Consider the following 57,671-nt stretch of genomic DNA (forward strand, 5'->3'; position numbering starts at 1 on the left):
GGCCCGGAGCCGGAATTCTTCATCTTCGATTCCGTGCGCTGGCAGAACGACATGGGCCGCGTGTTCTACGAAATCGGCTCCGAAGAAGCCGCGTGGTCGTCGCGCTACAAGTACGAGGACAACAACACCGGCCACCGTCCGGGCGTGAAGGGTGGCTACTTCCCGGTCAGCCCGGTCGACTCGCTCGGCGACCTGCGCGCCGACATGTGCAAGGTGCTGGAATCGCTCGGCCAGGTGGTGGAAGTGCATCACCACGAAGTGGCCAATGCCGGCCAGTGCGAGATCGGCGTGAAGTTCAACACGCTGGTGACCAAGGCCGATGAGCTGCTGACGCTCAAGTACGTCATCAAGAACGTGGCGCACCAGAACGGCAAGACCGTCACCTTCATGCCCAAGCCGATCGTCGGCGACAACGGCAGCGGCATGCACGTGCACCAGTCGTTAGCCAAGGACGGCAAGAACCTGTTCTCCGGCGATCTGTACGGCGGCCTGTCGCAGCTCGCGCTGTGGTACATCGGCGGCATCTTCAAGCACGCCAAGGCGATCAACGCGTTCGCCAACTCCACCACCAACAGCTACAAGCGACTGGTGCCGGGCTTCGAAGCGCCGGTGATGCTCGCCTACTCCGCCCGCAACCGCTCGGCGAGCTGCCGCATTCCGTTCGTGTCCAACCCGAAGGGCCGCCGCATCGAACTGCGCTTCCCCGACCCGATCCAGTCCGGCTACCTCACCTTCACCGCGCTGATGATGGCGGGCCTGGACGGCATCTTGAACAAGATCGACCCGGGCGCGCCCGCCGACAAGGATCTCTACGACCTGCCGCCGGAAGAAGAAAAGAACATCCCGCAGGTATGCTCCAGCCTCGACGCCGCACTGGAAGCGCTCGACAAGGACCGCGACTTCCTCAAGGCTGGCGGCGTGTTCACCGACGACTTCATCGATGCCTACATCGAACTGAAGATGCAGGAAGTGACGCGCTACCGCGCCAGCACGCATCCGCTGGAATTCCAGATGTACTACGCGATCTGATCGCTGCTGTAGGTGATGAAAAACAACGGGCGCTTCGGCGCCCGTTGTTGTTTTTGGCAATGGCGTCGCTAAGATCGCTTCCCTTTGATACGACTCCCAAGCCCGCACATCATGAAGAACCTGCACGGGCCACTCTCCAGCCAGGAACTCAAGCGCCTGGACCGTCTCCTCCTGATTGGTGACGTCCCGGAAGACGGCATGATCCTCTCTTCGCTCGATGGCTATCTGACAGCCATTGCGGTTGGCCCCGAAACCGTGGCGCCGAGCGAGTGGCTGCCACGCGTATTCAGCGAATCGGAGCCGCACATACCGCAGTTCGAAAGTGCAAAAGAGGGAGAGGAGTTCCTTACCCTTCACGGAGTCCCAGGCATCACCGTCTCGCATAACGGCGCGCTTGCTGGATTAATCCAGCCTACAACTGTGGGATCAGCATGACGCCGGAAATCAAGGCGCGCCAAGTCATCGATCAAGAGCTTGAATCGCCCGGCTGGATCGTCCAGAGGTTTTACCCAACAAGGTTCGTTTCATGGCAAGGTCCTAGCTTTAACCGCTGAGCGTACGCATGAGAAAGGCCAGCACGATCAAGCGAATTGCCCTCTGCCTACTCATCGCCACGGCGTGTTGCGTTCAAGGTGCTTGGGCCACACCTACTGACGGCGCCCCTGCGATACAACGTCCCCTCGATCAACCACAGCCACGGCAGGCGCCCGGCCCCAGCGCCGAAACCATCAAAGCCTGGCAAGACCGCAAATTCGGCATGTTCATCCACTTCGGCCTGTATTCCATCGCCGGCGGGATGTGGAACGGCAAGCGTGTGGACAACGGTTATAGCGAGCAGATTTTCGCCAATGGTCCCATTCCACCGAAGGACTACGAAGCGCTCGCCAAGCAATTCGATCCGGAGAAATTCGATCCCGATGCCATCGTGGCGCTGGCCAAGGCCGCGGGTATGAAATTCATCGTGATCACCGCCAAGCACCACGATGGTTTCAACCTGTTCCAGACGGCTGAGACTTCCTATAACGCCGTGGATGGCACGCCTTATCACCGCGATATCGTGAAGGAGCTCGCGGAAGCCTGTGCACGCGGCGGGCTGAAGTTCGGCGTGTATTACTCGACCATCGACTGGCATCACCCGGGCGGCAACAAGTACATCGAAGGCAACAGCAATCCGATCACCTCCGAACAAGAAGCCTTCAACGTTGTGCAATTGAAGGAACTGTTGGGCCACTACGGCCCGATCTCCGAAATCTGGTTCGACATGGGTAAGCCCACGCCGGCGCAAAGCGCACACTTTGCGCGCACCGTGCATGCGTTGCAGCCGCAGACAATGATCTCCGGCCGTGTGTGGAACTACTACGGCGACTTTGCGGTGATGGGCGACAACGCCGAGCCCGACGTCGCGATGGAATTGCCGTGGCAAGCGCCCGCGTCCATCTTTCCCGAAACCTGGGGCTATCGCTCATGGCAGGAGCGGAACGACCTGCCGGGCAAGATCCGCGAGAACATCGCGCGGTTGGTGCGCGTGGTCAGCGCGGGCGGCAATTACATCCTCAATATCGGCCCGAAAGGCGATGGTGCTGTCGTGCCGTACGAGGCACAGGTATTGCAGGGCATCGGCACGTGGCTGAAGCAGAACGGCGAGGCGATTTACGGTACGCGGAAACAACCGTTCGCCGCGTTGGATTTTGGCTACGCCACCGTCGGTCCGCATGCGCTTTACCTATTCGTGGCAAAGCTGCCGCCCGATCATCAACTGCGTGTGCCTGGGTTGGCGGACACCACGTTCGGCCCCGCCTATCGATTAGGCGCGGCTGATTCAACGGTAGAAGTAAAGCGGGATGGCCATGACGTAAGCATCGCGCTGGATCATCTCGCCGATTGGCCAACGGCGGATGCCGGCGACAACGTCGACGACTTCATGCCGGTGATCGTGCTGCCGTTCAATGGCCCGCTGCACGTTCGTCCGAGCATCATCGCTGCCGCTGCGGATGGGAGCTTTCATTTGCAACCCACGCAGGCCGAGCATTATCTCAACTACAACGGCGAAGGCTATGAAGCATCCGCCACGTTGTACAAGTTGAGCTGGAAGCTGGATGCGCAAACGTCGGAATACATGCTTACGCTGCACTACAACGCTGCGGCGGCCAATGCGAAGGTGAATGTGTGGGTCGACGGCCAACGCTACCCGCTCAGCTTGCATGGCGCTGACGCCGGCAGCGCATCGTTGCGCGTTCGCCGCAACCGCACGACGTACCCTTATGCGATGCAAGTGGAGCTGACACCCTCGGCGCCTTTCGAGCAGGGCACGGCGCTGCCGGTGACGGTGCAATCGGTGGACGTTTTACCCATGCGTCACTGAGATACCCATCGGAGGCTGGGATGAAATCCCAGCTTCGATGGCGGAATGCTGGGATTTCATCTCAGCCTACGAAAGCACGCCGCTGCAAGGCTTTCGAACGCCGCGCCCAACGAGCGCATCGCATGGCGCTGGCAGCGATGGTGCCCTTGGGCACGGTGCGTCGAGTGCATATCGGCGATCAGCACAAAGGCCTTCACGGCGTCCATCATGGGATTTTCGAATCGCTGAAATATATATCAGCGGCTGTCATCCGGTCGCGACGCCAGACTAAGCTGCGTGTTCCCCACCCTGAGCATGCCACCATGAACACGCTACTCGCACGCATCAGTCGTTTGGTTGCCATATCGCTGATCGCCTGGTCTGCTTCGACATTTGCTGCAGCGCCGATGAACACCTCCCCTTTAGCCGGCACATGGACCTTGGTTGCCGCTGACGTGTTGCATGCAGACGGCTCGCGCACCTCCGACTTCGGCGTGAATCCGAAGGGCGTCTTGCTTATCGACGGTCAAGGACGCTACTCGCTGCAAATCTTCCGCGCGGATCGTCCGCGCTTCAGCGCAGGCGACAAGGCGAAGGGCAGCGAGGCCGAATACAAGGCAGCCGTGATGGGTTCCAGCACGCACTTCGGCACGGTGCGTGTGGACGCGGAAAGCGGAGAATTGATCTTTCATATCGACGGCGCGTCGTTTCCCAATTGGGAAGGGCAGGAGCAGCATCGGCACTATGAATTGAAGGATGGCGTGTTGAGCTATCGCGTGCCGCCGCGTCCGAATGGCGATGTGCCGGTGTCGGTGTGGAAGCGTGTCGAAGAAGGCGCCGATAGTCATTGAGTCCGCGTAGGCTGGGGTGCAGACCCAGCCTCATGGCGACGGAGCGCCGTTGCCACAGTTCTGTCATACCTGTTCCGTAGTGTCGGCTGGATGACTCTCCAGAGCCTCAGCCAATATCTTGAGCCCAGTGGCAGGCAGGCGAACCCCCGATGACGGTCACACGGCGTGATTTTCTGCGTAGTGCCGGCGCCATCGTCGGCGCCTGTGCGCTAGGCGATGCGTGGCGCATGGCGAAGGCCGGCACCGCGCCGATGTCGATGCCCATGCGCACCACCGCTGCGACCTTGGCTGCACCCAAGGTGCCACTGATCAACCCGACCTCGCTTGCGCGATTTGTCGATCCGCTGCCCATCCTGGCCATTGCGCACGCGACGGAACAGCGCGCCGATCCGATGCGTCCGGGACGCACGCTGCCGTATTACCGGATCGAGATGCGAGCATGCAAAGTGCGCCTGCACCGCGATATTCCACTGACACCGTTGTGGGGTTACCAGGGCCAGTTTCCCGGCCCTACCATCGAAGCACGACGCGATGAGCCGCTGTTGATCGAATGGGTGAATGCGTTACCGCAACAGCATTTCCTCCCGATTGACCATACCCTGCACGGCGCGGAAAAAGACAAACCCGACGTACGCGCGATCACGCATGTGCACGGCGCGCGCGTGCCGGCCAAGGCGGATGGTTTTCCGGAAGACTGGTATACGCCCGGCCATGCCGCGCTGTATCGCTATCCCAACGGTCAGGATGCCGCCACGCTGTGGTACCACGATCATGCCATGGGCATTACGCGGCTCAACATCTATGCCGGCTTGTTTGGCGCCTACATCGTGCGTGATACGCAAGAACAAGCGCTCAATCTGCCTTGGGGTGATTACGACATTCCGTTGATGCTCTGCGATCGGCTGGTTGCCCAAGACGGACAGCTCTACTATCCCGTGTCGGATGACGCCGATGCACCGTGGGTCATGCAGTGCCTCGGCAATCTCGTGCTGTGCAACGGCAAGGTCTTTCCTTATCTGGACGTCGAACCGCGTCGCTATCGGTTTCGCTTGATCAATGTCGCCAACACGAGCTTCTTCGATTTGTCGCTGTCGCATGATCAAGCCATGCAGCAGATCGCCAGCGATCAAGGCTTGCTGGCGGGCCCGCTGGAACGCATGCGCGTCGAGCTGTATCCCGCCGAGCGCGCGGACGTGGTGATCGACTTCGCCAGCTTTGCCGGCAAGTCCTTGCAATTGCGGCACGCGTCCCAAGGCATTCTGGAGTTTCGTGTGGGCGCTGCAAGCCGCCGCGATACATCCACCTTGCCGATGGTGCTGCGTCCGGTAACGCGCATCGATCCGACCACGGCCGTGCACGATCGCATCCTTACGCTCAATGAAAGCGACGACGCCAACGGCAACGCCATGAAGATGCTGCTCGATGGCAAGCGCTGGTCCGATCCGGTCACCGAGAATCCGCGCCAGAACAGCATCGAAACCTGGAGTTTCGTCAACCTTACCGGCGATGCGCATCCGATCCACCTGCATCTGGTGCGCTTCCAGGTGATCGATCGACGGCCATTCGATCTGTTCGCGTGGAATGCGCATCGCAAGCTGGTATTTACCGGGCCACCTATTGCGCCAGAACCGCAAGAACTCGGCTGGAAAGATACGGTACGCGCCGACTCCGGCATGGTCACGCGCATCGCCATGCGCTTCGAAGGCGAGCCTGGCCGCTACGTTTGGCATTGCCACCTTCTCGAGCACGAAGACAACGAAATGATGCGGCCGTACGAGGTATTGCCCGCGCATTCGTAAAGGGTGCGTCAATGTGCAGCGCAACCCATCACGTTTGTCGCACCACTGTCATCGCGCCATGACGCCTTGTCGCGTTGCTGCCAACGTTACGTCACATGCGAGGCGCAGACTTCCGGGCGGTCTGTGGGGGTAAGTCAGATACGCAGACCGTAATCAGGGGGATTACTCGATTGCAGGCGTTCGCGAGATGCCAGCAGGAGACACCAGCTATGCCCACGAAGTATGGCCGTACCCGGTTCAAGCCCTTTGTGCTTTGCGCGCTCGTCACCAGCCTCGTCGGCGTGGCGAATGCGCAGAACACCGATCGATCCAATGACGCAACATTCCGCGCCAACGTACCTGCCGCCGCCATCAAGCCCGTAAGCGGCCAACCCGGCGGCGCCATTACGCTCTACAACCCGGATGCCGCGGACGCGAGCAGCCGCACCCGCACGCCGATCAAGCATGTGATCCTGCTGATTGGGGAAAACCGCACTTTCGATCACGTGTTCGCCACCTACACGCCGCCGAAAGGGCAAAGCGTCGAGAACCTGCTATCCGAAGGCGTCGTGAAAGCCGACGGCACGCCCGGCCCTAACGTGGCCAGGGCGCAGCAGTGGCAGGCGAGCCAGACCGGCGACTATTCGCTCGCGCCCCCGCACACCAGCGCGTATGCCAACCTGCCGGCGATGAACACCGGCGGTGCGCCGACCCAGGCGTATCTTTCGTCGGTTGCGCAAGCCGAAGCGATCGAACCGGCTTTGCCGGCGAATTACTATCCCTTCCTCGCCGAAGGTGGTACGGGGCTACCGAACGACGTGCAAGACACGCGCTTCCCCACCACGCTGCCGAATGCGCCGGTCGATATGCACGCCTCGATCAGCTACAACGACTACGCCAACAGTCCGGTGCACCGCTTCTTCCAGATGTGGCAGCAGCTCGATTGCAATATGAACCATGCGACATGGAAAAACCCAAGCGGTTGCCGCGCGGACCTGTTCCCGTGGGTGGAAGTGACCATGGGCGCCGGCAACAACGGCAAGACGCAGCCGGCCAATTTCACGGACCAATCCACCGGCGAAGGTTCCACCTCCATGCAGTTCTTGAACATGGCGCAGGGTGATGCGCCGTATTTCAAGCAACTGGCCGAGCAATACGCGCTCAGCGACAACTTCCACCAGTCGGTGATGGGCGGCACGGGCGCCAACCACATCATGCTGGGTTTCGGCGATCTGATCTATTACGCAGATGCCAACGGCAATCCCGTCGCGCCGCCGTCCAACCAGGTCGAAAACCCGAACTCGCAATCGGGTACCAACAACTGGTGGGAGCAGGATGGCTATAGCGGCGGTTCTTACGTGAATTGTGCGGACGACAGCCAGCCCGGCGTCGGCGCCGTGCGCAAGTATCTCAAGAGCCTGCCGTATGACGCCTTCCGCCATGGTGATTGCAAGAAAGGTGCGTACTACCTGGTGAACAACTACAACCCCGGCTACCTGGGCGATGGCACGCCCGCACCGCTGGGCGCCGACCAGTTCACCATTCCGCCGACCCGGCAGCAGAACCTTGGTTTGCTGCTCTCGCGTAAACACGTCAGCTGGAAGTACTACGGCGAAGGCTGGGACGGCGGCAAGGAAGACGGCGAAGCCGGCAGCTTCTGCAACATCTGCGATCCGTTCCTGTATTCCACGCAGATCATGACCAACCCGGCCCTGCGTGCGCACAACCAGGACCTCAACAACCTCTATAGCGACATCCAGAACGGCACCCTGCCGGCCGTAGCCATCGCCAAGCCGGATGGACTGCTGGACGGCCATCCAGCCTCGTCCAAGCTGGAGCTGTTCGAAGGCTATGCGCAGAAGATCATCGACGCGGTGAAGGCCAATCCGAAGCTATGGGACAACACCGCCATCATGATCACCTTCGATGAAGGTGGCGGCTACTACGACTCCGGCTACGTGCAGCCGATCGACTTCTTCGGCGACGGCACACGCATTCCGCTGATCGTGGTGTCGAAGTACTCGCAGGGTGGCCGCGTGGTGCATACGTACGGCGATCACGTGTCTTTCGACAAATTCGTGGAAGCGAACTGGGACCTGGACGAAACCATCTCCCATCGCAGCCGCGACAACCTGCCCAACCCGATCTCGCTGCCCAGCAACCCGTATGTGCCGCTCAACGCACCGGCCATCGGCGACCTGATGGACATGTTCAATTTTCATCGCCATTGGGATGGCGACAGTACCGCGCGAAACTGAGTAAGCTCCCGCACATGCCCTGCCTGCCACGCAGGCAGGACATGTTTTTCCAATCTTAGTGATGTGAACGATGAGCCTGCTAGCATGCTCCACCGGTTATCTCAGTCGTTGGTCCAATCCCGTGGCCGCTTTGATGCTGATCAGCGCATCTACCGTCGTCAGTAGCGGCGCACACGCTGATCCGGCCGATTTCCAGGCCATGCCCGGCCTGTGGAAAATCACCGTGCACACGCTCCAGGACGGCAAGGAGCAGGTGAAATGGAAGTGCCTTTACGATGGCGCCGATCCCTGGACGACGTTTGCTGACAGCGTCGAGCCGCAAGCCAATTGCCAACGCAGCGCGGAACATCGCACCAGCACCGCATTGGCATGGCAAGTCAGCTGCGACGCGCACAAGGGCATGGCGCACGTGCAGCTGGATTCTGCCCAGCATTACGCCGGCAAGGTGGTGCTGGATGGCAAGCAGGTGCTGGCTATTGAAGGCCAGCGTGTGGCGGCATGCACGGGACCTGCCGACTGATCACTCAGAAGTTGCCCTCCTTGTAGCCGTCGCGTTTTCACGTTTCCACGACATCCCCGGGCTCAAGTTACGCCGCGATGGAGCGTTGGATGGCTGTCCGGGCCAGCGTCACGCCGGACATCGTGCACGGGCGCAATGCCCGTGTGAGGACGACCGACAGAGGGGGTACAACATATGCTTTTCGCCAAAGGCGTAAAGGCCGGTGCCGTTGCGGCGCTGGTCGTAACAAGTGCTGTGGTCAATGCGGGTACCTTTCCGGATTACGGCTATCAACCGCCGGCGACGTACAAAGGGCCGCTGTTCCAGCTGAGTCAGAATTATCCGGCGACGCTGCCGAGCGGACCGGTGCCGGCATTCTTCAAGCTGCTGCCCGCCAAGCTCACCAACAATTTCGAGCAGTGGCGACCATACGTGGAAGCGGTCAAGCAGTACTGCCTGGAAGGCAACGTCGAAAACGATTGGTACGTGCAGAAGAACACGATCCGCCATTGGTATCACGCACCGTGGCAGCACTACGGGCCGCTGGGACGTGAAGGCATTCATGGGCTAACCAAGGAAGCACAGATCCAGTCCAGGCAGCTTGCACCCACACAAATCGCCACGGGTCAGACGTTTGCGGTGGGCATCTACAACGACGTTGGCGGCTACACCATCGGCCAGGTGTGGAAGAACCCGCAGGACCCCGATCCCGCTGTCACATCCAAGCCAAACAGCTTTCATGACGGCACGGTGGTGTGCAAAGCATTGTTCGCGGACATCGATCTCAAGCAAGTACCTTTCCTCGTCAATCCCGTGTTGTGGCAAGCCTATGTCACCGACAGTTTTGACTCGGCCAACCGCGAGATCAAGAATGTCGCCCTTATCCAGATGGATTTCGCCGTACGTGACAGCCGCGTACCGGGCACGGGCTGGATCTTCGGCACCTTCCAATACAACGGCGCGGTCACCGGCAAACCGGGCTGGGACAACCTCGTGCCGGTGGGTGTGATGTGGGGCAACGATCCGCAAAACAACCGCAACGACTACACCAACAAGCAACCTACCGTAACCAGGATCAATCCAACGATTACGGAGTCGGCGATCAACGCGCGTCCTGAACTGCCGCCTACGCATCTGGGCTGGAATGGGCGCCTCAATGGTCCGGTGGACAATCCGGTCAGCTCATGCATGAGTTGCCATATGACCGGGGAAAGTCCGCAGCTTTCGCCAATGAATCCCACCTTCCAGGCGCCGGACAAAATACCGCCCGTAGGTTCGAAAGAATGGATGCGCTGGTTCCAGAACGAAGAAGCTGGCGTGCCGTTCGACGCGGCAGCGCTCAGCACCGACTACAGCCTGCAGCTTGCTGGAGGCATCGCCAACTTCTACGACTGGAAATGTGACCAGGGCGGCGTATTCGTAGGTGGCGGCAATGCCTGCCAGCAGGCGCGCAACTTCCACCTCAAGTTGCTGAAATCGGCCACGCCGCCGGCCAAGGTGTTCAAGGTGGAGCGCGATCCGGCGCTTAACGAAATTCATTGATCGAAAAGCAGATGCCGAGCTGGGCGCGTGCGCTCAGCTCGGCACGCTTATGTGCAATATCCGATTTGCGCAGTGCGTTGCCGAAGCTGTCGCGCATAGTGCTTCCATGCGACACTGGTGTCATCGCCGAACCACAAGGGGAATGTGGCGTGCAAATTCTCACGCTGGAACATTTTGCCAGCCGCATCAACGAAACCTTTACCGTAGACCTTGGCCACGGCAAATCGCCGTTCGTATTGGTCGAAGCACGGCCATTGCCAGCCGCGGCCGTGCCCGGCATGGTGCGTGCGCCGTTCTCGCTGTTGTTCCATCACACCTCAGCGGTGTTGTTTCCGCAGCGCATTTATCAGATGGAAAATCCGGGGGTCGGCGACTTCGGCATCTTCCTGGTGCCGGTGGCGCGCAATCAGGACGGATTTGTCTATCAGGCAGTGTTCAATTGAACGTCGCCGCCTGGGACGCGCCAGCGCATGAGTTGATGAAAACCTTCCAGGGATTCATCGCGAAAACCTAATCTTCGATAAAGATGATGGGCTCGAACATTGCGTTGCTCCACATGCAGCGCCACGCTGCATGCTCCGTTTCGTTGCGCTGCTGCAAGCAACTGCGTCAAAAGCGCGCTGCCCAAACCTTTTCCGCGATAGGCCGGCATAAGTCCGATGTCGATCACCAACCAATCTGCTTTTTGGCGCGAAACATAAAGACGGCCAATCGGTTCGTTTTGGTATTCCAGGATCAGGAATTCAGCGTCGGCGAAGTAATGCACAAAATGCCGGTGCTGTAACGCAAATTGGCTATCAAGGAATGCAGCCATGGCGCCATCGGGCCATTCGACGAGAGCCAGTTCTTCAGCGCGCGAACACGCATAAAGCGCTCGCAAGAACACACCATCACTTTCCGCCACCCAGCGCAGGGTGTAGCCCTCACGCCGGAGCTGTGGCGGTAGTTCAGTGGCAAAGATCTGCTTGGGCGGAAACGCAGCAAGTGTCTGCACGTGACGGAATACATCAGGTCAGAGCACGCAACAGGCTGGAGCGATGGGGTCGCGGAGCCGGCCTGCTGCGTGCCCAAAAGCATCAAGAAAACTGCGGATAGGCGCCGTTCAAGGCGATGCAGAAGTTCACGGCGAGAAAAGGCTGGCGATTTTCGTGCGGCTGATTGCCGCCGTAGGTACTCATCGCGGTGGGTAGCAGCGTGGTATTGGGCTGCTGATTGTTGTTGTAGTCCTCGAACAGGCCAGAGCTGGTCAGCGCCGCATTGGCAGCAGGCTGCGATGAGCGCGTACCGGTGCCACCAAACCCTTGTGCCGAATGGATATGCATAGGCATCTCGTTGGTTATCAACGTATGCGCCGCTTCGCCGAACGCCTCTCCGATGACGCGTTGCGACAACCCCAGTCCCGTGCCCTGGCTACACGGCGCACGCGTGGTCAGGTTGGGCAATTGGAATGTGGTCGTCCCGTTGCCGCCGTAAGCGGTGCCAAGCAAGGAATAGAGCGTCGAGTATTGCGAGACATTCAAGGTCGCGCCGTTGCACAGGGCCCAACCAACGGGCGCAAAGCTGAAACCGAAGACTTGTACTTCGCCAACAAAAGGTGTGGTCATGCCGTTCTCCGAATAAGCTTGCGCAGTTGTCAGCTCTGTGAGGGGAAAATCCCTTCCCAGGCAATGCAGAAAGACAGCGTCAACGTAGGCATGAGGTTGTTGTGCGGCAGATTTCCGCCCGACTGCCCGATCATGTTTGCGGCCATGGGGTCGACTGTAGGTGTTCCGCTAATGTTTTGCAGATAAAGATGGTCGCTGGGCAAGGTGCCAGGTTGCACCGTCGCGCCCGGCGATACAGCGCTCGCGGCGTTGGTGGTAACCATGAAATTATGGTTGTGCGCCGGCATCTGGCTGCTCAGCAAGGTGACATTTTCACTGCCGCCCACTTGGCCGAGCACGCGGGGCGTCAGACCCAGGCCGGTACCCTGGTGCAGCGGCGCCTGGCCGCGCAGATCCGGCAGCGCAAAGGTGTTTACGCCATCGCCGCCGTAAGTGGTGCCGAGCAAGGTATACAGCACCTGGTAATTGGCGATGGACTGCAGGCTGCCATCGCAGGCCATCCAGCCGGTGGGGATGCGTTGGAATGCGAATAGGCGTATTTCGCCGACGTAAGGTGTCGTCACGTTGGTTCTCCTCCCGAAAACGAATGAGTCATCAAGCCATCAGCTGCGTGATGGATATATGCCGGTGAGAGCGATATTGAAATTGATGACGCGAAACGGCTGCATATTGCTGTGCGGGCCGGATCCACCCGTCATGCCGATGGTTGCGGGATAGAGCGGGACGGTGTTGGTGCCCCCGGCTGCGAATACCGGAATGGTGGTGTTGTTGCTCGTACCCAAAAGCGCATTCGTCGGGATCTTGCTGTTGCCCGTGCCAGTGGTCGCGTTGACCGGATGGGTATGCATCGGTAGCTGCGTACCCGTAAGAGTGACTGACTCCACGCCACCTACTTCCCCGATCGTATAAGGAGATGGCTGCCAACCCGGATCCGCCGAAGGACCGCTGCCCGTAGGCGTGCGCCCCCGCAGATCGGGCAATTGAAAGTTAGTCGTACCGTTGCCGCCGTATTGCACGCCGAGCAACGAAAACAGTGCTGTGTTTTGTTGAACGGGCAAGAGCTGCCCGTTGCATAGTGCAAAACCGCGTTGGGCAAAACCAAAGCCGGTCATCATGATCTGACCGATATAAAATTCCGACATGCGACTTCCCCCTGTTATGGATAGTTGCAATGCTTTGACACCGCGAGACGCCACGCTTGGGGCGAATGTCACGGTTGCGGCATATGTCCAGCGATGCCCTCGCTCCAGCAAACCCCTGCGAGGGCGCTCGAATGTTAGCCGTGCCCGGTCCGGCAAATGTGATGAAACCGTGACGAAGATAACACTTGACTTGTAGGCATCTTGTCCACGACGTTATGCACCGTTGAGTGGGGCTTGCGAGCAGCAGCAGGCCAATTGCTCGAGCTTCGTGTTGTATTGGGGATTACAGGTTTTTTCTCGCTACGCGTCTATGCGCGGCATTAGCGCGTCCGCTTAGGCGCGCCAGGCGTTGTAGGTTGTCTCAGGGGTAGGGACCATGATTCACACGGATTTCGTTCGCCATCGTGCGGCGTGCGCTCGGCTATTGGGTGCAATCACTTCTGTTTTCAGCATGGGTTTGCTGTTGGCCCTGATGATGCTGGGGGGCCTTTGGCCCCGTGAAGCGGCGGCCTATACGACCGCGACCGGCTGCACCGTGGCGATTACCTTCAACGCCAGCCCGCTCGGGACATCGCAGCGCTATGACTTGCCTGGGCCATATGGGCCTTGCAGTCCGAACGGCGATATTCAGTCAACGCCGAACGCGACGGCAGTGGGAACCAACCCGGGCAATCCAGGTGACCAAATCGCCGGGCAGCATGGCACTTACACACTCGAATACGACGCCAATGGCAACGAGTGGATCTTGTATACGCCGACCTCCGCCGTTTCGACCGGCTATACGGAGTCGATTGCGTTTTATGGCGACGACGGCGGGACGACGGTCTACAACAACACGGCCAACGTCACTATCCACATTGTTGCCAACGCTCCCGATGCACCGACCATCGGTACCGCAACGGCCGGCAACGGACAAGCCTCGATAACGTTCGCCGCACCAGGCAATGATGGCGGTTCTCCCATCACCGGCTATACCACTACGTCGAGTCCGGGGGGACTCACCGGCAGTTGCGCCGCATCACCCTGTACGGTCACCGGCCTCACCAACGGGACGGCTTATACCTTCACGGTTACTGCCACCAACGCTGTCGGTACGAGCACGCCGTCGGCGGCGTCCAACAGCGTTACGCCATCGACCGTGCCCAGTGCGCCGACCGGCGTAAGCGCCACCAGCGCCGCCCCGGCGCAGGCCACCGTGACCTTCAGCGCAGCCAACAATAACGGCTCGCCCATCACCGGTTACACGGTGGTTTCCAGCCCCGCCGGCGGCATTGATTCGAATGCCGGTTCGACCTCGCTCAGTCATGTGATCACCGGCCTGACCAACGGCACCGCCTATACCTTCACGGTCACGGCGACCAATGGGGACGGCACCGGTCCGGCGTCGGTGGCATCGAACAGCGTGACGCCGAAGGCGACGCAGACGATTACCTTCGCCAATCCGGGCACGCAGAACTTCGGCACCACGCCGACGCTTACCGCCACGGCCAGCTCCGGCCTGACTGTGACATTCTCGTCGACCACGACCGGCGTATGCACGATCACCAGCGGCGGCGCGCTTACGTTTATCAGCGCCGGCAGCTGCACCATCAATGCGGACCAGGCGGGCAACGGCACCTATTCGGCGGCGGCGACCGTGCCACAGACCTTTACCGTCGCGGCGGTCGTACCCGGTGCGCCCACTATCGGCACGGCCACGGCTAGCAGTGCGCAGGCATCGATCAGCTTTACCGCCCCGGCCTTTACCGGGGGTGCGGCGATCACCCAGTACACCGCCACCAGCAGCCCGGGCGGCCTGACGGGTATCTGTGCCAATTCGCCGTGCGTGGTGACCGGTCTTACCAACGGTACCGCCTATACCTTTACGGTGACGGCGACCAACGGCGTCGGTACCGGCGCGCCATCGGCGGCCTCGAACAGTGCGACGCCGCAGGCGACGCAGACGATTACCTTCAATAATCCAGGCACGCAGAATTTCGGCACCACGCCGACGCTGACGGCCACGGCCAGCTCCGGCCTGACGGTGAACTTCAGCTCGAGCACGACCGCGGTATGCACCATCACCAGCGGCGGCGCGCTGACCTTTATCACTACCGGCAGCTGCACCATCAACGCCAATCAGAGCGGCAATGGCACGTACAGCGCCGCACCGCAGGTGAGCCAGTCGTTCACCGTCAACGCGGTGGTGCCGGGTGCGCCCACCATCGGTGCGGTCACCACCAGCGCGCAACAGGCGACGGTCAACTTTACGGCGCCGGCGTTCAACGGCGGCGCTGCGATCACCGGCTACACCGCCACCAGCAGCCCGGGTGGCCTGACGGGTACTTGCGCCAATTCGCCTTGCCTCGTGACCGGCCTTACCTACGGCACGGCCTACACCTTTACGGTGACCGCCACCAACTCGGCCGGCACCGGTGCGCCATCGGCGGCATCGAGCAGCACGACACCGCAGTCGGCGCAGACGATTACCTTCAATAATCCGGGTGCGCAGAACTTCGGCACCACGCCGACGCTGACGGCCACGGCCAGCTCCAGCCTGACGGTGAGCTTCAGCTCGAGCACGACCGCGGTGTGCACCATCACCAGCGGCGGCACGCTGACCTTCCTCACCGCCGGCACCTGCACCATCAATGCCAACCAGGCTGGCAACGGTACCTATCTGCCTGCGCCGCAAGTCAGCCAGTCGTTCACCGTCAACGCGGTGGTGCCGGGTGCGCCCACCATCGGCACGGCGACCGCAGGCGATCAGCAAGCGACGGTAACTTTCACGGCGCCGGCATCGTCAGGCGGCTCGCCGATCACCAGCTATACGGCCACCAGCAGTCCGGGCGGCAGTGTCGGAACCTGCACGACCTCGCCGTGTACCGTGACCGGGCTGGTCAACGGCACTGCCTATACGTTCACGGTGACGGCGACCAACGGCATCGGCACGGGTAGTGCGTCCGCCGCGTCGAACGCGGTGACGCCGAAGGGCAACCAGACGATCACCTTCAGCAATCCCGGCACGCAGAATTTCGGTACCACGCCGAGCTTGACTGCGACGGCCAGCTCCGGCCTGCCGGTGACGTTCACGTCGAGCACCACGGCGGTATGTACCGTCACTTCCGGCGGTGTGCTGACCACCGTGACGCCGGGAACCTGCACCATCAATGCCAACCAGGCCGGTAACGGTGCGTATCTGGCGGCGGCGCAAGTCACGCAGTCGTTCTCGATTGCCGGCGTGGCGCCGGCCGCACCGACGATCGGCACCGCCACCGCCAGCGATGCACAGGCCACGGTGACGTTTACGCCGCCCACCGTGACCGGCGGCGATGCGATCACCGGCTACACCGCCACCAGCAGTCCGGGCGGTATCACGGGTACCTGCGCCAATTCGCCTTGCACGGTGAGCGGTCTTGCCGACGGTACGGCTTACACGTTCACGGTGACCGCGACCAATGCGGCCGGCACCAGCGTGGCTTCCGCGGCCTCCAACAGCGTGACGCCCAAGGCGGCCGCGTCGATCACCAACTTCGTGGCCAACCCGGCTGCACCGGTATTCAAGCCAGGCGGTACTTTCACGGTATCGGCTACCGGTACCGGTTCGAGCAGCCCCTTGGTGTTTGCCGTGGCGAACCCACCTGGATCAGTGTGTTCGATCCAGGGCAGCACGGTTACCACGCTGTCGGCCGGTACCTGCAACGTCACCGCCAACCAGGCCGGTGACGGCAGCCATGTGGCCGCGCCGCAGGCGACGCTGGCGGTGACGATCACCAATCCGCCGCCGCCCACCGTCAGCGATGTCAGCGCGAATACCAACTACAACACCGCGGCAACGATCAACCTCAGTAGCAAGATCGTCGGTATCGACGTGACCTCGGTGGCGATCGCCAAGGCACCGCAGCACGGCACCGCGTCGGTGTCAGGCGAAAGCGTCACCTACACGCCTTCATCCACGTTCTATGGTGGCACCGATAGCTTTACCTACACAGCGACCAATCCTGGCGGCAGCTCTGCACCGGCGACGGTGACGGTCACAGTCGTGCCTTCCGCGGTACCGCAGGCGGCGAGCCATACCGTTTCCACCACGACCGGCACCGCCGTGCTGATCCAGGCGATCGAAGGTGCCACCGGTCCACAGCCGTACCTCGGTGTCGGCGTGGCGACGCAGCCCGCCCATGGCAACGCCACCACCAACGGCCAGCAGATTACCTATACACCAGCGGCCGGCTTCGTCGGTACCGATACCTTCAACTACGTGGTGTCGAACAACTTCGGCCAGTCGCAGCCCGCCAGTATCACCGTAACAGTCACGGCGGCGGGCAAGGCCAGCGGCTATACCAAGACGGTGATCACATCGCCCGGTACGCCGGTGTCGGTGAACCTGGGCAGCATCGTGCCGGGTACGTATAGCGGCTCGAGCCTGCTGGGCCTGTCGCCGGCCAGCGCCGGCAATGTCTCGCTCAACCAGCCCACCGCGCTGACCTTTACACCCACCGGCAGCTTTACCGGCATGGTGCAGATCACGGCGGTGCTCGCCTCCGCCGGCGGCAGCCCGGTCACGGTCGATGTGCTGGTGCTGGTCACCAAGCAGCCCGATCCGTCCAGGAATCCGGATGTGCTCGGTTTGATCAATGCGCAGACCAATGAAGCGGAAATGTTCGCGCAGAGCCAGCTCGACAATATCCGCGGACGCCTCGAAGGCCTGCACGACGGCGGCGGTTCGCTGTTCAGCAACACTTTGTCCGTGAGCCTCGATGGCAAGCCGATGAGTGGCGGTGCCGATGCCAATGGATTGCCCGGTCAACCGCAGAACGGTCAACAGGCAGACGGCGCGACGGCAGCCATGTGGCCACGGCGCAACGGCTTTATGCGCCCAGGCATCGGCGCCGGCGAAGCGCCGGATGGTACGAGCTTGCCCGCCGATACTTCGTCCGGCCCGGCGTCGACTAGCGTGACGAAGGGCGGCCCGCAAGGACTGGGCGTGTGGATCGGCGGCACCGCGAACTTCGGTAGCTTCGATTCGTATCGCCAGGCGGCCGGCTTCAATTCGGACAATATTGCCGTGACCGTCGGCGTCGATCAGCGCATCGGCAACAGCAGCGTGTTCGGCATGAGCCTGGGCTACAACCACGACAACAGCGATATCTCCAACGACGGTACGCATAGCGTGGCGAAGGGTTATAGCGCGGCGTTGTACGGCAGCTTCGCGCCTTCGGCCAATACCTATATCGATAGTGTGCTCGGCGGTGGCGGCCTGAGTTTCGAAAGCCAGCGCCGCGGCGAGAATTATGGCGACGATCTGCTCGGCCATCGCTATGGCGACCAATGGTTTGCCTCCTTGACTGGCGGCTATGAGTACAAGTGGCACAACTGGCTGCTATCGCCGTACACCCGCATGCAATGGTCGCTGTCGCGCTTGAACGCCTACTCCGAAACAGGCGACGTTACCGAAGCGCTCACTTATGGAAGCCAGCTGGTGCGTAACTCGCAGGCGATCATCGGTCTGCGTGCGAGCGGCGAGTACAAGCAGAGCTGGGGCGTGCTGATTCCGCACTTCCGGCTTGAGCTGGGCCACAACTTCCAGGGCGCGACGGACACCACGTTGAGCTATGCCTTCGTTCCTTCGGCCGGATCCTGGAACGTACTGACCAATCCCTACAGCACCAACGGCAATAGCGTGCAAGTAGGCTTCGGCGGCGACCTGCGCCTGTGGAGCAACTGGCTGATCAGCACCGAATACGACTACATGGCCGAGCCTCACGCGCACGACCAGATGATCAAGTTCGGCGTGAAGAAGCAGTTTTAGAGGACGTCATTTCGTGCCGCCGCCACACCCGCCTTCGCGGGAACGACGGCGGCATGGAGGCGGCGCGTGGAGGAGCCGAGCCCAGCGCGCCGGAGTGGATGGCAAGGCCGGCATTCTCAGCCGAGCCTGCTTGCCTCGGGCGTGGCAACCGGTTTTCCCAACGGTCGTGGGCGGCGCTTCTCCTCGCGCCGCGCCCTGCGTGCAGCCTTGCGCGCATGCCGATCGTATTGCCACAAATAAATCGCCGGCGTGCTGAGCAAGGTCAGCAGTTGCGACACGAACAAGCCACCTAGGATCGCGATGCCAAGCGGCTGGCGCATTTCAGAACCGATGCCGAAGCCGATCGCCAATGGCAGCGCGGCACCCATTGCCACCAAGGTGGTCATGGTGATGGGACGAAAACGCACCAGTGCGGCTTCGCGAATCGCTTCCGGCGGCGAAAGGCCGCCTTCGCGTTCGGCGACGAGGGCGAAGTCCACCATCAGGATCGCGTTCTTTTTCACGATGCCGATCAGCATCAGCACGGCGATCACCGACATCGTGCTCAGCTGCGTATGGGTGATCAGCATGGCCAGGAAAGCGCCCATGCCTGCGGCAGGCAACGTCGACAGAATGGTCAACGGGTGGATCAGGCTTTCGTAGAGCATGCCCAGCACGATGTACATCGCCAGGATCACGGCGATGAACAGGATCAGCGCATTGGTGGCCGCCTCCAGCAGTTTCTGGTTGTCGCCGGTGTATTGCTTCATCACGCCGGCCGGCAGTCGCGCGGCGAACATCGCTTGATCGACGTACTTCAGGCCGTCGGCCTGGCTCACGCCGTCGGCGAGGTTGTAGTTGATGCTTGCCGCTTCCAACTGGTTGTAATGCTGGATGTCGATGGGTTCGATGCGCGGGCGAACATGCACCATGGCCGAGAGCGGCACCATCTTGTGGGTATTGCTGCGCACATAGAGGTTAAGCAAGGTGGCGGGGCTGAGCGAATGAGCGTTGTCCGCCACCAGGATCACCTGGTATTGGTTGATGTCGGAGTAGATCACCGATGCCGGCGTCTGCCCGAATGCGTCGGTCAACGCCTGATCGATCTGCCCGATATTCACCTGCAGGCGCGACGCCGCGTCGCGGTCGATTTCGACCAGTTGCTGTTTGCCGATGTTGTCGAAGCTGGTGCTCACGTCCTTGAACTGTTTCATCTTGCGCATCACCTGCGCCAGATGCAGCGTCGGTTGCTGCAAGGGCTGGCTGGTGGTGCTGGTGAGCGAGAAGGCGTACTGGCCTTTCGCACGACTGCCGCCGCCACCGTTGAAAAAACCCAGGCTGGTGACGGCGACATTGACGTCGGTCAGCTTCTTGTATTGCGCGGTGAGGCGCTTGATCACTTTGTCTGCCGCCTCATGGCGCTGCCCGGGACCATCGCCGCGCGGCTTGAGGTCGATGAAGAATGACGCCTCGTTGCCGACCGCGCCATTGGTGTTGTTGCCGCCCAGGAATGCAGCCACGTCAAGCACGGCCGGATCGGCCAGCATCACCGCCTGTACGGCTTGGGTACGCTTGGCAAGCAGGCCAGGCGAGATGTTCGGGTCGGCCACCATGTCCGCCTGCAGCATGCCGGTATCGCCTTCCGGCATCAGCGCACCGCCGGCCGTCTTCACCACGGCCATCGCCAGCCCGACCGTCAACACCAGCAAGATCAGCGGTTGCCAGCGCATCACGCGCCGATGGCGCATCGCCCAATCCAGTGCGCGCTCATAGATGCGCAGCAGCCAGCGATCCAGCCGTTCGACCGCCATTTCCAGCTTGCTGGGTGCGCTCGGCTTGCGCGTTTCTTCCACCAGGTAGCGGCCGCACAAGGCGGGCGTAAGCGTGAGCGACACCAGCGCCGAAATCACGATCGTGGCGATCAGCGTGACCGAAAACTCACGCATCAGCATCACCATCGGGCTGTTGCCGAACACCATCGGCGCAAACACGGCCACCAGCGACAGCGTGATCGAGATGACCGTAAAACCAATCTCGCGCACGCCGGTCAACGCGGCATCCAGCGGCTTGGCTCCCTGCTCCATGTGGCGGAAGATGTTCTCGATCACCACGATCGCATCGTCCACCACAAAGCCGATGCACAGCACCAGCGCAATCAGCGACAGCATGTTGAGCGTGAAGCCGAGTGCATACATCAGCACGAACGCGCCGGCCAGCGACAGCGGCACGCTGAGCATGGCGATAAGGGTGGGACGAAGGCGCCTGAGGAACAGCAGCATCACCAGCGCCACCATTACGATGCTGATCAGCAAGGCGATCTCCACTTCGTGCAACGCGGATTTGGTGGAGAGTGTCAGGTCGAAAATCGGCGTGATCTGCACGTCGGCCGGCACCAGCTTCTGCAATCGCGGCAATGCATCGCGGATGGCTTGCACCACTTGCACGGCGTTCGCATCGGAACGCTTTTGCACCTGCATGATCACGCCGTGCTTGTTGTTGAACCAGGCCGCCTGGGTGGAATCCTGCTGGCCGTTGCTGATCGTGGCGACGTCGGAAAGATGAACCGGCACGCCGTTCTGCTTGGCAATGACCAGCGCGGCGAAATCGGCCGGCGTCTGCAGGCCGTCATTGGCCGACACCGTCATCTGCGTCATGCCATCGCTCAGGATGCCTTGCGGCGAGGCGACGTTGGCGGCCCGCAGCACGTTGGCGATGTCATTGGCGGTCAGGCCCTTGGCCGTCAACGCACTGTTGTTCAACGAGATGCGCACGGCGTGCGGCGAGCCGCCGATCAGCTGTGCCTGCGATACGCCGGTGACTTGCGCCACCGCCGGCAGCATCAGCGTGTTGGCCAGGTCGTAGAGCTTGTCCGGCGGCATGCTGGTGGACGTCATGGAGATCAGCAGCACCGGAATCTGCGAGGTGTCGTTCTTGAAATACTGCGGCGGCGACAAGGCCATCACGGCGGGCAGATCGGGCGCTGCCGCGTTGAGCGCGGCCTGCACGTCGCGCGCGGCCTGGTCGGCTTTGCGCGACATGTCGAACTGGATCAGGATCAGCGAGCCGCCCGCGTTCGAATCGGAGGTCATTTGCTGGATGCCGGGAATGCGGCCCAGCTGGCGCTCGAGCGGTGCGGTTACCGTCGACGCCACGGTTTGCGCGTTGGAGCCGGGTAACAAGGAAGCTACTGCTATGACAGGAAATTGCAGCGAAGGAAACGACGCGATGCCGATCAGCAGATAAGCGCAGAAGCCCGCCAGCACCAGGCCGATCGCCAACAACGAGGTACCCTTCGGTCGGCGGATGATCGGCTCGAAAACATTCATGCCGCCACCCGCGTGTGCGCACGGACGACGGCCATGTACAAGCCGCATGCACGGCTGTTGCGCGTATGAGAAGTATCCATGTGCACTTCATACGCTGACGCGTGTGCGTGCAAATGTGCATGAAGTCGGGCCGTGCCATAAGGCATGGCGAGGCTTGCATGAGGCTGTAATGGGTGACCTCTCGTCATTCCGGCTTTCGCCGGAATGACGAGAGGAATCAATCCATCTCGATCGCCGGCGTTTGCTGCGCCAATTCTCGCAAGCGCCGCTTCTCCGCACGCCGCGCCTTGCGTGCTTCCTTGCGCAGGCGACGATCGTATGACCACAGATAGATCGCCGGCGTGCTCAACAAGGTCAGCAACTGCGATACCAGCAGGCCGCCAACGATCGCGATGCCCAGCGGCTGGCGCATTTCCGAGCCGATGCCAAAACCGATCGCCAACGGCAATGCCGCGCCCATCGCCACCAGCGTGGTCATGGTGATGGGACGGAAGCGCACCAGTGCGGCTTCGCGGATGGCCTCCGGCGGCGAGCGGCCGTGTTCGCGTTGCGCCACCAGTGCGAAGTCCACCATCAGGATGGCGTTCTTTTTCACGATGCCGATCAGCATCAGCACGGCGATGATCGCCATCAACGACAGCGGCGTATGTGTCACCAGCATCGCCAGGAACGCGCCCATGCCTGCCGCCGGCAAGGTGGAGAGAATGGTCAGCGGATGGCCGAGGCTTTCGTAGAGAATGCCCAGCACGATGTACATGGCCACGATCGATGCCAGCAGCAGGATGCCGCCATTGGACTGCGCCTGCTGGAATTGCTGGTTGGCGCCGGTGAAATCCAGCCGCACGCCAGGCGGCATGTGGATGGAGAACGCCGCTTGCTGCACCAGGTCGATACCGGTGCTCTGTTGCACCTTGGGCTTGAGGTTGTAGTTGATGGTCGCCACCTGTTGCTGGTTGTGGTGGCGAATGCCGAGCGGGCTCATGTCAGGCACGATGCTGGCCAGCGCGGATAGCTGGATCATCTGGCCCTTGCTGTTGCGCACGTACAGGTTGAGCAGTGACTCGGCGCTCATCGATTCGGAGCTGGAAGAAGTCAGCACCACGCGATATTGATTGATATCCGAGTAAATCACCGAGACCTGGTTCTGCCCGAAGGAGTTGAGCAGCACCGAGTCAATGTCGCCGATGTTCACGAACAGGCGGCCGGCTTTCTCGCGGTCGATCTTGATCTCCTGCTGCTTGCCGACCAGGTCGAAATTGCTGCTGATGTCGGAAAGCTGCGGAATGGTGCGCAGCTTGCGCACCATTTGCAGCGTGATCGGCTGCAAATCCTGGCCGCCGCTGGTATCGAGGATCTGGAATTCGTACTGGCCCTGGTTGTCGCCGGCGCCGCCGCCGTTGAAGAACTGGATCGGGTTGAAGTACGCCTTGATGCCCGCGATCGGTTCGAACTTCTTCTCCAGCCGCTCGATCACCTTCTTGATGTCTTCCTTGCGTTGGCCCGGCTTGTCGCCGCGCGGCTTGAGGTCGGCGTACATCGAGGCGGCATTGCCCACCGCGCCGCCTCCGTTGTTCTCCGAACCCAGCACCGTCAGCACATCCTGCGTGGCCGGGTCGTCCTGCAGGAGCTTGTTGGCCTGCTGCACGCGCGTGGCCAGCAGCGTGGGCGAGATGTTGGCGTCGGCCTTGAGCGACACGGCGAGCTGGCCGGTGTCCTGATCCGGCATGAAGGTGCCGCCCGCCGTCTTGACGATCGCCCAGCCGAGTACGGCGGTAAGGATCAGCAAGGTAAGCGGCTGCCAGCGCATCAGGCGGCGGTGGCGCATGGACCAGTCCAGCGCCCGCTCGTAGTGGCCATGCAACCAGCGGTCGAAGCGGTGCAGCGCCTGCTCGATGCGCGAAGGCGATCCGGCATAGGCCGACTCGGGCTTCAAATAGCGGCCGCACAGTGCAGGCGTGAGCGTCAACGACACGATGGCGGAAATCACTACCGCGGCGGTAAGCGTCACGGAGAATTCGCGCAACAGCATGACCAGCATGTTGTTGCCGAACAGCAGTGGCGCGAACACGGCGATCAGCGACAAGGTGATGGAAATAACCGTGAAGCCGATTTCGCTCACGCCGCGCAGTGCGGCATCCAGCGGCGCCTCGCCATGTTCCATGTGGCGGAAGATGTTCTCGATCACCACGATGGCGTCGTCCACCACGAAGCCGATGCACAGCACCAGCGCCACCAGCGACAGCGTGTTGAGCGTGTAGCCGAGCGACCACATCACCACGAACGCGCCGGCCAGCGACAGCGGTACGCTGAGCGAGGCGATCAAGGTGGGCCGCAACCGGCGCAGGAACACCAGCATGACCAGCGACACCAGCACGATACTGATCAGCAGCGCCACTTCCACTTCGTGCAGCGCGCCCTTGGTGCTTTCGGTGAAGTCGAAGATCGGCGTCATCTGCACGTCGGCCGGCAGCAGGTGGCGCAATTGCGGCAGCTTGGCGCGTACCGCTTCGGCGGTTTCCACCGCATTGGCTTCGGGCCGCTTGTTGATCTGCAGGCCCACCGTGCGCATGCCGTTGAACCATGCGGCCTGATATTTATCCTGTTCGCCGCTGCTGACCTTGGCGACATCGGACAGATAGACCGGCACGCCCTTGTGGTTGGAGATCACCAGCTTGGCGAAATCGGCCGGCGTGTGCAGCGCATCGGTGGCCGTCACCATCATCTGCGTCTGGCCGTCGCTCAGCATGCCCTGCGGAGAGGTGACGTTGGCGGCGATCAGTGCATTGCGGACGTCGTTGGCGGTGAGGCCCTTGGCCGACAGCGCGGAGGTATTCACGTCCACGCGTACCGCATGCGGCGTGCCGCCGAACAGTTCCACTCGTGCCACGCCCGGAATCTGCGCGAGCGCGGGGCTGAGCAGTGTGTCGGTGAGATCGTAGAGCTTGTCCGGTGGCATGCTGCTCGAGGTCAGCGCCACGTGCAGGATCGGAATCTGCGAGGTGTCGAACTTGAAGTATTGCGGCGGGCTGGGCAGCGCCGGCAGGTCGGGTTGGGCGGCGTTGATCGCCGTCTGCACGTCGACCGCGGCCTTGTCGATGTTGCGGCCGAAGTCGAAGCGCACCATCACCGTTGCGCTGCCCTGGTTGGCGTTGCCGTAAATCTCCTGCACGCCGGGGATGCGGCCAAGATGGCGCTCCAGCGGGGCGAGCACGGTATTGGCCATGGTCTGCGCGCTGGCGCCCGGCTGCGCGGCGGTGACGAACACACCGGGGAAATCCAGCGTCGGCAACGCCGCCACGCCCAGCATCAGGTAGGCGCAGAAGCCGGCAATGGTCAACCCGATCGCCAACAGCGAGGTGCCGATGGGGCGGCGGATGATGGGGGCGAAGATATTCATGCCGTTACCTGCGCCAAGACGTCAGGCAAACGAAAGCCACGGCCGCGCGCGTCCCGCGCTGGCCGTGGCGCAAGCAAACAGAAGGGCACATTCATGGGCGCCTTTATGCCTTGGGGGCCAGAAGCGCAAATGTGCCTGAAGTCGGGCCGTGCCGAAAGGCATGGCGTTGATTTTCCCTCTCCTGAGAGGCAAGGTCGGAGCCAGGATGGGCCAGCAGGCAGGGATGCAATCCCAGCATTCGCGTGGATGCCGGGATTGGCACCCCAGCCTGCTTGGCATCTGCTGCCTTACAGGCCGTAGCGCACCGTCAAGTACCAGGTGCGACCCAACTCGTTGTAGTAGTAGACCGTCTCATAGCTGTGATCGAACACATTCGCCAGCTTGGCTTCCACCTGCCAATCCGGGGCGAAGCTGTAGCTTGCTCGCAGGTCGGTGGTGGCATAGCCGCCCATGCGTTCGGTATTGGCGATGTCGTCGTAGCGCTTGCTGGAGGCAAAGAACGTCGCGCCCAGGTTGAACCGGCCCAGCCTGCGATCGACGTCGACTCGTGCGGTGCGTTGCGCACGGCGCTGCAGCAGGTTGCCGTTGTTGGCGCCGCCGTCGTTGTTCTTCGGCTGCATCAGCGTGAGATAGCTCTGCACGCGCCAGTCGTCCAGGTTGAAGCCGAATTGGCCTTCCACGCCACGGATGCGTGCGCGGCTCAGGTTTTGCGGTACGTAGTTCTGGTCCAGCACGATCAGGTTGTCGATGGTGGTCTGGTAGGCGTTGACGCCCCAGTTCCAGTGCTGCAACTGCTGTGTCAGGCCGATTTCCGCGCTGCGCGAGGTTTCCGGCCGCAAATCCGGATTGGCCGTCGGAAAGCCGCCGAGGGGCGGAAAGTACAGGTCATCAAACGTGGGCGCGTGGAACGCGCTGCCGTAGCTCACCGACAGCACCGGTCCGTTTTCGAAGTGATAGCCCCACGCCGCCGAGCCCGTGTTGTGATTGCCGAATTGATCGTTGTGATCGTGGCGCGCGGCGAGCTGCACTTCGTTATGGCCGAAGCTGCCCTGGTATTGCGCAAAAGTGCCGGTATCGCCGCGGGTGGTTTGTTGGAAAGCCGTGTCGCTGGCGACGTGTTCCTGCTGGTAATCCACGCCCACGGTGAGCAATTGGTCGGTCGCCAGCGTGATGTCGTTCTGCCACGACGCCTGGTTGCGGCGTGAATTGAAATAACCGGTGGCCATGCGCGGGTAGTACTGGCTGAAATAAGTGCCCTGGTAGTAGCTGGCGAGATCGTCGCGGCTTTGTCCGGCGTCGAGCGTGACTTTCCACATCGGCAGTGGCGTGAAACTCAGGCGCGCGCCGGCCACGTACTGCTCTTCCAGGCTGTCATTGCCGCTGTACGGGCTGCCGGCGAATTCCGCGTTGCTCTTGCTGCGCAGCCAGTCGAAGGCGAGCTCCGTGCCGTTGTCCCAGCGATAGCCGATGTTGGCGAAGCCGTTCCAGTTGCGATAGGCGTCGTTGCGCGGATCGTCCACGTAGCAGGCAATGCCGCGTTCCGCCGCGCCCATGCGGCAATTGGGAATGCCGCCGGTGTAGGTGCCGCCGAGGCTCGCGTTGTACCACAGACGCGCATCGCCGCCGGAAACGCCGGCCTGGCCATTTACGTAACCATGGCTGCCGCCGGTAACGCTTACCGACGGCGAAATGTCGCCGTTCGGCTGACCGTGCCGGGTGAAAATCTGAATCACGCCACCGATCGCATCCGAGCCGTACAGGCTGGCGCGCGGGCCGCGCACGATCTCGATGCGATCGATCGCCTGCACCGGAATCTGCTCCAGCGCTGGCAGGCCGATGCTGACCGAGCCGATGCGCACGCCGTCAATCAGCACCAGCACATGCGTGGCATTGGTGCCGCGCAGATACAGCGAGGATTGCCCGCCGATACCGCCGGTTTGCGCGATCGACACACCGGGCAGGCCAGTCAGCAGGTCGACCACCGATACCGGCTGCAGGCGCTCGATGTCTTCGCGCGTGATCACGGTGACTGAGGACAGCGCCTCGTTGGCGGTGATGGCGGTGCGCGTGGCAGTCACGATCACCGGCGTCAGCGAGCCGTCCTGGCCGTCGTTTGATTGAGCGTAAGCGGCCTGCGCGGCCAGTGACAGCAGCAAGGCGGCTGCAAGCGCATGTTTCTTCAACACGATGGATGTTCCCCTGCCGCGCGTCCCCGCGCGGCGCAAGTCGTCAGCGAGCCGGCATCGGGCGGAGCAAAAAGGGAACGGAAGGCGACCAGGCGCAGAACGCCGCAGCGCGAACTCCGTGCCTCGCCCACCGCGAATGCCAGAACCTGTTCCGGGCCGGTCTCCGGACTTGCGAGTGGCATGTTTGCACATGCCGTCAGCAATGCCTTCCCATGCTTACGCACAGTGGCGCCTTATCGCTGCAATGACTCGCTTACCGTTGCGGGGGCAGTGCCGGACTTGCTGCGCAAACAGCGCACCGGCTTCCCGTTTCATCCCTTTTGCTTTCGCCGTGGGGACACCTGGAACGGGCGCCACTGTAGCCGATGGAACGCGGTCCGGGCAATTTATGCATCTTGTCCCGCACTGTCCGGTTCGAGCGCGAAAAGGGGCCGATAAGCAGATAACGCCTTTTTGCAAGCGCGGCGATGTAGTTATTGGGCCGACGAAGCGAGGATAAGACAATGGACAGCCCGACTATTAACCCAACGTCTCATGCGTATCACTCTTCGGCGGCAGAAGATGCCGCCGCGAGTACTCCGGCGATAACGTCGCAAACCGATCTGTCGGGTGATTTCGTCCAGCCGACCAATAACCCGTTTGCGGGCGCCGGCCGAAAGCCTCGATCCATATTCCGTGAGGTGTGGGATAGGACGCCCTTTGGCGTCCTGCAAAACCTGATTGAAGGAAAAGGCCTCACCTGTAGCTTCTTTCCGGGCATATGCAGCCTGGCAGGGGTCGATGGCGGATACGAAAACAGTACGCAAGGCCCTGCCAGTAAAGCCCGATATGGAGTAACCAGTTCAAGCGATATTCAATCCGGAAAAAATGCCGGAAGGATTGTCGACCTGTCGTCGGTTCCCGCTGTGGAAAAAAGGGTCAGCAGGGTCCTGGATGAAACCATCAAAAACACATGGAGGGCCTATAACCTGATGGACAGCCCGTCAACGTGGACTGGCAAGACAATGACGGCAATGAAGAAGTTGTTCGGGGAAGGGATCACTCGTCCGGACGTACGGGCCAGGATAAAGACCGGGCTGGCTACCTCGCTCGACGGCATGCAACAGCTGAGAGACAACCCGCAGCGAATCTTCCTTGAGGTTTCTCCCGAGCCCGGCGAAGAAAAAACCTCTGCATATACCGTCCTTGGGGAGGCTGGGCCGACGGGCGAAGTGGTATTGAGCAAACCTATTATCGACAAGAACACGGATGAGTCGCTCATGCTGACGCTAAGTCATGAGGCCATGCATTTTTCCGACCTGCGAGACCGCTTTTACGTGGGCTACAGCGACCGGATTGGTTTCTACACAAGAGAGGTCGATGGCCACGACGGCAGCATCGAGGAGGCTCCGGAAAACCCCGACTCCATCGCATGGGCAGCATTAATGCTGGGGATGAACGGGCGCGAATTTCGGACACCGGTAGAAGTATGGGCGCGGTAGGAGTGAGAAAGCCACGCCGCTGGGATGTTTGGCCTGGAAGGTTCCCATCGCGATGGCTATCTCCAGACAGGAATAGGCGTTCTTTGCCGCAATAGCGCAAGACCTCAACAAGAGGATGAGATGGTGGATATCAAGCCCACAAACGCGCCCGCCCTTCTTTATCACCATGCAGTGCTGGATGCTTCTTCCGCGCTTACGCTGTCTTCACCGGAAGTAAGCCCGCCAGCTGGTTCATACGGCGGCTTTCCTCAATCTAGCCACGGTTCCCCAGCGGGCGGCGCGCGCGAGTCGCGGTCAATACTGTATTACACGCCATTCGGGGTCATCTCTGATTGGGCTAATGGTAAAAAAGCCACTCCCTGCGATTTCTTCAGGGGCTTCTGCTCGCTCTTTGGCATCGACAATTCCAGTGGAGACGCCCAGGTTCCAAGCGGACCTGCAAACAGCCGGCCGAACCCGCCAGGCAATGACGCCGTGGTCGGCGGATATGACCGTGGCGTGCACGGCGGCGCATTTATCGAACTGTCACTTGACCCCCAGGTACAGGCAAGAGTCATGCGGCTTCTTGGAGAAGCTTATGAAGATGCCAGGAAAGCATGCGATGTACATCGCCATCCCGAATCCTGGGACGCCAATACACGAACAAGCATGCAGCAATTGTTCGGGAGCAAAGCGGGATCTTCCGAGGTACAGGCCAAGCTGGAGCGCCTGCGCGATGGAATTAAAAGGCATATCGAGAACAACGGCGGGGATATATACCTTGAGCTTTCCCGCAATCGTCATTCGGACATCGTTGCGTATGCGCCCATGGACAGCACAGGCAGGTATACCGGCCAAATCGTTCTCAATGCAGACAAACTGTACGGTGATGACCGTGGTTATTTGGACAATGACGGTAATCTAAAAAAGACCCTGGTTCACGAGGTGGCTCATTCGGACGTCGGCATGCATGACCATTTTTACATGACGTACGACAAAAACCGCGGTTACGTGGTGAAGCCCGATGAGAATGGACGTAGTGTTCCGTTTAACGAAGATGATGCGCCGGATACCCCGGACCCCTATGCGTATGGAATCCAGGTGCTGGCTGGAGATAAAGCGCTCGACGACGCTGGTGACGATACCGCCAGGTACAGGTACGAAACTTAGCCGCCGAGCTTCCTAATCTGTCCGTCGATGGGGCGATAGTCACGTCTGCCACGCGAACTGTGTGGCACGCGTCGCGGATGCCGAATCGTCGGGATAGAAAAATGTTGGCTTCAATAGACTGCGGCGAAGTAGGTGTAGCACCGCGACTAACTGGGAGATGCGATCGTGCGTATCGACACACTTCCACCCGACAGGAGCCGAGCGGCGGCAAGCGCGTGCGGCGGCCGATACGCCTGGACACGGCCTCGAACAACCCCGATTCCATTGCCAATGCGGCAGTCGTCCTGGCCGACAACGGCGGCGCCTAACCCGATGAGCTGTAAAATCACCCGCACAGGCCTTCAATCGGTCTGCAACTCCGCCACGAAATCGTAGATATCCCCGCGATACCACGACGTGGTGAATTCCACCACGCGACCATCGTCGAGAAATCCACGCCGCTCGATGTGCAGGCCCGCGCTGCCGACACTTACATGCAGCAAGCGCGCCTGCCGTGCGGCCAGCAGCACTGCGCGCAAACGCTGCAACGCGCGCACCGGGCGGCAGTCGTATTTCCCCAGCGCTTCGTACAGCGAATCGTGCACCTCATGCGGATCCGGCAGCACGCTGGCCGGCACCACGCTGCGCTCGATCGCCAGGGGCTCGTCTTCCGCGTAGCGCACGCGATGCAGGCGCGCCACCAGCACGCCCGGTGAAAGATTGAGCGCCATCGATTCTTCCGGCGTCACCTCGCCCACGCTGCGCTCGAAGAATTCGGAGCGCGGGTGCAGGCCGCGTGCGCGCAGGTCTTCGGTGAAGCTGGTGAGGCGCGACATCGGCTTGATGATGCGCTCGGCCACGAAGGTACCGGCGCCATGGCGTTGCGTGAGCAGGCCCTCTTCAACCAGGCCGGAAATGGCCTTGCGCACCGTCACGCGCGACAAACCCAGGGCCTGCGATAAATCGCGTTCGCTAGGCAGGGTCTGGCCGGGCTCGATGTCGCGATGCTGGATCACGTTGCGAATGGCCCGCCGCAGCCGCAGGTAAGCCAGCGGCTGGTGGGTGGTGGTATCGCGGCTCAGTCGCCGGTATTCCTCGGCCAGGGCATTCTGCATAGTTGCAGACCATACCAATGCGTAACCACTGCGACAACTGGTCTTTGCATGCCCCATCGTCCGGCGCAGCCGGTGCGGGATCGCGGCGGCCGGGCGAGCAGTTGTGCCGATTTTTACGATTTCCGGCGGCCCGCTTACGATTCCCGCCGTTATGAAAAGAATGCATACGTTTGCACTGCACAAGGGACTGGTATTGCCTGGTATAGCATTGGTACCATCGGCCTTTCCCCGGCGGTCGCACTGTCGCGGCTGCCCGCATTCGATGAGGTGAGTTGTGACTGCACCTGCCCTACCGGTCGAGCTGTTCGACCTGGTGATTTTCGGCGGCACCGGCGACCTGGCCGTCCGCAAATTGCTCCCTGCCCTGTTCCACCGCTTTGTCGACGGCCAGATCCAGCCCGGCAGCCGCATCGTCGGCGTCGCCCGCGAAGGCCTGGACGATGACGGCTACCGTGCCCAGGTTCGTGGTGCGCTCAATGGGGCCGCTTCCAAGCAGGCCGACAAGGTCGACGCCTTCCTCAAGCTGGTGCATTACCGCCCGCTCGATGCCCGCAAAGATGCCGGTTGGGACGACTTCGCCAGGCTGATGGGCGAGTGCCCCGACCACGTGCGCGTGTTCTATCTGTCCACCTCGCCGGAACTGTTCGTGGACATCTGCCAGCGCCTGGGCGGCTATGGCCTCAACCAGGGCCAGTCGCGCGTGGTGCTGGAAAAGCCGATCGGCCACGACCTGGCCAGCGCCAACCGCATCAATGACGACGTCGGCCAGGTGTTCGCCGAATCGCAGACCTATCGCATCGACCATTACCTCGGCAAGGAAACGGTACAGAACCTGCTGGCGCTGCGGTTCGGCAATGCGCTGTTCGAGCCGCTGTGGAACGCCGGCCATATCGACCACGTGCAGATCACCGTGGCCGAAACGCTCGGTGTCGGCCGCCGCGGCCCGTACTACGACCACGCCGGCGCGCTGCGCGACATGGTGCAGAACCACATGCTGCAGCTGCTGTGCATGGTGGCGATGGAACCGCCCGCCTCACTGTCGCCCGACGCGGTACGTGACGAAAAACTGAAAGTGCTGCACTCGCTCAAGCCGATCAACGAAAGCAACGCCGCGCAGCTCACCGTGCGCGGCCAGTACCGCGCTGGTGCGGCCGAAGGGCAGAGCGTACCGGGCTACATGGAAGACCTGAACGCCGACGCCAAGTCGAAGGTGGAAAAATCGAACACCGAAACCTTCGTCGCGCTCAAGGCGGAAATCGCCAACTGGCGCTGGTCCGGCGTGCCGTTCTACTTGCGCACGGGCAAGCGCCTGGCCGAGCGCGTGTCGGAAATCGTGGTGGCATTCAAGCCGGTGCCGCACTCGATCTTTACGTCATCGGCCGGGCCGCTCGCCCAGAACCGCCTGGTGCTCCGCCTGCAGCCGGATGAAGGCGTGAAGCTGTGGTTGACCATCAAGCACCCCGGTCCCGGTGGCTTGCGCCTGCGCCACGTACCGCTGGACATGAGCTTCGCCGAAGCCTTCGGCGTGCAGCAGCCCGATGCGTACGAGCGCCTGCTGCTCGACGTGGTGCGCGGCAACCCCACCCTGTTCATGCGCCGCGATGAAGTGGAAGCCGCATGGAACTGGGCCGGTCCGATCCTGGCCGCATGGGCCGCGGGCGGCGAGTCGCCGCGTCCGTACACCTCCGGTACCTGGGGCCCGAGCGCGGCGGTCGCCCTGATCGAACGCGATGGCCGCACCTGGGACGAGGATTTCGAGCAGTGAGCGAGCAACCTCTGCACGCGTTCGACGAGGCTCAAGCGCTGGCCACGGCGCTGTCGGCCAGCATCGCAGGCAAGCTGCGCGAAGCGATCGACGCGCGCGGCGAAGCCGTCATCGCCGTCTCCGGCGGCAGCACGCCCAAGCGCCTGTTCGACGCGTTGTCGAACGAAGCATTGGATTGGTCGCGCGTCACCGTCACCTTGGTCGACGAACGTTGGGTGCCCGACACCGACGAGCGCTCCAACGCGCGCCTGGTGGAGTCGTTGTTGCTGCAACGGAAAGCCGCGGATGCCGAATTCGTACCGTTGTACGTGGAGGCTGCCACGCCGGAAGCCGGCATTGGCGAAGTGCGCGCCACCGTGGCCGCCTTGAAGCAGCCATTCGACGTGATCGTGCTGGGCATGGGGCCGGATGGACACACCGCCTCGTTTTTCCCCGGCGGCGACCGCTTGAGCGAAGCCCTCGATCCATCGAACACCGCCCTGGTGCTGCCGATGCGCGCTCCGGGCGCGGGCGAGCCGCGCATCACGTTCACCTTGCCGGTGCTGCTGAAGGCGCGCACGTTGTATCTGCATATTCAAGGCAGCGACAAGCGCGAGGTGCTGGCGGAGGCTGAAAAGCCGGGCAGCAGGCTGCCGATCGCCAGCGTGCTGGGTGCTGGTCGGCCGTTGGAAATCTATTGGTGTCCGTAAACGTCGCTCGTCATTCCGGCGAAGGCCGGAATCCAGTCAAGTACACCGTGCGAAGCACACGCTATTTGGCTTTGAGTGCTTCGCACGTCGTATTCAAACTGGATTCCGGCCTTCGCCGGAATGACGGCAACGCAAGACCAGGCATTTAAGAACGCATCAACGCCGAGCCCGCTCGGCCGGAGCATGAAATGAGTTTGCACCCCGTCGTCGCCCAAGTTACCGAGCGCCTGCGCGAACGCAGCCACGCCTCGCGCGCTGCCTATCTCGAACGCATCAACAAGGCCGTCATCGACGGGCCGCACCGCGCACGGCTCTCTTGCGGCAACCTCGCCCATGGCTTCGCCGCCTGCAATACGCACGACAAAGCGGCCCTACGCGAAGGCCACACGCCGAACCTCGCCATCGTTACGGCGTACAACGACATGCTGTCCGCGCATCAGCCGTACGAGCGCTACCCGGAATTCATCCGCGAGGTCGCGCGCCAATCCGGCGTTACCGCGCAGGTGGCCGGGGGCGTGCCGGCGATGTGCGATGGCGTAACGCAAGGCCGTGCCGGCATGGAGCTGTCGCTGTTTTCGCGCGACCTGATTGCCATGACCACTGCCATCGCGCTCTCGCACGACATGTTCGACGGCGCGCTGTACTTGGGTATCTGCGACAAGATCGTGCCTGGTCTATTGATCGGCGCGCTGAGCTTCGGCCATCTGCCCGGCGTGTTCGTGCCCAGCGGCCCGATGCCCAGCGGCATCAGCAACGATGAGAAATCCAAAGTGCGCCAGGCGTACACGGAAGGCAAGGCCAGTCGCGACGAACTGCTGGAAGCGGAAGCGGCGTCGTATCACGCACCCGGCACCTGCACCTTCTACGGCACCGCCAATTCCAACCAGATGTTGATGGAGATCATGGGCCTGCATTTGCCCGGTTCCAGCTTCGTCGCGCCCGATACGTTGCTGCGCGATGCGCTCACCGCCGAAGCGGTACGCCGTTGCGCGGCGCTGGGCAAGGCGGGCGAGCATCTGCCGATCGGCCATATCGTCGACGAGCGAGCCATCGTCAACGGCGTGATCGGCCTGCATGCGACGGGCGGTTCCACCAATCACCTGCTGCACCTGGTGGCAATCGCGCAGGCGGCGGGTATTGCGTTGCGCTGGGAAGACTTCGACGCGCTGTCGTCAGTGGTGCCATTGCTGGCGCGCGTGTATCCGAACGGCTATGCCGACGTGAATCATTTCCACGACGCCGGCGGCATGGGGTTCCTGATCGACCAGTTGCTGGGCGCCGGCCTGTTGCATGGTGACGCACGCACGATCATGGGCACCGAGCTTTCCAGCTATGCGCAGCTGCCGGAGCTGGACGAAGCCGGCAAGCTCAACTGGAAACCGGTCTCCAAGGAAAGCGGCAATCGGGGCGTGCTGCGTGCATCCAGCGAACCGTTCCGCGCGGACGGCGGTCTGCGCATGCTCAACGGCAACCTTGGCCGCTCGGTGATCAAGGTGTCTTCGGTGCCGGATGATCGCCTGGTGATCGAAGCCCCGGCCGTCGTCTTCCACGACCAGGACGACATCAAGCGTGCGTTCGACCGTGGCGAGCTCAACCGTGATTTCATCGCCGTGGTGCGTTTCCAGGGACCGCGCGCGATCGGCATGCCGGAACTGCACAAGCTCACGCCCACGCTGGCGGTATTGCAGGATCGCGGCCATCGCATCGCATTGGTGACGGATGGCCGCATGTCCGGTGCGAGTGGCCGCGTGCCGGCGGCGATCCACGTGACGCCGGAAGCCGACGATGGCGGCCCGATCGCGAGGGTGCAGGATGGTGACGTGATTCGACTGGACGCCATGAAAGGCACGCTCGACGTGCTGGTTGACGCCGCCGAATTCGCGGCACGCGCACCCGCGGTGGAAGATCTTTCGCGGCACCAGCACGGCATGGGACGCGAATTGTTCGGCATTTTCCGTCGCAATGCAGTCGCTGCCGATCTTGGCGCAGGCGTGCTTTGAACATCGCACCATCCCCATGCGGTCGTCATTCCCGCGAAAGCGGGAATCCATTGTCGCTTTTGCCCCAGGTCTACATGGATTCCCGCTTTCGCGGGAATGACGGCCATAAGGCGTATTTGGATCATCTATGAACATCGAAACCAAGCAACAACACGTCGAAACCACCATGCGCCTGGCGCCGGTCATTCCCGTGGTGATCATCGAAGACGCCAAGCACGCCGTGCCGATGGCGCGTGCGCTGGTGGCCGGCGGCATTCCGGCGATCGAGGTGACGCTGCGCACGCCGGCTGCGCTCGATGCCATCCGCGCCATTGCCGCGGAAGTGGAAGGTGCGGTGGTCGGTGTCGGCACCGTGCTCACCGCGAACGATCTGCATGCGGCGGAAAAGGCCGGCGCGCGCTTCGCCGTGTCGCCCGGCATGTCGCCCAGGCTGCTTGCCGCCGCTGACGACAGCGCCCTGCCCTTGCTGCCTGGCATCGCCACCGCCAGCGAGGCGATGGCGCTGTTGGAGCGTGGCTATCGGCATTTGAAGTTCTTCCCCGCCGTTCCGGCTGGCGGTGCAAAGCTGCTCGGCGCATGGGCGAGTCCGCTGCCGCAGATCCGCTTCTGTCCCACCGGTGGTATTTCCCTCGGCGGCGCGAAGGATTTTCTCTCGCTGCCCAATGTGCTGTGCGTCGGCGGCTCGTGGCTTACGCCGGGTGACAAACTGAAGGCGGGCGACTGGGCCGGTATCGAACAATTGGCGCGCGAAGCCGCGGCGCTGCACGGCTGATCATCGCCCCTGGGTATAGAAGCAAGCGGCAGTGCATATCGCCGCTTGATCATGCCCGTCGCACGAGCCGGCGATAAAATCGCGCTGTGTCGAGGTTCCACGCCGGCGTTTGCCTGGATGTTCCGGCCTCGCTCGCAGGCGAACGCATGCACGGCTTCTCACAACGGTCGCCCGATGCCTGCCGCTACGGCAGCGCCGATACGCTGCGGCATCCTTTCCCCCACGTGCCGAAAGTGGGCCCGGCGCGCTATCGGGCGCGCTTCGCGCAGGCAGCACAGTGACTTTTGGCGTATGAAACTCGTTACCGTTGCTGCCTAAGCTGGGAATCTCCGCGCGAATGCGCCGTATGAAGGATTCCCATGCGCAAGCTTCCGCTCGCTTTCGCCCTGGCTGCACTGTTGCTGGGCAATGCCGCCGCAGCCGATAAAAAAGATAAAACGCCGGAAGAGCCAAAGCCGGAAGCCGCCTTGCTGCACCCACAAGCTTCTACCAGCGAGGGCAGCGTTTCCGTAGAAGGAAAACATATCGCCTACAAGGCCGTGGCCGGCACCATCGTGCTGCATGGCAAGGGCGACAAGGAAAACGAGCCCACCGTCAGTATGTTCTACGCCGCCTATTTCAAGAAAGTCGACGATGCGTCCAGGCGCCCGATCACCTTCATCTACAACGGTGGCCCGGGTTCGGCCACGGTGTGGCTGCACATGGGCGCATTCGGTCCGCGGCGCGTGGTGACCAAGGACGATAGCCATACGCCTGCGGCGCCCTATCAGCTGGTGAACAACGACTACAGCCTGCTCGATGCGTCCGACCTGGTTTTCATCGATGCGCCCGGCGCCGGTTTCAGCCGCCTGATCGCCAACGATCCGGATGCCTCCAAGCGCGCGGACCAGATGAAGGATCGCCGCAAGGAGATCTACAGCGTCGACGGGGACGGCCGCGCCTTCGCGCAATTCATCGTGCAGTTCCTGTCGCGCTACGGACGCTGGAACTCGCCGAAGTACCTGTTCGGCGAAAGCTACGGCACCACGCGCTCGGCTGTGCTTGCCAATGACCTGGAAAACGAAAACAGTGTCGACCTCAATGGCGTGATCCTGCTTTCGCAGATCCTCAATTTCGATACCAGCATCGATGGACCTGACCAGAATCCGGGCGTCGATCTGCCCTACGAATTGGCGCTGCCAACCTTTGCCGCTACCGCGTACTACCACCACAAACTGCCACAGCAGCCGGCTGCGCTGGAGCCGTTCCTGCAAGAGGTAGAGCAGTTTGCGCTGGGCGACTACGCGCAGGCGTTGATGCAGGGTTCGCGCCTGGATGATGCACGCAAGCAGGCCATGGCGGAGAAGCTGCATCAATACACCGGCCTTCCCGTGGCCTATCTGCTGAAAGCCGATCTACGCGTCACCGGCGGCATGTTCGAGCATGAATTGCTGGCCGACAATGCCGACACCACCGGTCGCCTGGATTCGCGTTTTGCCGGTCCGTCGCTCGATCCGCTCAGCAAGGAAGCCCAATACGATCCGCAATCGTCCGCGATCAGCGCTGCCTACATCGCGGCGTTCAACGACTACGTGCGCAAGGACCTCAAGTTCGGCCAGGACCAGGTCTATCGCGAATTTGCCGACGTCAACGATTGGGACTTCAAGCACGACGGACACGATGGCGCCGTCAATGTGATGCCGGACCTGGCCAAGGCGATGAAAACCAACCCGGACCTGAAAGTGTTCCTCAACGGCGGCTACTACGATCTGGCCACACCGTTCTATGCCGCCGATTACGAGATGCACCATATGCCGATCCAGCCGGCGCTGATGAACAACATCAGTTACGCGTGGTATCCGTCCGGGCACATGGTGTATGCGCACGAGGCGTCATTGAAGTTGCTGCACGATAACGTGGCGCGATTTATCGAGCAGACAGATAACGTCAAGGGTCATTGACGTATACGCCGGAGTTGATGCTACCTATGGACCGTCATTCCCGCGAAAGCGGGAATCCATTTTCAAGGGTGCATCAGAGCAAAATGGATTCCCGCTTTCGCGGGAATGACGGCCGCAACGAAATGCATGCTTTCATGGCCTTCTCGATTGCCAGTCGCCGACATCACGCAACAACTTCATACTCGCTCTGAACCAAGCCACTGATATATGAGCGCGTTGCAACGTGCTTGAGCCGAATGTCCCGTTCGACCGCACCAAACAACGGAATGCCTGTGCCAATGAGCACCGGTACTCGCGTAACAATAAGTCTTTGAATCATCCCGGCGCGCAGAAACCGCTGGATCGTCACACCGCCATCGACATAAATGTGGCCGATACCCTGGGCGCTGAGGTTCGCGACAATGTCATTGGGCTCACCGGCCATGTGCTGCACGATGGCTCCGGCTGGTGCAGGCGTAAGCTCGCGCGAGCTCAATACGCAAACGGGTTTCTCGCCATAGAACCATCCCCCGAAGCCCAGCACGGTTTCATAGGTGTTGCGCCCGATCACCAAGGCGTCCACCGTGCGCATGAATTCGTCGTAGCCGTGCGGCTCACCGCCGCCCTCCGGCAGAAAATCCAGGCTGCCATCGAGCCTGGCCATGAAACCGTCGACGCTGATGCCGACGAACACCGATGCCTTCATCGCGACGCCTCCGATGATGCCTCGCGGCCAGGACATCATCTTACGCCCGTTACTGCACCGGTTTCCGCAACTCCGCTATGCTCGACGCCGTACCTCAGAGATATGTCATGCGCGCCCTTATCGATCGCTACATAGACGCCTACAACCGCATCGACATCAACGCCATACTCGCCACCATGCATGGCGAGGTGATCTTTGAAAGCTACACCGCCGGCGTACTCAGTGTCCGTACCGTGGGCATCCACGAGCTGCGCCACCTTGCAGAAAACTCTCGCCAATTGTTCTCCGCGAGACGTCAAACCATTACCACCTATGCCGAAGCGGCTGATATCGCCTACGCGCAAATCCACTTCCAGGGTACCTTCGCCATCGACTTGCCCAACGGCATCCGCGCAGGGCAAAGCATGGCCCTGGATGGACGCAGCGAATATCGCGAGCGCGATGGCCTGCTGATCTACGTCGCCGATTACAGCGATTGACTGCCTGGGGTAGCTATGGCGTGTCTCTTCAACGCAAACGATTTGCCCTAATCCCAGCGATTGGCATTTTTTGGAAAGCCGGGACGTTGCACGCGCACCACGCAGAATCGCTGCCCGCTCGGTGCTTGCATCACCACCCACCGTTCAAGGCGACTGACAATGCTGGCGCCGAGTTTTTCCAGGCGTCGCACTTCGGCCTCAATGTCGTCCGTTTCAATATCGATGTGCACGCGGCTTTCGTGCTCGACGCGCTGGATCTGCACGATAGGTTCGTCGGGTGGAGTGTCCAGCATGCGGTAGTTGCCGCGGGTTCCCGGATGCTCATAGTCGACCGGACGGCCCAGCGCCTTGGCCCAGAACAGGGCAGCCTGGTCGATGTTAGGTACGTTGCAGTCGATAAGCAGGGCGCAAAGTCTTGAATGATGCATGGCCGCCAAATCGTAGGTAGGGTTGGCGCAGGGTAACCCAACATGTTCGGGGCGATCCGATAGCAACGCTGCGCTGCTTATGGCTCGGCAATTTCGAGCCCGTTTTCCTCGCACCAGTCACGCAGCGCCTGTCGAGTGGCTTTGTCTTCGTAGTCATTCCAGTGCTCAAGCTGCCCCTTGCGTATCAGCAAGTCCTTGAACCGGCCATAGGCGCCGCGCTTGCGGAAGAAGTCATAGACCAGCTCGTATGCATCGGGCAAATGTTGCCTGGCAAAGTGGAAAACGAGGTCCCGCCCCAGATCAAGATCGTTCTTGTGCGGTACGGGCACATAGCGATCAGGATCGTCGATGTCTTCCGGCAGATCTTCGTCCACGCCGAACTCGGCGGTGCCGGACCAATACACCTTGCCGGTCTGCCGGGACACATAGGCCTCAGGTTCGGAACCCAGATTACCGCCGCTTACCCACGTGAGTGCGTCGAGCAGGTCGTTTAAATTGACGGGTATGCGTTCGGTCGTCATCGTGGAAACGTATTTATTTCACATGAGCGCCGTCAATCATCATTGAATCCGGCAGTATGGGGACTGTTTGTGCCATGAGCGGCAATTCCTTGAAGAGCGGTTGGCGTTCGCGCCAACAGGTGCTGCATCTTTCCGTCACGCCCTTGTTGAGCGCGTCGCTATTTGCGACTTTTCCAGCGGCCAGGGTGACGAGTTCCGTGGATGACGGCAAAGACAACCGCATCGATCCCATCCACGACAAAATAAATGCAAAAAAGGGAATCGGTTCATTACTGCGCGACGCGCATTTCTATGTACAACCGGAAAGGCAAGTGGCTCCTCACCAATCCGGTCGAACAGTGATTGGGCCTCATCGAGAAATTCGTGGCCAAGCCCAACGCGTTGTTGTTCGTACCAAGAAGCTGCATCGGTGAGATCCCGATCCGCCTCATTCCTGAGCCGGACAATATTTTTCATAGCTTCTTGCGTATATCTGCAATGACGTCGGCGACCGGGCGACCGGAATGACCATCTGCTTCGTAGGCGTCCAAGCGACGATCGAGTTCGGAGCGCTGCTCTGAGGTCAGTGTAAGAGCGTTCTTATCAGCCGCAATGCTATCCCACAGGTCTTCGACGAGGAGGATGCGTTCGTTAACGGGTAGCTTCAAAAGATTGATGTTCATGGGTATACAGGATATGCCGAAGGGTGCCGCGTTCCAATAGTGCATTGCTTCGTTCGAGCAGCGGCAAGAATGCGATGACGTTTTCGGCAGACTCATTTCCCGAATGGCGATGGAGCTTAAGGGGTATGTGCTTGCCGCTGTCGAACCGCAGAGCCGACCTGTTGGGAAGGAGCATCGTGCAGAGCCTCAACATCTGAGTGAAGTCGCGTCGCCCAAGTGTTTCCTTAAATGAATTATTAGGTCGCGATCGACTAGTATTCATTGTATTTCTTGGCACTTCCGCGGACACGATCAGCGGGGTATTTGAGTTCATTTGTTTCCAACTTAACCGATGCGCATTCCAGTGGGTCAAGCGAGAATTTATCTGCGAGGTTTAATAGGTAGAGCTGAACATCCCCGATCTCCTCCTTGAGGCGAGCGAGCTTATCAGCACTGAGATTTGAGCTCTCTGCCTCGGTCATCCACAGAAATACTTCGAGTATTTCCGCTGCCTCAGTTGCAAGGCCAATGGCTAGGTTCTTCGGGGAATGGAACTGCGCCCAGTCACGGGCTGCGACGAATGTCCGCAGCCTTTTTTGTAGCTCCGTGACAGCGGAGCTCATGCGATTAACTCCGGCTCACGATGTTTGAGAAAGGCGCGGATTTGTGCCTCGTGCTCGACTGAGAAGCGCTTGAAGGTCATGACCGGTGAGTACTCAGTTGCGGAGATTCCAAGCACTTCTGTCAGATTGAATGGCCGAGCAATACGTCGTGTACCCCGGCATTGCACGAAGTTGCGCCAACGTCCCTCAGTGCCAGGCCAATATTTCTCGGACTCGCCAGGAACAAGCTTTCGAATTGATTCGAGTGCCATGATGTACTGAATCTGGTGCTCGGTCCTCGCGCAGTCGGCAGATTTTTGCTGACGAGAGCCAACTCACCGATGTACCAATCAAGTGGTTGGCTACGGAAGGCATGCTTTTCGGTCTTTACGACACTGGGTAACATTGCGCCGGAAGTTTTGAATAAGAACATGGTCAATCCTTCAGTTGACGAGCGTGAGCCTTGGCTGAGACATCTCTTGCGCTCGTCAGAGCCACTGTTTGGGAGTCGATCTGCTCATTCCGGCGAAGTGCTTCCTGCATCCATAGCTGCTCGATTTCCGCCGGGGAAAATGATTCGAGGCGATCGATCAGATCAAAGGCCAGTTGCGCTCTTTCCTGGGAGGAAAGGCTGAGTGCTTCACTTTCGAGAGATTTCAGGTCCATGGGAGTCCTGTAAAGCAGTAGATCAACGCCGTACGTATGTTACATCGCTAGTCCCATCCGGCTCCGGCCGTCGCAACAAGGCGTTGTACCAACGCCGCTGCTGCGCAAGATCGCCTTCAATCAGCCATTGCGGTTTATTGGCGACCAGCGCGGCGACAGGCATGCCGTCTTCGTAAAGCACGCGCGTGCCGGCCAATGCAGGCAGGCGATCGCCGGTGAGAACGGTGCCGACCAGGTTCAAGGGATCGCTGCCGCTGAGCGTGACGCGGATCTGCTCAGGTGGGCGCAGCCGTATGCTGCGCAGGTGGGCGATGGCTTCGGGCAGGGCGAATTGTTCGCCGACCAGTCCTTCCACGAAGCGGCCGCCGCGGATTTCGCCGCGGGCTTCCAGGCGGTGGTAGACGCGCAACAGTTCGCGCCACGAAGGCAGCCAAGGGGCTTCGCGTTCGAGGAGTTTCCAGAAGATGACGCCGTAGCGGCGCAGCAGCACGCGGGCGATGTGTTCGACTGGATCGTCGGCGGCGGTGGGCGCTTCACTGCGCGGTGACATTTTTGTTGGAAGCTTGCGCACCAACGACCATCGACCGGCATCCTCGATCTCGCTCAAGTTATGCCTGCGCACGCGACGATAGCGGGACGATTCGCGCTTGGCGGCGGGCGTGAGCAATGCACGCAGGCCGGCAAAGCTGTCGGAGGTAACGCGTCCGGCGGAAACCAGCTCGCCTAGCGCATCCTCAAGCTCCGTGCGCAACAGATGCGCGGCCTCGAGCAGTTCGTCGAAGAACAAGGCACCGTGTGCGTTCAGCGCATCGGCGACGGCTTGCGCACGCGACGACAGCAACGGTTCCTGTTCCTGATTGCGATCGGCCATGCTGGTCCAGATCGGCCATTGGCGACGCGGCAACAGCACGATCGGCGTCGCGCGTACCGGGCCGCCGCTGCCGCCACCGCTGCGCAGGCGATTCCAGCCGATGCGGCCGGCGCGACACAGTTCATCCAGCCAACGGCTGGAGTAGCCCTCGATGCGCGACGCCAGCAACTCGCCTTCCCACGCACCCGCTGCGGCTTCGAAGCCTTCAAATTGGTGAAGCACGCCACTGAGCGCATCCGGGCCGCTCAGCTTCGTACCCGGTGTGGTGTGCTGCCATTCGAGCAGGAAGCGCATCAGGTCGCGGCGGCTGACCGGTTCGATTTCCCGTCGCAAGCGGCCGATGGTGTAGCGATGGATGCGTGCGAGCAGATGGCGTTCACACCATTCGGTATCGCTGGCCTCCGGCGAAAAGTGGCCCTGCATGACGTAGCCTTCCGATTGCAGGCGAATCAGGGCAAGGTCGATGTCGGCGCTTTCCACCTGCATGGATGCGGCAAGGGCGGCGACGGTGCTGGGGCCCAGGCCGGTGAGGCGGCCGCGCACGAATTCCAGCAAGGCGTCTTCGCGCGTCCAGGTTTGCGCGGCGTATTCGGCGGGCGCGGTGATGGATGGATGCAATGCGGCGTGTTCATGCACGGCATTCCACATGGCCAGTTTTTCGGCGCAGATCCACACACCCTTTTCCTTCTCCCCTTTGGGGAGAAGGTGGCCCGAAGGGTCGGATGAGGGGCTGTGCAGAGCGGAAGCTTCCCGCGAGATTCCGCCGTCGCCCTCTCCCCTGTTATTGATCAAAGATCGGGGAGTTAAGAGCGTCGCACGATGGACCTTGGCAAGCTTGTGCAGCCAATCGAGCCAGCCGTCATGCGCACGCGCTTCTTCTGCCGTGACGAACCCGAGCACATTCAGCGCCTCGTGCATTTCATCGGCGCTGCGTACATCCGGCCATGCTTCGCTGCGCACCGCAGCAATCGCTTCCGGATCGAGCTTGGCCAGATCGTCCGTATCCTCGATGCCGTTCCAATGACGCGTTTGCACTGCGCGCGTGCGGCGTTCTTCCAGCGGCGCGTCGTCAAGGAACGCATACGGCGCGGCGTTGAGCACTTCGCTGGCGAGCGGGCTGGGCGCGGTGAGATCACGTGCGACCACGGTGATCGCACCCGATTCCATGTTCTTCAAGACATCCAGCAATCCATCCACGTCCATCGCTTCGCGCAGACAGTCGTGCAGGGTCTGGTTCACCAGCGGATGATCGGGGATCTGCCGCTCGCCGACGATGTTTTCCAGGCAGGCGACCTGGTCGGGGAAGACAGTGGCGAGCAGGTCCTCGCTCTTCATGCGCTGCAAAGGCGCAGGCACTTTCTTGCCGCCCGCATAGCGCGGCAGGGCCAGCGAGGTCACCGCATTCCAGCGCCAGCGCACCGGGAATAGCGGCGCATCGAGCAGCGCCTGCACCAGCACGTGTTCGGCGGTGTTGCTGTGCAGGTAACGCGCCACTTCGATCAGCGGAAAACTGTGGCTGGTGGAAAGCGACAGCACGATGGCGTTTTCGGTTGCGGCGGCCTGCAATTCGAAATTGAATTGCCGGCAAAAGCGCTTGCGCAACGCCAAGCCCCACGCCTTGTTGATGCGGCTGCCCCAGGGCGTATGGATTACCAGCTGCGTGCCGCCGGATTCATCGAAGAAGCGCTCGAACACCAGCGTGGATTGCGTCGGCATCACGCCCAGCGCGGCCTTGGCCTTGGCAAGATATTCCACGATCTGCTGCGCGGCGGATTCGTTCAATCCGAGTACTTCGCGCAACCAGTCGAAGGCCGCCTGCACGCCGCCGGCATCGATGCGTGCGGCCATTTCTTCGCGCAGGCGCGATACGCCCACCGACAATTCGTTGCTGCGACCCGGGGCTTCGCCCAGCCAGAACGGAATGCTCGGCGGTGCGCCTTGCGCGTCTTCCACGCGCAAGCGGTCGCGCTCCACGCGAAGGATGCGATAGCTGGTGTTGCCGAGCTGGAAAATATCGCCAGCCAGGCTTTCGACTGCGAAGTCTTCGTTCACCGTGCCGACGATGGTCGCTTGCGGTTCCAGCACCACCAGGTAATCGGCGGTATCGGGAATGGTTCCGCCCGAGGTGACGGCAGTGAGGCGCGCACCGCGCCGTGCGCGCAGTTCGCGATGCACGGCATCGCGGTGAACGTATGCAGCGCGAGCGCCGCGCCGTGTGCTGAAGCCGTCGGCCAGCATGCGCACGACGGCATTGAACGTATCGCGGGGCAAGCTGCGATAGGGATAGGCGCGACGCACCAGGTCGAACAGCGCATCTTCGTCCCATTCCGCGCACGCCACTTCAGCCACGATCTGCTGCGCCAGCACATCCAGCGGTTGCGGCGGCTGCATCAGCGTGTCGAGTTCCCCACGGCGCACGCAATCGAGCATCGCGGCGCATTCGACCAGGTCATCGCGGCTGGTGGGAAACAGCCGTGCTTTCGGCGTGCCGTTCACCGCGTGGCCGGAACGGCCCGCACGTTGCAGGAACGCAGCGATGGAGCGTGGCGAAGAAAGCTGGCACACCAGATCCACGTCGCCGATATCGATACCCAGTTCCAGCGACGCGGTGGCGACCAGTACTTTCAGTTCACCCCGTTTCAGGCGTTGCTCGGCGTCCAGGCGCTGCTCTTTTGCAAGACTGCCGTGGTGCGCGGCGACGGCTTCATGGCCGAGGCGTTCGGACAGATGCCGCGCCACGCGTTCGGCCATGCGCCGCGTGTTGACGAACACCAGCGTGGTGCGGTGTTGCTCGACCAGTTGCGCAAGCTGGTTGTAGACCAGGTCCCACGTGTCGTTGGACATGACCGCTTCCAGCGGCACCGGCGGCACTTCGATGGCGAGATCGCGCTCGCGTGTGTGGCCGACGTCGATGATGGTGCAGCCTTGCTCTCTTTCAAGCTTTTGCTCCCTCTCCCCTCTGGGGTGAGGGGCGGCTCTTGCGAAAAGATCACTGATAACAGGCGATGACTCGTTTTGAGTTTCCGGCGAGATTCGCCCCTCGTCCCAGCCCTCTCCCCGGAGCGGAGAGGGCGCAAGGCCTGTGCCCTCCCCCACCAGAAACTTCGCCACATCCTCGATCGGCTTCTGCGTCGCCGACAAGCCAATCCGCTGCAACGGCCGCTGGCACAACGCTTCCAATCGCTCGAGCGTCACGGCCAGATGCGCACCACGCTTGCTGGCCGCCACCGCGTGGATTTCATCCACGATCACGCTGCGCACGCTTTTGAGCATCTCCCGCCCGGACAGCGAGCCCATCAGCACGTACAGGGATTCCGGCGTGGTCACCAGGATGTGCGGCGGCACCTTGCGCATCAGGCTGCGCTCGGCTTGGGGGGTGTCGCCGGTGCGCACGGCGGTGCGGATCGGCGCGCCCGGCAGGCCGAGCTTTTCCAGCTCGATGCCGATGCCTTCCAGCGGCGCTTCCAGGTTGATGTGGATATCGTTCGACAATGCCTTCAGCGGCGAGACGTACACCACGCGTGTTTCGTCCGGCAGCGTGCCGCCGCGCGCCACGCTCTCCTGCACCAGCTGGTCGATGGCGGCAAGAAAGGCGGTCAGCGTTTTACCCGAACCGGTCGGCGCGGCAACCAGTGTGTGCCGCCCTGCCCTGATCTTTGGCCAGGCGGCAGCCTGCGCGGAGGTGGGCGCCGGGAACGTGTTGCCGAACCAGGCGGCAACCGCGGGATGGAAGTTCTGCAGAGGCATGGTAGGTAACCCGTGGTCGCACGGGCGCAAGGCTCGTCGATCATGACATAGGGGTGATTGGCCAGCGTAAAAGCTTTCATTCCCCTGCTCCCTGGGCGTCCAAGCATGCTCACTGTTGGCAGTCGCAAGAGATGAGACGCCTAGGCCGTTGCGCGCTGCCCGAAGTACCGCGCCGGCGAGTGGCCAAAGCAGCGGCGGAACATGGCGATGAACGCGCTGGTGCTCGCATAGCCCAGGCCGTCGGCGACTGTCGCGACAGGCAGGCCTTCGGCCAATTGCTCCAGCCCCTTGGTGAGGCGCGCCTGCTGGCGCCACTGCGCGAAGCTCAAGGCCGTTTCGGCGCGGAACAGGCGGCTGAGCGTGCGCGCGGAAAGTCCGGCCCAGGCGGCCCATTCTTCCAGGCTGCGGTTGTCGTGGGGCTGTTCCAGCACGGCCTGGGCGATACGCAGCAGGCGGCGGTCGATCGGCATCGGCAGATGCAGCGGTTCGAGCGGCGCGGCGCGGATTTCCTCGAGCAGCACGCCCATCACCCGTTCCTGCCGCTCGGTCAGCTCCGGATTCCAGGTCCAGGAACTGGCGCGATGCACCAGCTCGCGCATCAGCGGATTCACGCCGATCACGCCGGGCCGTTCGGGCAGGCAATGCGCAACCTCGGGATGCAGGAACACGCCCCAGCCGGTCAGCGGCCCGTTGATGGTCACCTTGTGCAGCTCGCCCGGCGGCATCCAGCCGGCCCGATGCGGTGGCAATAACCAGGAGCCGTGCGCGGTATGCATATGTACCAGACCGCTTTCCACGCAGAAGAACTGACCGCGCGCATGACTGTGCCAATCGTATTGCTTGGTTTCCTGGGTGTATTCGCTGAAGGCTTCGCCGTCGTCCCAGTAGGCGATCAGGGCGGGGCCATCCAGCCGTTCGATCAGTTCGTAGAGCTCCTGTTTGGTCCGCTGCATGGCCGAATCTCGACATTATTTGACCAAATAACGTTATCAGCTTGTCACCAGCTTTGCCTAAGCTTCCCCCTGCTGACCGGCCGATGGCGCCGGGCCACCACGCCGCTGCCGCCGCTCGCGGCTATCTGATGCAAACCCAGGGGGCTGTGCCGATGACTGCGCCAAGCGCGCAGGCCCTGGTTGGGCGCGCGCAAATGTCTGTCACGGCACGCCTCGTTCGTCCGTCTATTGAGCGATCCGCGCTGCACTGAGAAGGAAAGGTCATGTCACCGCTTCAACTGGTTTCCCTGAAATCCGAGGTTTCGCGCTCCCCGCTGGAGACGTTCGTTGCCTGCGCGCACCAGATGCTGGATCCGGCCACGCCGGAGGCCGTGCGCCGGGCGATGGAGCCGCGCCTGTTGGCCCAGTTGCCCGCATTGCGGGCGTTGGGCGTGTTCCAGCTGTTCGAACTGCGCGATCCCGCCCTCAAGGCCTGGCTGGACGACGAGCTGGCCGAACTCGTGAAGTAATCCATTTCTGTCAATTTGCCAAAACAAAAAGTGTCCAACACATATTTGCCTTGACAAATATTCTAGGGGCAATAGAATACGCGGCCATGAACACCGGACCGCTCGTTACTCCCACCAGCCAGGAAAGCCTTGGCCTGCTGATCAACCTGGTTCGCGTCGAACTGGTGCGCAGCATGGAGGCGGAGATCGCCGACAAAGGCATGGACCTTCGCTACATCCAGTTCGTCATGCTCAAGCGGCTGGCCATGCTCGGGCCGATGACGGCCACCGAGCTGGCCCGCTCGGTGGAACTGGATGGCGGCGCCATGACGCGCCAGCTCGACCAGCTGGAGGGCAGGGGTTATCTGCGCCGTCGCCCGCACGCACAGGACCGGCGCGCGCTGCGGATCGAGCTGACCGAGGCCGGCAACGCGCTGTGGCAGCAACTGACCAGTTGCAATGACCGTGTCCTGGAAGCGGCGCAACACTCCTTGAGCGAGGTCGAGCGCGAGCGGCTGCATGACTACCTGGGCCGCGTGTTGCACGCCTTGCGTGACAAGAACCGAAGTTAGCCATGGACGATCTGCAGTGAGCAGGCCGGGATGGCAATCCCGGCTTTCCACCAACCCCATCGATGCTGGGATTGCCATTCCAGCCTACAAACTTCCCATATCGAGATTGAAAGCCATGCGTCTGCAAACTGTTGCGGCTGCTGTCGTACTTACGTTGGCCCTGGCCGGCTGCGCGACCAGTGGCGGTCTGCATCCGAACGGCGCGCTGACCGACGTATCGTCGCTCAAGGCTGATCGCAGCCTGGCGAACGTGCAGGTGTCCGAGGCCGCCTGGCCAAAGCAGGACTGGTGGAGCGGGCTGGGCGATCCCCAACTCAGTGCGCTGATCACCGAGGCCCTGCGCGACAACCCCAGCCTGGCCGTAGCCGATGCGCGCGCGCGCCAGGCGCAGGCCGCGGCCGGTGCCACGGATGCCGCGCGCAAGCCGACGGTCAACCTTGGCGGCAGCATCGGTGAAGCGTTCATTCCCAAATCCGTTCCCGTCTTTGGTACCGGCCACGTTGGCGCCCTCAAATACGCCAACGCCAGCTTCAAATGGAACCTGGACCTGTGGGGTGGGCAGCGTGATGCATGGGAAGCAACCCTCGGCCAGCAACGCGCCGCCGAAGTGGATGCACAAGCCGCACGCATCGAGTTGTCCACCAATGTTGCGCGCGCCTACGTGCAACTCGGTTATGCGTATACGCAGCAGGATGTCGCCAAAGCCGAATTGAAGCGTGCCAGCGAAGCGCGTGACCTCACGCGCCAGCGCGTAGCCGCCGGCATCGACAACCAGATGCAGCTCAAACAGAGCGATTCGGAAGTCGCCAGCGCGGAAGGGCAGAAGGCGCAAACCGATCGCGCCGTCGACGCGGCACGCACCGCCTTGTCGGTGCTGCTCGGCAAAGGCCCCGATCGCGGTCTCGACATCGCCCGTCCGCAATTGTTGCCGCCGGCCGCGCTGACCGTGCCGGGCAACGTGTCGGTGGACTTGGTCGGCCATCGCGCCGATCTCGTTGCCGCGCGCTGGCGCGTGGAAGCGGCAGGCAAGGACATCAAGTCCGCCAAGACCGACTTTCTGCCAAACGTCAACATCGGCGCCATGGCGGGCCTGATCAATTTCGGCGGCGCCAATCTGTTCACGCTGAAGAATCGTTTCTACGAAGTGGCACCGGCGATCAGCCTGCCGATCTTCGATGGCGGCCGTCGTCGCGCCAACTTGAACAGCAAGGATGCCAACTACGACCTCGCCGTGGCGCAGTACAACAAGACGCTGGTATCCGCCATCAACGAAGTGGCGGACGACTACGATGCCGTCGCGTCGCTGCAGACGCAGATCGCCGCGCAGCAACGCGCACTCGATGCGGCGAATGATGCATGGACACTCTCCGAACAACGCTACAAGGCCGGCATCGGCAATTACCTGGAAGCGCTCAGCGTGCGCCAGCAATTGCTCGCCGCCGAACAGCGCATGGCTGCCCTGCATGCGCAGCAGTCCGATCTCAACGTGCAATTGATCCAGGCACTCGGCGGCGGCTACCAACCTGGGGAATGCACTGATCAATCTCCCGCAGGCGCCAACGAATCTGTCTGTCCGCAGCCCTTTGGTCCGTCGGCTCGACAGACAGCCAGTCTGCCTTCACCGCCGACCCTGGGGTCTGCAAACAGACAAAGCCGCTGACACCGACGTCGAATCGATCAGTGCATCCCTAGCCGACACCGAACTTTCCCCAAGTAATCCCCATCCGTTTCTGAGGCAGCTCCCATGTCCAGTCCGAACCCCAACACCGCCGACACGTCCGCCGTGCAGGCACCGCCGGCCAACAACCGGCGTGGCTTCCTGCTGCGCTTGCTGCTGGCAGTGATCGTGCTCGCCGCCATCGCATGGACGGCGTGGTATTTCATCGTCGGGCGCTGGTACGAAGGTACCGACGACGCCTATATCAACGGCAACATTGTGCAGATCACGCCGCGCATAGCCGGTACCGTCATCAGCATCACCGCCGATGACGGCGACATGGTGCAGCAGGGCGAAGTGCTGGTGAAGCTCGATCGCTCCGATGCCGACGTGGGCCTGCAACGCGCCGCGGCAAATCTCGCCAACACCGTGCGCCGCGTGCGTGGCTTGTACAGCACCGTCACCGGTGCGCAGTCTCAGGTTGCGCTGGAAAAGGTCGCGCTGCAGAAAGCGCAGGACGACTACAACCGCCGCCGCAATCTTGCCAAGACCGGTGCAATCTCCGCCGAGGAACTGGCGCACGTGCGCGATGCCTTGACGGCAGCACAGAGCGCTTTGGCGACTTCGCAACAGCAGTTGCAGACCAACAAGGTGCTGGTGGATGACACCGTCGTTGCTTCGCATCCGGACGTGAAAGCCGCCGCCGCGCAATATCGCTCCGCCTATCTGGATGATGTGCGTACCACGATGGTGGCGCCGGTCACCGGCTACGTCGCCAAGCGCACCGTGCAGGTGGGCCAGCGGGTGCAACCGGGTTCGGCATTGATGGCCGTCGTGCCGCTGCACCAGGTATGGGTGGATGCCAACTTCAAGGAAACGCAGCTCACGCAGATGCGCATCGGCCAACCGGTGGAACTCACCTCCGACGTCTACGGCAACTCGGTGAAGTACAAGGGCAAGGTGGAAAGCCTCGGCGTGGGCACGGGCAGCGCGTTCTCGCTACTGCCGGCGCAGAACGCCACCGGCAACTGGATCAAGATCGTGCAGCGCATTCCCGTGCGCGTGGTGTTCACCGATCCGTCGCAGCTCGACAAGAACCCGTTGCGCATCGGCATGTCGATGACCACCGACGTGAACCTGCATGACCAGAGCGGTCCGACGCTGGCGCAGTCCGCACGCACCGAACCGCGCTTCAGCACCGACGTCTACAAAGACCAGCTCGCCGATGCGAATGCGCAGATCGAGCGGATCATCCACGAGAACATGGGCCAGGCGGTGAATGCCAAGGGCGAAGACCCCGTGGCGAAGGCGCACTGATGCGCACAGAAGAGGGAACGCCTGGATAGCGCATGAGACATCGTCACCTCAGCGAAGGCCGGGGCCCAACGACTTTCCAAATACCTGAAGACACTGGGTCCCCGCCTTCGCCGCGACGACGATTCCGACATAGATCTGAGTATCCGTAACCCTTCACTTCCCGCACCTACTCCCAAGCCTATGAGCACGCATTTCCGTCCACCCAACCTGGTCCTGGCGACAATCGGTTTGTCGCTGGCCACGTTCATGCAGGTGCTGGACACCACCATCGCCAACGTGTCGCTGCCGACCATCGCCGGCAATCTTGGCGTCAGTTCGGACGAAAGCACCTGGGTGATCACCTCCTTCGCGGTGAGCAATGCCATCGCGCTGCCGCTCACCGGCTTTCTCACGCGCCGTTTCGGCGAAGTGAAACTGTTCGTATGGGCCACGCTGGCTTTCTCGATCGCTTCGTTCCTGTGCGGCATCGCGCAGAGCATGGGCATGCTGATCGTGTTCCGTACGTTGCAAGGCGCCGTGGCCGGGCCGATGTATCCGGTGACGCAGGCCTTGCTGATCGGCATCTATCCACCCAACAAGCGACCGATGGCGCTGGCGTTGCTGGCGATGGTGACGGTGGTGGCGCCGATCGCCGGCCCGATCCTTGGTGGCTGGATCACCGACAACTATTCATGGCCGTGGATCTTCTTCATCAACGTGCCGATCGGCATCTTTGCCAGCTTCGTCGTGGCCAACCAAATGCGCCTGCGCGAAGTGGTGACCTCACGGCCGAAGATGGACTACGTCGGCCTGGCCACGCTGGTGATCGGCATTGGCGCGCTGCAGGTGGTGCTGGACAAGGGCAATGACGAGGACTGGTTCAATTCCAACTTCATCATCATCACCGCGATCATCTCGGCGATCGCGATCGCGGTGTTCCTGATCTGGGAACTGACCGACAAGGAACCGATCGTCGATCTCAAGCTGTTCCGCCATCGCAATTTCCGCATGGGCACCATTTCACTGGTGCTGGCATATGCCGCGTTCTTCGCCATCAACCTGCTGGTGCCGCAGTGGTTGCAGATCAACCTGGGCTATACCGCGACATGGGCCGGCTTCGCCGCCGCGCCCTTGGGCATCTTGCCGGTGATACTTACGCCGTTCGTGGGCCGCTACGCGGCGCGCTTTGACTTGCGCATGCTCACCGCGGCCTCGTTCGTGGTGATGGGCGTAACCTGCTTCATACGTTCGGACTTCTATATCGGCGTGGACTTCAACCACATCGCCAGCGTGCAGTTGCTGCAAGGCCTGGGCGTAGCGCTGTTCTTCATGCCCGTCACCACCATCCTGCTGTCCGACCTGCAGCCGCACGAACTCGCCTCGGGCGGCGGCGTGGCGACCTTCCTGCGCACCGTGGGCGCCAGCTTTGCCGCTTCGCTCACCAGTTTCATGTGGGAACGCCGTGCCGTATTGCATCACTCGCAGCTGGCCGAGCAGATCACGCCGTACAACCCGACGGCGCAGCAGGCGATCAGCCAAAGCAGCGATACGCAGACGACCTTGGCGATGTTGAACGGAACGATCAGCGCGCAAGGACTGCAGATTTCCTTCAACGAAATCTTCTACGTGCTCGGCTGGATCTTCATGTCGCTGATCGTGGTGATCTGGCTGGCCAAGCCGCCGTTCGGGGCGAAGGCCGGGGCAGGGGGGGGCGGCCATTGATGCCGCAAGCCGGTCGATCCTGAAAACGACAACGGCTCCGTAAGGGGCCGTTGCTTTATGCGTTGATGGCGCGGTCTTTAGAACGCGATACCCACCAACGCCATCGTCTCACCGCGGTTCGGTTCATGCATGCCGGCATTGGAAATGTGGCGAATGCCAACGCTCCAATGATCGCCCTGGTAGCCAATAGTGGTGGAGAATTCGAAAGCGCTGCTCAGCGCTTCCGTGCGGCCGGTATGCACGCTCGGCTGCTCGCTGATGAAGAGCCGTCGATACCACGCATCGGCAGGGCCGTAGTGGATGCGCACGCCGGCGCCCACCAAGCCGATGTCGTCGCGGGTGGTGTAGCGGCCGCTGTCGAAGCGCTTCAGGTCGCGGCCGCTGATCCAGCCGGCGGTGATGTCGGGTGCCCAGCTGAAGTTGCTGCTGCCGAACTGGTGTTCGTCGAAGATCACTTCGCCGAACGCGGCGGGTGCGCTGTAGCTGTCCATGAAGCTGACGCCGCCTTGCAGTTCGAAGCGGGCCGCCATGGCGGGGAGCGCTGGTAAAGCAAACAGGAGTAAGGCAGCGGCGCCGCGGGTAAGGGGATGCATGCGCATGAGTAAACCTATGTGGGGGATAGGAAGTGCGTTTATGTACTCAAAAGTTTACAAATGATCAGGATCGGTCGCCAGCCATATTTGTGTCATTTTCGGCAACACAGTGTTGACCCGCAATGCAGTACGAGAAAACGTCAGCGGCGCGTAAGCGAACGCTGGTGCAAGGAGTTCGGGAATCGCCTCCAGGTGCCTGGCCTAGGCGTTCCGATCGCTAGGCCGCCACACCTTTGGAGGCCAGGCACTGCGCGATATCCAGGAAGGCATGCACCATCGGGTCATTGGCGTCGTCACGGTAAATAGCCCAGACGGCCGTGGCCGCTTCCGTATTCGCCAAGGGGCGATACACCACGTTCTCCACTTTCATGCGCTGGATCGACCCGGGCAGCACGGCCACGCCGAAACCACCGGATATCAAACCGATGATGGTCGGCAACTCGCGCACCTCGTACAGGATGTGCGGACTGAAACCCGCGCGCGTGCACAGCGCGATCACCTCGTCATACAGCCGCATGCCCAGGTGGCGCTGGTAGAAGATGAAATCCTCGCCGGCCAGCTCATGGATCTCGACGGCACCTTCGCCGGCCGCCAGCGGATTGCTCGCATGCATCACCACGGTGAGCGAATCCTTGAACAACTCGATCGCCTTGATGTTCTCCGGCAACGCGTCGGGACGGATCACGCCGACGTCGATCAAACCCTGTTCCAGCGCATCGATCTGCTGCGAGGTGGCCATTTCGTGGATCAGCAGGCGCACGCTGGGCAAGCGTTCGCGGAACCGCGCCAGCACGCGCGGCACCACCACGGTGAACGGGCCGGAAGACACCAGCCCAAGATGCAATTCGCCTAATTCTCCACGCTGCGAACGCGCCACGGATTCGGCCGCGCGTTCGGCCTGCGTAAGAAGGGTGCGTGCGCGAGGGAGCAACGCGGCGCCGGCCGCGCTCAATGCAATGCCACGGCCTTTACGCTCGAACAATTTCGCGCCCAGGCGTGTTTCCAGCGCATGAATCTGCTGGCTGAGCGGCGGCTGCGATATGCCCAATCGTTCGGCCGCGCGGCCGAAGTGCAGCTCGTCGGCCACGGTGACGAAGTACTTCAAATGCCGCAGCTCGAGGTAATCATTCGTCATGCGTATCAAGCCATTCGCGGTGCTGTATCGATCTTAGCAAGTCGTACAACTAATCTTCACGCACAACGGCAGCTTCTCCCCGAGTGTGCCGCATGTCGTCGAAGCGCCGTCGGCCCATCGCCATTCCGGCGCAGGCCGGAATCCCGTTTTGGCATGCCGTGCGAAGCACACAGAACGTTATCTATTGTGTGCTCCGCACGTCACTCTGACTGGATTCCGGCCTTCGCCGGCATGACGAGCAGAGCGCGCGGGCCTGTCAGTAACCCCTGGAGCCCACCCCATGCTAAGGATCGTACGGCTTGCGCTGGAGCGGCCTTATACCTTCGTCGTTCTTGCGCTGCTGATCCTGATCGTCGGTCCATTGGCCGCCTTGCGCACACCGACCGACATTTTCCCCGATATCAAGATTCCGGTGATTGCGGTGGTGTGGACCTACACCGGCCTGCCGCCGGAGCAGATGGCTGGCCGTATTGCCTCGCCGTTCGAACGCGTGCTCACCACCACGGTGAACGACGTGGAGCATATCGAGGCCAAGTCGATCGCCGGCTACGGCATCATCAAGATCTTTTTCCAGCCGGGCGTGAACATCGCCACCGCCAATGCGCAAGTCACCGCGGTGTCGCAAACGCTGCTCAAGCAGCTGCCGCCGGGCATCACGCCGCCGCTGATCCTCAACTACAACGCCTCCACCGTGCCGATCCTGCAATTGGCGCTGTCGGGCAAAGGCTTGAGCGAGCAGAACCTGGGCGACCTGGGGCAGAACATCCTGCGTCCGCAGCTGGTGTCGGTGCCGGGCGCGGCCATTCCTTATCCGTATGGCGGCAAGACGCGCCAGGTGCAGATCGACGTGGATTCGGCCGCACTGCAGGCGCGCGGTTTGTCGGCGCAGGACGTGGCCAACGCGCTGGCGGCGCAGAACCTGATCATTCCGGTCGGCACGCAGAAAATCGGCACGTTCGAATACACGCTCAACCTCAACAACTCCCCATCCGACATCAACGAGCTGGGCAACCTGCCTATCAAGCAGGTGAACGGCACCACCATCTACATCCACGACGTGGCTCATGTGCGCGACGGCTCGCCCCCACAAACCAACATCGTGCACGTGGACGGCAACCGCTCGGTGCTGCTGAGCATCCTTAAGAACGGTTCGGCATCCACCCTGGCGATCGTGTCCGGCATCAAGCAGCGCCTGGCCGACAGCAAGGGCATCCTGCCGGACAACCTCAAGGTGACGCCGATCGGCGATCAATCCCTGTTCGTGCGCGCGGCGATCAGCGGCGTGGCGCGCGAAGGCGTGATTGCAGCGGCGCTCACCAGCTTGATGATCCTGTTGTTCCTGGGCAGCTGGCGCTCCACCGTGATCATCGCGATATCGATTCCGCTGGCGATTCTCGGCGCGATCGCGCTGTTGTCCGCGTTCGGCGAAACGCTCAACATCATGACGCTGGGCGGCCTCGCGCTGGCGGTGGGCATTCTGGTCGACGACGCCACGGTGACCATCGAGAACATCAACTGGCATCTTGAGCACGGCAAGGATGTGGAAACGTCGATCATCGACGGCGCCAAGCAGATCGTCACGCCGGCGTTCGTGTCGTTGTTGTGCATCTGCATCGTGTTCGTGCCGATGTTCTTCCTCGAAGGCGTGGCGCGCTTCCTGTTCGTGCCGATGGCCGAAGCGGTGATTTTCGCGATGGTGTGCTCGTTCATCCTCTCGCGCACCTTGGTGCCGACGATGGCGAAGTTCCTGCTGAAGCCGCATGCGCCACATGTGGAAGGGCAGGGCGCGCATGCGGCGACGCCGTCCAGCCATCCGTTGCTGCGCTTTCAGCGTGCGTTCGAGGCGCGCTTCGAACGCATCCGCGCTGCCTATCACGGCATGCTCGATCTGGCGCTGGCGCATCGCCGGCCGTTCGTGCTCGGCTTTCTCGCCTTCGTGCTGGTGTCGTTCCTGCTCGTGCCGTTCCTTGGCCGCAATTTCTTTCCTGAGGTAGACGGCGGACAG

44 protein-coding genes and 1 riboswitch (1 of these 45 running past the window's edge) are annotated in these 57,671 nt (G+C 61.8%); of the genes, 26 read left to right on the plus strand and 18 right to left on the minus strand.

Translation table 11 applies throughout. The features are described 5' to 3' along the window. The 9 genes from glnA to V7M64_RS09205 all read left to right on the plus strand — a co-directional run. Nucleotides 1-1,029, plus strand: a 1,029-nt coding sequence (gene glnA / locus V7M64_RS09165) for a type I glutamate--ammonia ligase (protein WP_333678751.1), incomplete at its 5' end; no start/stop codon positions are given. A 111-nt stretch (nucleotides 1,030-1,140) separates the two neighbouring features. Continuing rightward, nucleotides 1,141-1,464 carry a UPF0149 family protein gene (locus V7M64_RS09170; protein ID WP_333678753.1) on the plus strand — a complete coding sequence of 108 codons (324 nt, stop codon included), beginning with the start codon at nucleotides 1,141-1,143 and terminating at the stop codon, nucleotides 1,462-1,464. A 127-nt stretch (nucleotides 1,465-1,591) separates the two neighbouring features. Continuing rightward, the gene (locus V7M64_RS09175) at nucleotides 1,592-3,391 is read left to right on the plus strand and encodes an alpha-L-fucosidase (RefSeq protein WP_333678755.1); all 1,800 of its coding nucleotides are present in this window, start codon (nucleotides 1,592-1,594) and stop codon (nucleotides 3,389-3,391) included. Nucleotides 3,392-3,693: 302 nt separating this feature from the next. Next, entirely contained in the window at nucleotides 3,694-4,221 is a 528-nt protein-coding gene (locus tag V7M64_RS09180) for a lipocalin-like domain-containing protein (RefSeq protein WP_333678756.1), read from the plus strand. 149 nt (nucleotides 4,222-4,370) lie between these two features. Beyond that, a complete protein-coding gene (locus V7M64_RS09185; protein ID WP_333678757.1) occupies nucleotides 4,371-6,020 on the plus strand; it encodes a multicopper oxidase domain-containing protein in 1,650 nt (549 codons plus the stop codon). 209 nt (nucleotides 6,021-6,229) lie between these two features. Continuing rightward, a complete protein-coding gene (locus V7M64_RS09190; protein WP_333678759.1) occupies nucleotides 6,230-8,257 on the plus strand; it encodes an alkaline phosphatase family protein in 2,028 nt (675 codons plus the stop codon). Nucleotides 8,258-8,327: 70 nt separating this feature from the next. Next, nucleotides 8,328-8,777: a DUF3617 family protein gene (locus tag V7M64_RS09195; RefSeq protein ID WP_333678762.1), complete on the plus strand. Its 450-nt coding sequence runs from the start codon at nucleotides 8,328-8,330 to the stop codon at nucleotides 8,775-8,777. 174 nt (nucleotides 8,778-8,951) lie between these two features. After that, nucleotides 8,952-10,298 carry a hypothetical protein gene (locus V7M64_RS09200; RefSeq protein ID WP_333678763.1) on the plus strand — a complete coding sequence of 449 codons (1,347 nt, stop codon included), beginning with the start codon at nucleotides 8,952-8,954 and terminating at the stop codon, nucleotides 10,296-10,298. A gap of 149 nt (nucleotides 10,299-10,447) precedes the next feature. Then, a complete protein-coding gene (locus tag V7M64_RS09205; RefSeq protein ID WP_333678764.1) occupies nucleotides 10,448-10,741 on the plus strand; it encodes a hypothetical protein in 294 nt (97 codons plus the stop codon). On the opposite strand, the gene V7M64_RS09210 is transcribed toward V7M64_RS09205, so the two are convergent. The 4 genes from V7M64_RS09210 to V7M64_RS09225 all read right to left on the minus strand — a co-directional run bounded on the left by V7M64_RS09210 (nucleotide 10,723) and on the right by V7M64_RS09225 (nucleotide 13,044). Next, a complete protein-coding gene (locus tag V7M64_RS09210; RefSeq protein WP_333678765.1) occupies nucleotides 10,723-11,292 on the minus strand; it encodes a GNAT family N-acetyltransferase in 570 nt (189 codons plus the stop codon). The genes V7M64_RS09205 and V7M64_RS09210 overlap by 19 nt on opposite strands. Nucleotides 11,293-11,374: 82 nt before the next feature. Further along, nucleotides 11,375-11,902 (minus strand): tail fiber protein, encoded by a 528-nt coding sequence (locus tag V7M64_RS09215; protein ID WP_333678767.1) that lies wholly within the window; start codon nucleotides 11,900-11,902, stop codon nucleotides 11,375-11,377. Nucleotides 11,903-11,931: 29 nt separating this feature from the next. Further along, nucleotides 11,932-12,465 carry a tail fiber protein gene (locus V7M64_RS09220; protein ID WP_333678769.1) on the minus strand — a complete coding sequence of 178 codons (534 nt, stop codon included), beginning with the start codon at nucleotides 12,463-12,465 and terminating at the stop codon, nucleotides 11,932-11,934. A gap of 39 nt (nucleotides 12,466-12,504) precedes the next feature. Next, complete coding sequence (locus tag V7M64_RS09225) at nucleotides 12,505-13,044, minus strand: tail fiber protein (protein WP_333678771.1); 540 nt, start codon at nucleotides 13,042-13,044, stop codon at nucleotides 12,505-12,507. A gap of 376 nt (nucleotides 13,045-13,420) precedes the next feature. Between V7M64_RS09225 and V7M64_RS09230 the strand changes: the two genes are divergently transcribed. Further along, nucleotides 13,421-18,832 (plus strand): fibronectin type III domain-containing protein, encoded by a 5,412-nt coding sequence (locus V7M64_RS09230; protein ID WP_333678773.1) that lies wholly within the window; start codon nucleotides 13,421-13,423, stop codon nucleotides 18,830-18,832. 116 nt (nucleotides 18,833-18,948) lie between these two features. Here V7M64_RS09230 and V7M64_RS09235 read toward each other — a convergent pair whose 3' ends face one another. The 3 genes from V7M64_RS09235 to V7M64_RS09245 all read right to left on the minus strand — a co-directional run bounded on the left by V7M64_RS09235 (nucleotide 18,949) and on the right by V7M64_RS09245 (nucleotide 27,720). Further along, nucleotides 18,949-22,137 carry an efflux RND transporter permease subunit gene (locus V7M64_RS09235; protein WP_333678775.1) on the minus strand — a complete coding sequence of 1,063 codons (3,189 nt, stop codon included), beginning with the start codon at nucleotides 22,135-22,137 and terminating at the stop codon, nucleotides 18,949-18,951. A 217-nt stretch (nucleotides 22,138-22,354) separates the two neighbouring features. Continuing rightward, nucleotides 22,355-25,534 (minus strand): efflux RND transporter permease subunit, encoded by a 3,180-nt coding sequence (locus V7M64_RS09240; RefSeq protein ID WP_333678777.1) that lies wholly within the window; start codon nucleotides 25,532-25,534, stop codon nucleotides 22,355-22,357. Nucleotides 25,535-25,821: 287 nt separating this feature from the next. After that, complete coding sequence (locus V7M64_RS09245; RefSeq protein ID WP_333678779.1) at nucleotides 25,822-27,720, minus strand: TonB-dependent receptor; 1,899 nt, start codon at nucleotides 27,718-27,720, stop codon at nucleotides 25,822-25,824. Between the two features lie 136 nt (nucleotides 27,721-27,856). Continuing rightward, nucleotides 27,857-28,080, minus strand: a riboswitch (cobalamin riboswitch). A 143-nt stretch (nucleotides 28,081-28,223) separates the two neighbouring features. Between V7M64_RS09245 and V7M64_RS09250 the strand changes: the two genes are divergently transcribed. Both V7M64_RS09250 and V7M64_RS09255 read left to right on the plus strand, forming a co-directional pair. Continuing rightward, entirely contained in the window at nucleotides 28,224-29,201 is a 978-nt protein-coding gene (locus V7M64_RS09250; RefSeq protein WP_333678781.1) for a hypothetical protein, read from the plus strand. Between the two features lie 120 nt (nucleotides 29,202-29,321). Further along, the gene (locus V7M64_RS09255; protein ID WP_333678783.1) at nucleotides 29,322-30,350 is read left to right on the plus strand and encodes a hypothetical protein; all 1,029 of its coding nucleotides are present in this window, start codon (nucleotides 29,322-29,324) and stop codon (nucleotides 30,348-30,350) included. Nucleotides 30,351-30,691: 341 nt separating this feature from the next. Here the strand turns inward: V7M64_RS09255 and V7M64_RS09260 are convergent, their stop codons facing one another. Beyond that, nucleotides 30,692-31,444: a GntR family transcriptional regulator gene (locus V7M64_RS09260; protein WP_333678784.1), complete on the minus strand. Its 753-nt coding sequence runs from the start codon at nucleotides 31,442-31,444 to the stop codon at nucleotides 30,692-30,694. A 274-nt stretch (nucleotides 31,445-31,718) separates the two neighbouring features. Here V7M64_RS09260 and zwf point away from each other — a divergent pair, with 274 nt between their 5' ends. The 6 genes from zwf to V7M64_RS09290 all read left to right on the plus strand — a co-directional run bounded on the left by zwf (nucleotide 31,719) and on the right by V7M64_RS09290 (nucleotide 38,610). Then, nucleotides 31,719-33,209, plus strand: coding sequence for a glucose-6-phosphate dehydrogenase (gene zwf, locus V7M64_RS09265; RefSeq protein WP_333678785.1), 1,491 nt, complete (start codon nucleotides 31,719-31,721; stop codon nucleotides 33,207-33,209). Next, nucleotides 33,206-33,898, plus strand: coding sequence for a 6-phosphogluconolactonase (gene pgl / locus V7M64_RS09270; protein ID WP_333678787.1), 693 nt, complete (start codon nucleotides 33,206-33,208; stop codon nucleotides 33,896-33,898). The genes zwf and pgl overlap by 4 nt, the downstream gene beginning before the upstream one ends. Before the next feature lie 188 nt (nucleotides 33,899-34,086). Next, on the plus strand, nucleotides 34,087-35,898 hold the full coding sequence (edd, locus tag V7M64_RS09275; protein WP_333678789.1) for a phosphogluconate dehydratase: 1,812 nt from the start codon (nucleotides 34,087-34,089) through the stop codon (nucleotides 35,896-35,898). 127 nt (nucleotides 35,899-36,025) lie between these two features. Then, complete coding sequence (locus tag V7M64_RS09280) at nucleotides 36,026-36,670, plus strand: bifunctional 4-hydroxy-2-oxoglutarate aldolase/2-dehydro-3-deoxy-phosphogluconate aldolase (RefSeq protein ID WP_333678790.1); 645 nt, start codon at nucleotides 36,026-36,028, stop codon at nucleotides 36,668-36,670. Nucleotides 36,671-36,816: 146 nt separating this feature from the next. Next, a complete protein-coding gene (locus V7M64_RS09285; protein ID WP_333678791.1) occupies nucleotides 36,817-36,951 on the plus strand; it encodes a hypothetical protein in 135 nt (44 codons plus the stop codon). A gap of 78 nt (nucleotides 36,952-37,029) precedes the next feature. Next, a complete protein-coding gene (locus V7M64_RS09290; protein ID WP_333678793.1) occupies nucleotides 37,030-38,610 on the plus strand; it encodes a peptidase S10 in 1,581 nt (526 codons plus the stop codon). 163 nt (nucleotides 38,611-38,773) lie between these two features. Here the strand turns inward: V7M64_RS09290 and V7M64_RS09295 are convergent, their stop codons facing one another. Next, nucleotides 38,774-39,295 carry a dihydrofolate reductase family protein gene (locus V7M64_RS09295; RefSeq protein ID WP_333678795.1) on the minus strand — a complete coding sequence of 174 codons (522 nt, stop codon included), beginning with the start codon at nucleotides 39,293-39,295 and terminating at the stop codon, nucleotides 38,774-38,776. Nucleotides 39,296-39,402: 107 nt separating this feature from the next. On the opposite strand from V7M64_RS09295, the gene V7M64_RS09300 reads away from it, so the two are divergent. Further along, entirely contained in the window at nucleotides 39,403-39,774 is a 372-nt protein-coding gene (locus tag V7M64_RS09300) for a nuclear transport factor 2 family protein (RefSeq protein ID WP_333678796.1), read from the plus strand. Nucleotides 39,775-39,821: 47 nt separating this feature from the next. On the opposite strand, the gene V7M64_RS09305 is transcribed toward V7M64_RS09300, so the two are convergent. Both V7M64_RS09305 and V7M64_RS09310 read right to left on the minus strand, forming a co-directional pair. Then, nucleotides 39,822-40,202: a VOC family protein gene (locus V7M64_RS09305; protein ID WP_333678797.1), complete on the minus strand. Its 381-nt coding sequence runs from the start codon at nucleotides 40,200-40,202 to the stop codon at nucleotides 39,822-39,824. A gap of 77 nt (nucleotides 40,203-40,279) precedes the next feature. After that, nucleotides 40,280-40,723, minus strand: coding sequence for a UPF0158 family protein (locus tag V7M64_RS09310; protein WP_333678799.1), 444 nt, complete (start codon nucleotides 40,721-40,723; stop codon nucleotides 40,280-40,282). Nucleotides 40,724-40,797: 74 nt separating this feature from the next. Between V7M64_RS09310 and V7M64_RS09315 the strand changes: the two genes are divergently transcribed. Next, a complete protein-coding gene (locus tag V7M64_RS09315; protein ID WP_333678801.1) occupies nucleotides 40,798-41,136 on the plus strand; it encodes a hypothetical protein in 339 nt (112 codons plus the stop codon). 39 nt (nucleotides 41,137-41,175) lie between these two features. Here V7M64_RS09315 and V7M64_RS09320 read toward each other — a convergent pair whose 3' ends face one another. The 5 genes from V7M64_RS09320 to V7M64_RS09340 all read right to left on the minus strand — a co-directional run bounded on the left by V7M64_RS09320 (nucleotide 41,176) and on the right by V7M64_RS09340 (nucleotide 48,203). Continuing rightward, the gene (locus tag V7M64_RS09320; protein WP_333678803.1) at nucleotides 41,176-41,385 is read right to left on the minus strand and encodes an addiction module protein; all 210 of its coding nucleotides are present in this window, start codon (nucleotides 41,383-41,385) and stop codon (nucleotides 41,176-41,178) included. Between the two features lie 251 nt (nucleotides 41,386-41,636). After that, a complete protein-coding gene (locus V7M64_RS09325; protein ID WP_333678805.1) occupies nucleotides 41,637-41,987 on the minus strand; it encodes a nucleotide pyrophosphohydrolase in 351 nt (116 codons plus the stop codon). 414 nt (nucleotides 41,988-42,401) lie between these two features. Continuing rightward, complete coding sequence (locus V7M64_RS09330) at nucleotides 42,402-42,632, minus strand: addiction module protein (protein ID WP_333678807.1); 231 nt, start codon at nucleotides 42,630-42,632, stop codon at nucleotides 42,402-42,404. Between the two features lie 22 nt (nucleotides 42,633-42,654). Beyond that, nucleotides 42,655-47,250, minus strand: a complete 4,596-nt coding sequence (locus V7M64_RS09335) for a DEAD/DEAH box helicase (protein WP_333678808.1) — start codon at nucleotides 47,248-47,250, stop codon at nucleotides 42,655-42,657. Nucleotides 47,251-47,390: 140 nt separating this feature from the next. Then, nucleotides 47,391-48,203 (minus strand): helix-turn-helix transcriptional regulator, encoded by an 813-nt coding sequence (locus V7M64_RS09340; RefSeq protein WP_333678809.1) that lies wholly within the window; start codon nucleotides 48,201-48,203, stop codon nucleotides 47,391-47,393. A gap of 263 nt (nucleotides 48,204-48,466) precedes the next feature. Here V7M64_RS09340 and V7M64_RS09345 point away from each other — a divergent pair, with 263 nt between their 5' ends. From V7M64_RS09345 to V7M64_RS09365, 5 genes are all read left to right on the plus strand, one after another. Continuing rightward, entirely contained in the window at nucleotides 48,467-48,712 is a 246-nt protein-coding gene (locus V7M64_RS09345) for a hypothetical protein (RefSeq protein WP_324147407.1), read from the plus strand. 173 nt (nucleotides 48,713-48,885) lie between these two features. Then, nucleotides 48,886-49,263 (plus strand): MarR family transcriptional regulator, encoded by a 378-nt coding sequence (locus V7M64_RS09350; RefSeq protein WP_333678835.1) that lies wholly within the window; start codon nucleotides 48,886-48,888, stop codon nucleotides 49,261-49,263. 115 nt (nucleotides 49,264-49,378) lie between these two features. Next, the gene (locus tag V7M64_RS09355) at nucleotides 49,379-50,923 is read left to right on the plus strand and encodes an efflux transporter outer membrane subunit (RefSeq protein WP_333678811.1); all 1,545 of its coding nucleotides are present in this window, start codon (nucleotides 49,379-49,381) and stop codon (nucleotides 50,921-50,923) included. Between the two features lie 84 nt (nucleotides 50,924-51,007). Further along, nucleotides 51,008-52,237 (plus strand): efflux RND transporter periplasmic adaptor subunit, encoded by a 1,230-nt coding sequence (locus V7M64_RS09360; protein WP_333678813.1) that lies wholly within the window; start codon nucleotides 51,008-51,010, stop codon nucleotides 52,235-52,237. A 141-nt stretch (nucleotides 52,238-52,378) separates the two neighbouring features. Further along, entirely contained in the window at nucleotides 52,379-53,938 is a 1,560-nt protein-coding gene (locus V7M64_RS09365) for a DHA2 family efflux MFS transporter permease subunit (RefSeq protein ID WP_333678837.1), read from the plus strand. A 77-nt stretch (nucleotides 53,939-54,015) separates the two neighbouring features. Here the strand turns inward: V7M64_RS09365 and V7M64_RS09370 are convergent, their stop codons facing one another. Further along, nucleotides 54,016-54,537 carry an acyloxyacyl hydrolase gene (locus V7M64_RS09370; protein ID WP_333678815.1) on the minus strand — a complete coding sequence of 174 codons (522 nt, stop codon included), beginning with the start codon at nucleotides 54,535-54,537 and terminating at the stop codon, nucleotides 54,016-54,018. A gap of 211 nt (nucleotides 54,538-54,748) precedes the next feature. Continuing rightward, complete coding sequence (locus tag V7M64_RS09375; protein ID WP_333678816.1) at nucleotides 54,749-55,666, minus strand: LysR substrate-binding domain-containing protein; 918 nt, start codon at nucleotides 55,664-55,666, stop codon at nucleotides 54,749-54,751. A gap of 280 nt (nucleotides 55,667-55,946) precedes the next feature. On the opposite strand from V7M64_RS09375, the gene V7M64_RS09380 reads away from it, so the two are divergent. After that, a protein-coding gene (locus tag V7M64_RS09380) for an efflux RND transporter permease subunit (protein WP_333678817.1) crosses the window boundary here: on the plus strand, nucleotides 55,947-57,671 show its 5' portion. It continues 1,467 nt past the right edge of the window; only the first 1,725 of its 3,192 coding nucleotides appear in the window; it begins with the start codon at nucleotides 55,947-55,949; its stop codon lies beyond the right edge, outside the window.

This window comes from Dyella sp., from assembly GCF_036746095.1.
Lineage (GTDB): Bacteria > Pseudomonadota > Gammaproteobacteria > Xanthomonadales > Rhodanobacteraceae > Dyella_B.

Coding starts and splice junctions, on each gene's coding strand:
- V7M64_RS09290 (WP_333678793.1), top strand. CDS start 37,030: ATGCGCAAGCTTCCGCTCGCTTTCGCCCTGGCTGCACTGTTGCTGGGC.
- V7M64_RS09325 (WP_333678805.1), bottom strand. CDS start 41,987: ATGAGCTCCGCTGTCACGGAGCTACAAAAAAGGCTGCGGACATTCGTC.
- V7M64_RS09310 (WP_333678799.1), bottom strand. CDS start 40,723: ATGACGACCGAACGCATACCCGTCAATTTAAACGACCTGCTCGACGCA.
- V7M64_RS09180 (WP_333678756.1), top strand. CDS start 3,694: ATGAACACGCTACTCGCACGCATCAGTCGTTTGGTTGCCATATCGCTG.
- V7M64_RS09355 (WP_333678811.1), top strand. CDS start 49,379: ATGCGTCTGCAAACTGTTGCGGCTGCTGTCGTACTTACGTTGGCCCTG.
- V7M64_RS09170 (WP_333678753.1), top strand. CDS start 1,141: ATGAAGAACCTGCACGGGCCACTCTCCAGCCAGGAACTCAAGCGCCTG.
- V7M64_RS09175 (WP_333678755.1), top strand. CDS start 1,592: ATGAGAAAGGCCAGCACGATCAAGCGAATTGCCCTCTGCCTACTCATC.
- V7M64_RS09295 (WP_333678795.1), bottom strand. CDS start 39,295: ATGAAGGCATCGGTGTTCGTCGGCATCAGCGTCGACGGTTTCATGGCC.
- V7M64_RS09340 (WP_333678809.1), bottom strand. CDS start 48,203: ATGCAGCGGACCAAACAGGAGCTCTACGAACTGATCGAACGGCTGGAT.
- V7M64_RS09305 (WP_333678797.1), bottom strand. CDS start 40,202: ATGCATCATTCAAGACTTTGCGCCCTGCTTATCGACTGCAACGTACCT.
- V7M64_RS09320 (WP_333678803.1), bottom strand. CDS start 41,385: ATGAACATCAATCTTTTGAAGCTACCCGTTAACGAACGCATCCTCCTC.
- V7M64_RS09200 (WP_333678763.1), top strand. CDS start 8,952: ATGCTTTTCGCCAAAGGCGTAAAGGCCGGTGCCGTTGCGGCGCTGGTC.
- V7M64_RS09360 (WP_333678813.1), top strand. CDS start 51,008: ATGTCCAGTCCGAACCCCAACACCGCCGACACGTCCGCCGTGCAGGCA.
- V7M64_RS09255 (WP_333678783.1), top strand. CDS start 29,322: ATGGTGGATATCAAGCCCACAAACGCGCCCGCCCTTCTTTATCACCAT.
- V7M64_RS09195 (WP_333678762.1), top strand. CDS start 8,328: ATGAGCCTGCTAGCATGCTCCACCGGTTATCTCAGTCGTTGGTCCAAT.
- V7M64_RS09260 (WP_333678784.1), bottom strand. CDS start 31,444: ATGCAGAATGCCCTGGCCGAGGAATACCGGCGACTGAGCCGCGATACC.
- V7M64_RS09230 (WP_333678773.1), top strand. CDS start 13,421: ATGATTCACACGGATTTCGTTCGCCATCGTGCGGCGTGCGCTCGGCTA.
- V7M64_RS09330 (WP_333678807.1), bottom strand. CDS start 42,632: ATGGACCTGAAATCTCTCGAAAGTGAAGCACTCAGCCTTTCCTCCCAG.
- V7M64_RS09225 (WP_333678771.1), bottom strand. CDS start 13,044: ATGTCGGAATTTTATATCGGTCAGATCATGATGACCGGCTTTGGTTTT.
- V7M64_RS09300 (WP_333678796.1), top strand. CDS start 39,403: ATGCGCGCCCTTATCGATCGCTACATAGACGCCTACAACCGCATCGAC.
- V7M64_RS09250 (WP_333678781.1), top strand. CDS start 28,224: ATGGACAGCCCGACTATTAACCCAACGTCTCATGCGTATCACTCTTCG.
- V7M64_RS09285 (WP_333678791.1), top strand. CDS start 36,817: ATGCACGGCTTCTCACAACGGTCGCCCGATGCCTGCCGCTACGGCAGC.
- V7M64_RS09350 (WP_333678835.1), top strand. CDS start 48,886: ATGGAGGCGGAGATCGCCGACAAAGGCATGGACCTTCGCTACATCCAG.
- edd (WP_333678789.1), top strand. CDS start 34,087: ATGAGTTTGCACCCCGTCGTCGCCCAAGTTACCGAGCGCCTGCGCGAA.
- V7M64_RS09280 (WP_333678790.1), top strand. CDS start 36,026: ATGAACATCGAAACCAAGCAACAACACGTCGAAACCACCATGCGCCTG.
- V7M64_RS09335 (WP_333678808.1), bottom strand. CDS start 47,250: ATGCCTCTGCAGAACTTCCATCCCGCGGTTGCCGCCTGGTTCGGCAAC.
- V7M64_RS09345 (WP_324147407.1), top strand. CDS start 48,467: ATGTCACCGCTTCAACTGGTTTCCCTGAAATCCGAGGTTTCGCGCTCC.
- V7M64_RS09185 (WP_333678757.1), top strand. CDS start 4,371: ATGACGGTCACACGGCGTGATTTTCTGCGTAGTGCCGGCGCCATCGTC.
- V7M64_RS09240 (WP_333678777.1), bottom strand. CDS start 25,534: ATGAATATCTTCGCCCCCATCATCCGCCGCCCCATCGGCACCTCGCTG.
- V7M64_RS09235 (WP_333678775.1), bottom strand. CDS start 22,137: ATGAATGTTTTCGAGCCGATCATCCGCCGACCGAAGGGTACCTCGTTG.
- V7M64_RS09375 (WP_333678816.1), bottom strand. CDS start 55,666: ATGACGAATGATTACCTCGAGCTGCGGCATTTGAAGTACTTCGTCACC.
- V7M64_RS09370 (WP_333678815.1), bottom strand. CDS start 54,537: ATGCGCATGCATCCCCTTACCCGCGGCGCCGCTGCCTTACTCCTGTTT.
- V7M64_RS09315 (WP_333678801.1), top strand. CDS start 40,798: ATGAGCGGCAATTCCTTGAAGAGCGGTTGGCGTTCGCGCCAACAGGTG.
- V7M64_RS09215 (WP_333678767.1), bottom strand. CDS start 11,902: ATGACCACACCTTTTGTTGGCGAAGTACAAGTCTTCGGTTTCAGCTTT.
- V7M64_RS09190 (WP_333678759.1), top strand. CDS start 6,230: ATGCCCACGAAGTATGGCCGTACCCGGTTCAAGCCCTTTGTGCTTTGC.